At 70.4% G+C, this 56,226-nt stretch carries 50 protein-coding genes, 1 tRNA gene and 1 pseudogene (2 of these 52 cut by a window edge); 19 read left to right on the top strand and 33 right to left on the bottom strand.

The genetic code is table 11. From position 1 onward, the window contains the following. Window positions 1–790, top strand: the 3' portion of a protein-coding gene (locus MCBMB27_RS08100) for a glycosyltransferase family protein (RefSeq protein ID WP_053608526.1). 206 nt of this gene lie to the left of the window's left edge; only the last 790 of its 996 coding nucleotides appear in the window; its start codon lies off the left edge, out of view; its stop codon occupies window positions 788–790. Between the two features lie 32 nt (window positions 791–822). Then, window positions 823–4,023, top strand: a complete 3,201-nt coding sequence (locus MCBMB27_RS08105; RefSeq protein ID WP_053608527.1) for a glycosyltransferase family protein — start codon at window positions 823–825, stop codon at window positions 4,021–4,023. A 388-nt stretch (window positions 4,024–4,411) separates the two neighbouring features. Here the strand turns inward: MCBMB27_RS08105 and MCBMB27_RS08110 are convergent, their stop codons facing one another. The 6 genes from MCBMB27_RS08110 to MCBMB27_RS08135 form a co-directional block, all read right to left on the bottom strand. Then, window positions 4,412–4,669 carry a hypothetical protein gene (locus MCBMB27_RS08110; RefSeq protein WP_075380204.1) on the bottom strand — a complete coding sequence of 86 codons (258 nt, stop codon included), beginning with the start codon at window positions 4,667–4,669 and terminating at the stop codon, window positions 4,412–4,414. 2 nt (window positions 4,670–4,671) lie between these two features. Continuing rightward, window positions 4,672–4,884 carry a hypothetical protein gene (locus MCBMB27_RS08115; RefSeq protein WP_236952935.1) on the bottom strand — a complete coding sequence of 71 codons (213 nt, stop codon included), beginning with the start codon at window positions 4,882–4,884 and terminating at the stop codon, window positions 4,672–4,674. A 145-nt stretch (window positions 4,885–5,029) separates the two neighbouring features. After that, a tRNA-Gln gene (locus MCBMB27_RS08120) sits at window positions 5,030–5,104 on the bottom strand. A gap of 83 nt (window positions 5,105–5,187) precedes the next feature. After that, entirely contained in the window at window positions 5,188–6,765 is a 1,578-nt protein-coding gene (locus MCBMB27_RS08125; protein WP_075380206.1) for an aldehyde dehydrogenase (NADP(+)), read from the bottom strand. Window positions 6,766–6,826: 61 nt separating this feature from the next. Next, a complete protein-coding gene (locus MCBMB27_RS08130) occupies window positions 6,827–8,497 on the bottom strand; it encodes a thiamine pyrophosphate-binding protein (protein WP_075380207.1) in 1,671 nt (556 codons plus the stop codon). Window positions 8,498–8,626: 129 nt separating this feature from the next. Beyond that, window positions 8,627–9,328 (bottom strand): GntR family transcriptional regulator, encoded by a 702-nt coding sequence (locus MCBMB27_RS08135; protein WP_043757336.1) that lies wholly within the window; start codon window positions 9,326–9,328, stop codon window positions 8,627–8,629. Window positions 9,329–9,520: 192 nt separating this feature from the next. Between MCBMB27_RS08135 and MCBMB27_RS08140 the strand changes: the two genes are divergently transcribed. The 6 genes from MCBMB27_RS08140 to MCBMB27_RS08165 all read left to right on the top strand — a co-directional run bounded on the left by MCBMB27_RS08140 (window position 9,521) and on the right by MCBMB27_RS08165 (window position 15,314). Next, entirely contained in the window at window positions 9,521–10,240 is a 720-nt protein-coding gene (locus MCBMB27_RS08140) for a ribonuclease activity regulator RraA (protein ID WP_075380208.1), read from the top strand. 81 nt (window positions 10,241–10,321) lie between these two features. Further along, window positions 10,322–11,680: an MFS transporter gene (locus MCBMB27_RS08145; RefSeq protein ID WP_075380209.1), complete on the top strand. Its 1,359-nt coding sequence runs from the start codon at window positions 10,322–10,324 to the stop codon at window positions 11,678–11,680. A gap of 16 nt (window positions 11,681–11,696) precedes the next feature. Continuing rightward, window positions 11,697–13,427: an L-arabinonate dehydratase gene (gene araD / locus MCBMB27_RS08150; protein ID WP_043346237.1), complete on the top strand. Its 1,731-nt coding sequence runs from the start codon at window positions 11,697–11,699 to the stop codon at window positions 13,425–13,427. A gap of 51 nt (window positions 13,428–13,478) precedes the next feature. After that, window positions 13,479–14,483: an SMP-30/gluconolactonase/LRE family protein gene (locus tag MCBMB27_RS08155; RefSeq protein WP_236952936.1), complete on the top strand. Its 1,005-nt coding sequence runs from the start codon at window positions 13,479–13,481 to the stop codon at window positions 14,481–14,483. Between the two features lie 202 nt (window positions 14,484–14,685). Beyond that, window positions 14,686–14,973: a toxin-antitoxin system TumE family protein gene (locus MCBMB27_RS08160; RefSeq protein WP_043346246.1), complete on the top strand. Its 288-nt coding sequence runs from the start codon at window positions 14,686–14,688 to the stop codon at window positions 14,971–14,973. Next, entirely contained in the window at window positions 14,970–15,314 is a 345-nt protein-coding gene (locus MCBMB27_RS08165) for an HVO_A0114 family putative DNA-binding protein (protein ID WP_043384355.1), read from the top strand. The genes MCBMB27_RS08160 and MCBMB27_RS08165 overlap by 4 nt, the downstream gene beginning before the upstream one ends. Before the next feature lie 223 nt (window positions 15,315–15,537). Here MCBMB27_RS08165 and metH read toward each other — a convergent pair whose 3' ends face one another. From metH to MCBMB27_RS08180, 3 genes are all read right to left on the bottom strand, one after another. Further along, window positions 15,538–19,290, bottom strand: coding sequence for a methionine synthase (gene metH / locus MCBMB27_RS08170; RefSeq protein WP_075380210.1), 3,753 nt, complete (start codon window positions 19,288–19,290; stop codon window positions 15,538–15,540). Between the two features lie 302 nt (window positions 19,291–19,592). Next, entirely contained in the window at window positions 19,593–20,513 is a 921-nt protein-coding gene (gene metF / locus MCBMB27_RS08175; protein ID WP_043384357.1) for a methylenetetrahydrofolate reductase [NAD(P)H], read from the bottom strand. A gap of 57 nt (window positions 20,514–20,570) precedes the next feature. After that, window positions 20,571–21,578 carry an ArsR/SmtB family transcription factor gene (locus MCBMB27_RS08180; RefSeq protein ID WP_043384360.1) on the bottom strand — a complete coding sequence of 336 codons (1,008 nt, stop codon included), beginning with the start codon at window positions 21,576–21,578 and terminating at the stop codon, window positions 20,571–20,573. Window positions 21,579–21,709: 131 nt separating this feature from the next. On the opposite strand from MCBMB27_RS08180, the pseudogene MCBMB27_RS08185 reads away from it, so the two are divergent. Further along, window positions 21,710–22,293: pseudogene (locus tag MCBMB27_RS08185) on the top strand (histidine phosphatase family protein). A 9-nt stretch (window positions 22,294–22,302) separates the two neighbouring features. Here MCBMB27_RS08185 and MCBMB27_RS08190 read toward each other — a convergent pair. The 3 genes from MCBMB27_RS08190 to MCBMB27_RS08200 all read right to left on the bottom strand — a co-directional run bounded on the left by MCBMB27_RS08190 (window position 22,303) and on the right by MCBMB27_RS08200 (window position 25,725). Continuing rightward, the gene (locus tag MCBMB27_RS08190) at window positions 22,303–23,199 is read right to left on the bottom strand and encodes a bestrophin family protein (protein WP_043384367.1); all 897 of its coding nucleotides are present in this window, start codon (window positions 23,197–23,199) and stop codon (window positions 22,303–22,305) included. A gap of 214 nt (window positions 23,200–23,413) precedes the next feature. Next, entirely contained in the window at window positions 23,414–24,352 is a 939-nt protein-coding gene (locus MCBMB27_RS08195; protein WP_075380211.1) for an ROK family protein, read from the bottom strand. Then, on the bottom strand, window positions 24,352–25,725 hold the full coding sequence (locus tag MCBMB27_RS08200; RefSeq protein ID WP_043354440.1) for a dicarboxylate/amino acid:cation symporter: 1,374 nt from the start codon (window positions 25,723–25,725) through the stop codon (window positions 24,352–24,354). The genes MCBMB27_RS08195 and MCBMB27_RS08200 overlap by 1 nt, the downstream gene beginning before the upstream one ends. 244 nt (window positions 25,726–25,969) lie before the next feature. Here MCBMB27_RS08200 and MCBMB27_RS08205 point away from each other — a divergent pair, with 244 nt between their 5' ends. Continuing rightward, a complete protein-coding gene (locus MCBMB27_RS08205; RefSeq protein ID WP_236952937.1) occupies window positions 25,970–26,398 on the top strand; it encodes a L,D-transpeptidase in 429 nt (142 codons plus the stop codon). A 186-nt stretch (window positions 26,399–26,584) separates the two neighbouring features. Here the strand turns inward: MCBMB27_RS08205 and MCBMB27_RS08210 are convergent, their stop codons facing one another. The 3 genes from MCBMB27_RS08210 to MCBMB27_RS08220 form a co-directional block, all read right to left on the bottom strand. Continuing rightward, window positions 26,585–27,559: a CYTH domain-containing protein gene (locus MCBMB27_RS08210; protein WP_075380212.1), complete on the bottom strand. Its 975-nt coding sequence runs from the start codon at window positions 27,557–27,559 to the stop codon at window positions 26,585–26,587. Between the two features lie 319 nt (window positions 27,560–27,878). Then, window positions 27,879–28,289 carry a peptide-methionine (R)-S-oxide reductase MsrB gene (msrB, locus tag MCBMB27_RS08215; RefSeq protein WP_043354431.1) on the bottom strand — a complete coding sequence of 137 codons (411 nt, stop codon included), beginning with the start codon at window positions 28,287–28,289 and terminating at the stop codon, window positions 27,879–27,881. A gap of 100 nt (window positions 28,290–28,389) precedes the next feature. Then, the gene (locus MCBMB27_RS08220; protein ID WP_043354433.1) at window positions 28,390–29,580 is read right to left on the bottom strand and encodes a YihY/virulence factor BrkB family protein; all 1,191 of its coding nucleotides are present in this window, start codon (window positions 29,578–29,580) and stop codon (window positions 28,390–28,392) included. Between the two features lie 113 nt (window positions 29,581–29,693). Between MCBMB27_RS08220 and MCBMB27_RS08225 the strand changes: the two genes are divergently transcribed. From MCBMB27_RS08225 to MCBMB27_RS08235, 3 genes are all read left to right on the top strand, one after another. Beyond that, window positions 29,694–30,767 (top strand): apurinic/apyrimidinic endonuclease family protein, encoded by a 1,074-nt coding sequence (locus MCBMB27_RS08225; protein WP_075380213.1) that lies wholly within the window; start codon window positions 29,694–29,696, stop codon window positions 30,765–30,767. Window positions 30,768–30,813: 46 nt separating this feature from the next. Beyond that, on the top strand, window positions 30,814–31,371 hold the full coding sequence (locus tag MCBMB27_RS08230) for an RBBP9/YdeN family alpha/beta hydrolase (RefSeq protein WP_043384382.1): 558 nt from the start codon (window positions 30,814–30,816) through the stop codon (window positions 31,369–31,371). A gap of 149 nt (window positions 31,372–31,520) precedes the next feature. Further along, entirely contained in the window at window positions 31,521–31,748 is a 228-nt protein-coding gene (locus MCBMB27_RS08235) for a hypothetical protein (protein ID WP_012319110.1), read from the top strand. A gap of 4 nt (window positions 31,749–31,752) precedes the next feature. On the opposite strand, the gene MCBMB27_RS08240 is transcribed toward MCBMB27_RS08235, so the two are convergent. The 8 genes from MCBMB27_RS08240 to MCBMB27_RS08275 form a co-directional block, all read right to left on the bottom strand. Beyond that, a complete protein-coding gene (locus MCBMB27_RS08240) occupies window positions 31,753–32,784 on the bottom strand; it encodes a YcjF family protein (protein WP_043384384.1) in 1,032 nt (343 codons plus the stop codon). A 31-nt stretch (window positions 32,785–32,815) separates the two neighbouring features. After that, window positions 32,816–34,261 carry a YcjX family GTP-binding protein gene (locus MCBMB27_RS08245; RefSeq protein WP_043354447.1) on the bottom strand — a complete coding sequence of 482 codons (1,446 nt, stop codon included), beginning with the start codon at window positions 34,259–34,261 and terminating at the stop codon, window positions 32,816–32,818. 72 nt (window positions 34,262–34,333) lie between these two features. After that, window positions 34,334–35,470 carry a hypothetical protein gene (locus MCBMB27_RS08250; protein WP_043384387.1) on the bottom strand — a complete coding sequence of 379 codons (1,137 nt, stop codon included), beginning with the start codon at window positions 35,468–35,470 and terminating at the stop codon, window positions 34,334–34,336. A gap of 139 nt (window positions 35,471–35,609) precedes the next feature. Continuing rightward, entirely contained in the window at window positions 35,610–36,398 is a 789-nt protein-coding gene (hisN, locus tag MCBMB27_RS08255) for a histidinol-phosphatase (protein ID WP_043384389.1), read from the bottom strand. 94 nt (window positions 36,399–36,492) lie between these two features. After that, window positions 36,493–38,547, bottom strand: a complete 2,055-nt coding sequence (locus tag MCBMB27_RS08260) for an AI-2E family transporter (protein ID WP_075380214.1) — start codon at window positions 38,545–38,547, stop codon at window positions 36,493–36,495. A gap of 114 nt (window positions 38,548–38,661) precedes the next feature. Next, window positions 38,662–40,116 (bottom strand): MmgE/PrpD family protein, encoded by a 1,455-nt coding sequence (locus MCBMB27_RS08265; protein ID WP_075380215.1) that lies wholly within the window; start codon window positions 40,114–40,116, stop codon window positions 38,662–38,664. Between the two features lie 113 nt (window positions 40,117–40,229). Continuing rightward, entirely contained in the window at window positions 40,230–41,522 is a 1,293-nt protein-coding gene (gene pncB, locus MCBMB27_RS08270; protein WP_043352305.1) for a nicotinate phosphoribosyltransferase, read from the bottom strand. Window positions 41,523–41,644: 122 nt separating this feature from the next. Beyond that, window positions 41,645–42,148 (bottom strand): pyridoxamine 5'-phosphate oxidase family protein, encoded by a 504-nt coding sequence (locus tag MCBMB27_RS08275; protein WP_043352302.1) that lies wholly within the window; start codon window positions 42,146–42,148, stop codon window positions 41,645–41,647. A 142-nt stretch (window positions 42,149–42,290) separates the two neighbouring features. On the opposite strand from MCBMB27_RS08275, the gene MCBMB27_RS08280 reads away from it, so the two are divergent. From MCBMB27_RS08280 to mobA, 3 genes are all read left to right on the top strand, one after another. After that, window positions 42,291–42,563 (top strand): hypothetical protein, encoded by a 273-nt coding sequence (locus MCBMB27_RS08280; RefSeq protein WP_043352300.1) that lies wholly within the window; start codon window positions 42,291–42,293, stop codon window positions 42,561–42,563. A gap of 168 nt (window positions 42,564–42,731) precedes the next feature. Beyond that, window positions 42,732–43,880: an iron-sulfur cluster carrier protein ApbC gene (gene apbC, locus MCBMB27_RS08285; protein WP_043352298.1), complete on the top strand. Its 1,149-nt coding sequence runs from the start codon at window positions 42,732–42,734 to the stop codon at window positions 43,878–43,880. Window positions 43,881–43,884: 4 nt separating this feature from the next. After that, window positions 43,885–44,529, top strand: a complete 645-nt coding sequence (gene mobA / locus MCBMB27_RS08290; protein WP_075380216.1) for a molybdenum cofactor guanylyltransferase MobA — start codon at window positions 43,885–43,887, stop codon at window positions 44,527–44,529. On the opposite strand, the gene MCBMB27_RS08295 is transcribed toward mobA, so the two are convergent. From MCBMB27_RS08295 to MCBMB27_RS08330, 8 genes are all read right to left on the bottom strand, one after another. Beyond that, window positions 44,480–44,803 (bottom strand): helix-turn-helix domain-containing protein, encoded by a 324-nt coding sequence (locus tag MCBMB27_RS08295; protein WP_043384402.1) that lies wholly within the window; start codon window positions 44,801–44,803, stop codon window positions 44,480–44,482. The genes mobA and MCBMB27_RS08295 overlap by 50 nt on opposite strands. Next, the gene (locus MCBMB27_RS08300) at window positions 44,781–45,146 is read right to left on the bottom strand and encodes a type II toxin-antitoxin system RelE/ParE family toxin (RefSeq protein ID WP_170861805.1); all 366 of its coding nucleotides are present in this window, start codon (window positions 45,144–45,146) and stop codon (window positions 44,781–44,783) included. The genes MCBMB27_RS08295 and MCBMB27_RS08300 overlap by 23 nt, the downstream gene beginning before the upstream one ends. A gap of 94 nt (window positions 45,147–45,240) precedes the next feature. Beyond that, window positions 45,241–45,699, bottom strand: coding sequence for a peptidylprolyl isomerase (locus MCBMB27_RS08305; RefSeq protein ID WP_043352288.1), 459 nt, complete (start codon window positions 45,697–45,699; stop codon window positions 45,241–45,243). A 77-nt stretch (window positions 45,700–45,776) separates the two neighbouring features. Beyond that, a complete protein-coding gene (locus MCBMB27_RS08310; protein WP_075380218.1) occupies window positions 45,777–46,274 on the bottom strand; it encodes a hypothetical protein in 498 nt (165 codons plus the stop codon). 7 nt (window positions 46,275–46,281) lie between these two features. Further along, on the bottom strand, window positions 46,282–46,830 hold the full coding sequence (locus MCBMB27_RS08315) for a peptidylprolyl isomerase (protein WP_043352284.1): 549 nt from the start codon (window positions 46,828–46,830) through the stop codon (window positions 46,282–46,284). Window positions 46,831–46,846: 16 nt separating this feature from the next. After that, window positions 46,847–47,350 carry a pantetheine-phosphate adenylyltransferase gene (gene coaD / locus MCBMB27_RS08320; protein WP_043352282.1) on the bottom strand — a complete coding sequence of 168 codons (504 nt, stop codon included), beginning with the start codon at window positions 47,348–47,350 and terminating at the stop codon, window positions 46,847–46,849. A 61-nt stretch (window positions 47,351–47,411) separates the two neighbouring features. Further along, window positions 47,412–50,174 (bottom strand): DNA gyrase subunit A, encoded by a 2,763-nt coding sequence (gene gyrA / locus MCBMB27_RS08325; RefSeq protein ID WP_075381900.1) that lies wholly within the window; start codon window positions 50,172–50,174, stop codon window positions 47,412–47,414. 187 nt (window positions 50,175–50,361) lie between these two features. Next, window positions 50,362–50,679: a hypothetical protein gene (locus MCBMB27_RS08330; protein ID WP_075380219.1), complete on the bottom strand. Its 318-nt coding sequence runs from the start codon at window positions 50,677–50,679 to the stop codon at window positions 50,362–50,364. A gap of 219 nt (window positions 50,680–50,898) precedes the next feature. On the opposite strand from MCBMB27_RS08330, the gene MCBMB27_RS08335 reads away from it, so the two are divergent. After that, the gene (locus MCBMB27_RS08335) at window positions 50,899–51,756 is read left to right on the top strand and encodes a S49 family peptidase (protein WP_053609794.1); all 858 of its coding nucleotides are present in this window, start codon (window positions 50,899–50,901) and stop codon (window positions 51,754–51,756) included. A 45-nt stretch (window positions 51,757–51,801) separates the two neighbouring features. Here the strand turns inward: MCBMB27_RS08335 and MCBMB27_RS08340 are convergent, their stop codons facing one another. Beyond that, window positions 51,802–52,728, bottom strand: coding sequence for an NAD(P)-dependent oxidoreductase (locus tag MCBMB27_RS08340; protein WP_335633078.1), 927 nt, complete (start codon window positions 52,726–52,728; stop codon window positions 51,802–51,804). Window positions 52,729–52,778: 50 nt separating this feature from the next. On the opposite strand from MCBMB27_RS08340, the gene MCBMB27_RS08345 reads away from it, so the two are divergent. Continuing rightward, window positions 52,779–53,801, top strand: a complete 1,023-nt coding sequence (locus tag MCBMB27_RS08345) for a P1 family peptidase (protein ID WP_075380220.1) — start codon at window positions 52,779–52,781, stop codon at window positions 53,799–53,801. 118 nt (window positions 53,802–53,919) lie between these two features. Further along, window positions 53,920–54,186, top strand: coding sequence for a GCG_CRPN prefix-to-repeats domain-containing protein (locus tag MCBMB27_RS08350; RefSeq protein WP_051044832.1), 267 nt, complete (start codon window positions 53,920–53,922; stop codon window positions 54,184–54,186). Between the two features lie 341 nt (window positions 54,187–54,527). Here MCBMB27_RS08350 and MCBMB27_RS08355 read toward each other — a convergent pair whose 3' ends face one another. After that, window positions 54,528–56,226: the 3' portion of a bifunctional diguanylate cyclase/phosphodiesterase gene (locus MCBMB27_RS08355; protein WP_075380221.1), read on the bottom strand. It continues 662 nt past the right edge of the window; 1,699 of the gene's 2,361 nt are visible here — the last part of the coding sequence; its start codon lies off the right edge, out of view — the gene reads right to left on this strand; its stop codon occupies window positions 54,528–54,530.

The following is a 56,226-nucleotide window of genomic DNA, read 5'->3' on the forward strand; positions in this document are numbered from 1 at the left end:
GGTCGGAAGTCTCGTGCCTGATCTGTCGGACCTGCGTGAACTTCGCAGGGCCGCGGATGCTGTCGGTGCGGTCCTCATATTCTGGCTGACGGACGACCCGTACGAATTCGACTATGCCTTCAAGGCCGACCTCTACGCCGACATCGTCGTGAGCAACGATTCCTGGGCGGCACAGCACTATCGGCACCCCGACATCCATCACCTCCCTCTGGCCGCAGCCCCCAACCGCCATTTCAGGCCCATTTGCCCGGTGGCAGAGCGGGAGACGGTCATGTTCTTCTGCGGCGTCGCCTATCCGAACCGCATCGCCCTGATGCGTCGGATCGACGACTTCCTATCCCGCCACGTCGTCGAGATCCTGGGTGCCGGATGGCCGGACACACTCCGTTGCGCGGTGAATCGCCGACTGACACCCGCGCAGATGGCGGACTATGCCGCCGCGGCCCGGCTGACGCTCAACATCGGCCGAGACCTCGACGTGGCCAATCGCCGATTGTCGCTCCCGCAGGCGACGCCGGGACCGCGGACCTTCGAAGTCGCCCTGTCGGGCTCCACGCAGGCCTTCTTCGTCACGGGCCTGGAGATCTGCGAGCATTTTGAGCCGGACACGGAGATTCTGCTGGTTGATGGCGCAGGCGACATCGCGCGTGCCGTCGAGCGGTCGCTCGATGAGCCCGAGGCGATTGAGGCGATTGCGCGTCGGGCGCAGGCGCGCGCGCTCCGCGAGCACACATACCGGCATCGCGCGGCGCGTCTGCTCGATCTCAGCCGCCTGACGGTTCCGGCCTGAGCCCGTCGCCGCGTACACAGACGAACCTGAACATGTCCGACCTGTCGATCCTGTTGCTCGATACTGAGCCGCGGACGCATAATCGCTATCTCGTGCTTGCCATCGCAGACGCGCTCCGCCGTCATCCTGCCGTTAGACGCGTCCATGTCGCCGGACATGCGGACGCTTTGATCACCTTCGCCGAGCAGGGGTTCGACACGCTGGTCGCTTTTGGGGGCGCCCGAGCGCATGCGCACATCGTCGGCCGGCTCGCAGGCCTCGCCCGAACCAGCGTGCTCTGGACCACAGAAGACCCGTACGAGCTTGAGGCGAACGTGCGCGGCGCGAAGACTTTCGATCTTGTCTTCACCAATGACCGGGCCAGCGTCCCGGCCTATGGCGGGCGCGCACGACACCTCCCGCTGGCCGCCTCGTCGATCTTTCACGATCTGGCAGTGCTCGATGACGACACGCGCTACCGCTACGACCTCCTTTTCATCGGAACGGCGTGGCCGAACCGGGTCGCAACGCTGAACGCACTCTCGGCGAGACTGCCGCGGGACGTGAAATTCAAACTGGCCCTGCCGTGGAACGAGCACATCGGACAGCCCGCACTCGAGGATGAGACCCTCGTCACCGACTGGCGGTGCGGGAATCGCGACTTCGCTCTGCTGGCCAACCGCAGCCGGGTCGTGCTGACCCTGCCGCGAAGCTTCTCATCCGCGCGCGCCGATCAGGCGACCGGCTCAACGCCGCCGCCGCGGCTATTCGAGACAGCCCTCGCTGGCGGCTATCAGGTCGTGGTTTCGCCCGAACCGGAGACAGCCGAATATTATGCGCCCGGCTCTGAGATTGCACTCTGCAGCGACGAAGCTGCGGCCATCGAGGCGATTGAGGCGGCCCTGACTTCGCCTGAGCGCCGCATCGAACGCGCGCGTGCCGCTCAGGCGCGGACCCAGGCCGAGCACCTTTATGATCACCGTGTCGCGACCATCCTGGATGCCGTAGTGGAAGACCGGCGGACGCAGACGCTACGGCCCCTCCACGGGACGACGCCCGTCCGCACGGTCCTGATGCTCACCCACAACCGAATGGGATATCGCCCCGGCGGCGGTGTCGAAGTCTACCAGGAACTGCTGACCGAACTCGGGGAGCCCTATCGGATCCTGTTCCTGTTTCCCGTGGTCGACGATGGATGCTGGTCGCTGCGGCTCGAAGGCCCCGGGATCGCGGAATCGTACGCCTGCGGCGCCGTCACGCCACCGCTCTCGACGGATCCGTTCGTCGAGGGATTGTTCCAGCGAATCCTGTTCGAGCATCAGATCGACCTCGTCCACATCCATCACCTGATGCATGTCCCGCTGTCGCTGCCTCTCATCGCGCGGGCCTGCGGCGTTCCCACCGTCTACCACCTGCACGATCATTTCCTGATCTGCGAGCGCTGGCTGCTTCTCGATCATGCTGGCCGCTTCTGCGACGTGGTCAACCGTGGCGCGGATCAGTGCGACGCCTGCCTGGTGGCGGCAAACAACTACCCGCCCGGCTCAAAGGCCCGGCGCGACGGCATGATGACCTTGGTGACCGAGGCAATCGATGCCTTCGTCACGAGTACCCCTGAGACGGCGCGCTACCTCCAGCGCTTCTTCCCCGGCCTCCCCGCGGAGCGGCTCTGCGAGATCGCAATGGTGGCACCGAGTGCCCCAGTCCCAAGCGTGGGGTCCGGTCTGAAGCGAAAGCGCGACACCGATCGGCTGACCGTAGCGATCCTGGGCAATTTCGCGGCCCACAAAGGCGGCCTGCAGGCGATCAACCTGATCCGGAGTTGTGAGGCTTATCCGATCCACTTCAAGGTGATCGGCAGGATCGAGGACCAGTACCGCGATTTGATCGCGACCTTCCGGCCGGATCAGGTCAGCGTCACGGGTTCCTACGAGCAGCATGCCATCGGAGGTCTGATGGCCGGGTGCGATGTCTCGTTGCATCTCTCGACGTGGCCGGAAACGTTCGTGATCGCGCTGACCGAGGCGTGGCAGGCCGGCCTCGTCCCGATCGTCACCGATATCGGTGCCTTGGCCGAGCGCGTTCAGGATGGCGTCGACGGGTACAAGGTGTCGCCAGACGATCCCGGCTCCGTCCGCAACCGCCTCATCGGGCTCCACTACGATCGTGCCCGCTTGGCCCGGATGCAGGCAGCCATCGCACAGAAGTCCTTCCCCTCCGTGGACGACCATCTCGAAACGGTCCGCGCGCTCTATGATCGCCTGATCGCGGCACGGCCCGTTCGCCACAACAGGATTCCCAGCCACTTGCGGAACGGGTTCGACCTGCGGCTTGAGAGCCTCGGCTTCCGAACGAACGCGCCGTCGTGGACCAGCGCCGCGATCCAGTGGGACGAGGAGGCCCACCCCGCGGCCACGCCGCTCGCTGCCGTCGCGAGCACGCACGTTCGGCCGATGCCGGACCTGCCCGATGCGTTCCGCCGTCTGCCTCTCAGGCCGATCAGACGCAGCGAATGCGGCTGGAGCCTCGACGTGATGCGCGCCGACGATCGCCTGAACAGAAGTCTGGATCTCTCGCCGGTGGCGCAAGGGTCCATTTTCCTGCGCGGATGGTTGCACATCTCCGGACCCGCGCCCAAGGCGCTCTACCTGCGGCTGACTGGAAGATGCGGAACATCGTGGGTCACCCTGCAGAGCGATCTCCGGCCGGACGTCGCCAAATGGTACGGAGAACCGGCCGCCGCGACATCCGGTTTCACCGGACAGATCGAGGTGGCGGGAATGGCATTCGGGCACTACGCGCTCGCCCTTATCCAAGTCGCCGATCATCAATTGCGGGTCTTGGATGACATCGCATCGGTATTCATCGCGCCCGACACAGAGGCTCTGGCGCGCTTTGTTCCTGAACCCCGCAAGCTCCTCAATGGGCCGCCGCAGAACATCACGCTGCGCCACAGCCTACCGGAAGATATGGATGCGACGACGATTTCGCCCGGTCAGCTCTGGGCTGCGGAGGTGGAGTTTTCGGACGCGTCTCCCAGACTTCCGAAGGAATTATTCGCCGTCCTTCGGACATCAGCCGGCGAAGCATGGCGCGCGCCGGTTCTCAGGATCGATAAGCGGACCGTGCGCATCGTCGCGTCTATTCCCAACATCGATCCAAGTACTTGCACGGTTCTGCTCGCTGAGCCGCACAGCAGGAATCTACGGATACTCGCGACCTTGTTCCAAACTCGGATCGCTGCTCCCTCGTGATGAGGGCCGCGACGCGACACAACGCGTCGTTTTCGAAAGCAGGTCCGTTTAAAGCCTACCATTTCTGCGAGGTCGCGCTGACACGACTGGACGGCCCTGACTGTCCGATCGAGCCATACTGACGGGCCTTGTGCAAGATCATCTGCCCTACGTGTGAACGACACACGTCCGGATAGATCTCGGCGGCCCAGGGCCTGTCGTGGCGCTGGACAGCTTGATTGTCTGTTCTGGAGAAGATGCCAAAGCGGCCTGATTGGCTGGATCGGGCGCAACACTGCCAGTGTCGCGGCGGACCATACGTCCGCTTCCGGGGTCCGCGCGTGAACGGCCGCGTTGGGTCGAACGCAGCCACGCGACGCAAAAGCCGATCAGGTCAGTCCCCAGACTGTTAGAACGTGCGGGTGGATGTTCTGACGTGGCCTGGCGCCTCGAGGTGCAGGGGCCTTCTGGATGGGCCTGGCTGTAGCGAAGTGCTGTCCTCGACCCGTCCGCGGCTGGCGGCGGAGCGCCACAACTCCGAATCCGACAAGGTGAGGTCGCCAATCTGCCGGCGTTCCAGTTCCTCGCCGATCGGCGCGAGGACCGCGCCGGCGGCCCGGAGCGCATCGACCGCCTCCCTGATCGGGCCGCCGTCGTTGTGAATCATCCCTAGTCCGGGAAGCCCCTGATCAGGGCGGTCATCACCATCGTGCGGCGCAAGCCGGGGATGGTTGCCTTGTCCGCGAGCAGTGTCTTTGCCTGCGGGTGAGTCTCGATTGCCTTGGCCATATCGACGGTGTGACCCGACTTGAAGGCGAACGGCTTCGCGGTCTCGTCCTTAAGGTCGGCTTCGGTAGCCTGCTTGATCTCCTCGTCCGTCACCTCGGACTTACGGCACAGGTCACCGGCGCCGGGAATCGCTCTGCCATTCGGGTTTGTGCCGACCCTTGTGCGCCGGAAAAACACCTTCTGTTTCGGGGGGGCGGTTATGTCCCGGTCCCGAAGGTGCTGTTTTGCTTGGAAAAATTGGCTGGGGCGCCAGGATTCGAACCTGGGAATGGCGGTACCAAAAACCGCTGCCTTACCACTTGGCGACGCCCCAAGGTGAGCGGAGGCTGTCTAGACGCCGCGCCCGCCCCTGGCAAGCGGTGGATCGCGGCCGTCTAGCCCCCCGCCCGCAGCGGCTTACCGGCGCTCGGGGACGCCGTCGATCCGGCGGGGCAGGCCCAGCGGATTGGCGGCCTGAAGCGCTGGCGGCAACAGCGCGTCGGGAACGTCCTGGTAGCTCACCGGCCTCAGGAACCGGTCGATGGCGAGGCTGCCCACCGAAGTCGTGCGCCCGTCCGAGGTCGCCGGATAGGGGCCGCCATGCACCATCGCGTGCGCCACCTCGACCCCGGTCCCGAAGCCGTTGACCAGGATGCGGCCGACGCGGCGCTCCAGGAGCGGCAGCAGGTCCCGCGCCGCCGCGTGATCCTCCGGCGCGAGGTGCAGCGCCGCCGTGAGCTGGCCTTCCAGATGCTCCAGCACCGCCCGCATCGCCGCGAGATCCGCGCAGCGCACCACGAGGCCCGAGGCCCCGAACATCTCCTCCTGCAGCGCGGGATCCGCCAGGAACACGTCCGAGTCCGTGGCGAACAGGCTGGCCCGGCCTTGTGTCCCCCCGCCCTCCGCACCCTCGGCGATGCGGGTGACGGCGGCGTGCCCGGCCACCCGCGCGACGGCCTCCCGGTAGGCGCGCTGGATGCCGGGCGTCAGCATGGTCGCGGCGGGGCTGTCGCGCAGGGCCGCGCCGGCCGCTTCCAGGAAGGCGTCGAGGCCCGGGCCGGGCAGCGCCAGGATCAGGCCCGGATTGGTGCAGAACTGTCCGGCACCCAGCGTCAGCGACGCCGCGAAGGCTTGGCCGATCTCGGCGCCCCGCGCGGCCAGCGCGCCCGGGAACAGCAGCACCGGATTGATGCTGCTCATCTCGGCATAGACCGGGATCGGCACCGGGCGTGCGGCCGCGATCGCCATCAGGGCCGTGCCGCCCCGACGGGAGCCCGTGAAGCCCACGGCGGCGATCCGGGGATCGGCCACCAGCCCCTGCCCGATCGACTGGCCGGCATCGAACAGCAGCGAGAAGGTCCCCTCGGGCAGGCCGCAGGACGCCACCGCCTTCTGGATGGCGCGGCCGACCAGTTCCGAGGTGCCGGGATGGGCCGGGTGCGCCTTGACCACCACCGGGCAGCCCGCCGCCAGGGCCGAGGCGGTGTCGCCGCCCGCCACCGAGAAGGCGAGCGGAAAGTTCGAGGCGCCGAACACCGCCACCGGGCCGACGGCGATCCGGCGCAGGCGCAGGTCCGGCCGGGGCAGCGGCTTGCGGTCCGGCAGGGCCGGATCGATCCGCACTGCGACGGAACTACCCTCGCGGACCACGCCGGCGAACAGGCGCAGCTGGCCCACCGTCCGGGCGCGCTCGCCCTCGATCCGCGGCCGGGGCAACCCCGTCTCTTCCATGCAGCGGGTGACGAGGGCGTCGCCGGTCTCCAGGATGTTGGCGGCGATCGCCTCCAGGAAGCCGGCCCGCGTCTCCGGATCGGTCTCCCGGTAGGTGTCGAAGGCGGCCTCCGCCAGGGCGCAGGCCCGGTCGAGATCGCCGAGGCTCGCGCCGGGGAAATCCGGCTCCAGGGATTCGCCGGTGGCCGCCGCGACAGCCCGGACGGCCGCCTCGGTGCCGCGCCGTGCCTCGGCGCCGATCAGGTTCTCGCCGCGCAGGGTCATGAGCTGCTCCTCTTCGTAGGGGTGCGGGCGGGCCGCACCGGGACGGACGCGTGACGGGCGGTCAGCCCCGCTGCGCCGCCAGGGCCTTCTCGCGGATGGCCGCGAGGGTCATGGTCGGGGTGAGCGCCTCGGGATCGACGCGGCAATGGATCATCACCGGCAGGCCGGAGGCGAGGCTGCGCTCGAAGGCGGGCGCGAAGTCCGCGGTGCATTCCACGCGCTCGCCATGGCCGCCGCAGGCGCGGGCGAGCGCCGCGAAGTCGGGGTTGCGCAGCTCGGTCGCCGAGACGCGGCCGGGATATTCGCGTTCCTGGTGCATCCGGATCGTGCCGTACATGCCGTTGTCGAGCACGACCACCACGACGGCGATCCCGTACTGCACGGCGGTGGCGAATTCCTGAACGGTCATCATCACGTCGCCGTCGCCCGCGAGCGCCACGACGATCCGCTCCGGGCGGCTGCGCTTCGCCATCACGGCGGCGGGCAGGCCGTATCCCATGGAACCCGAGGTCGGCGCGAGCTGCGTGCCGAAGGCGCGGAACCGGTAGTAGCGGTGGACCCAGGTGGCGAAATTGCCGGCGCCATTGCAGATCACCGCGTCCCGCGGCAGCCGCTCCCGCAGCCACGTGATCGCTTCCCCGTACTGGAACGCGCCGGGTTTCGGCTCCGGCGTCTCGGACCACGCGCGGTAGGCGGCATGGGCCTCGGCGGCGCGACCTCTCCCGGTCGGCGTGAAATCCGGCAGGGCGGCGCAGAAGGTGTCGGGCGCCGCCTCGATCGCCAGCACCGGCTGATAGACCCGCCCGAGCTCCGCCGCGTCGGCATGGACGTGGACCAGGGGCAACCCGGGATTGGGGATGCCGAGGAGGCCGTAGGATTGCGCCGGCATCTCGGACAGGCGTCCGCCCACCATCAGCAGCAGGTCGGCCTCCCGGATCCGGGCCAGCAGCGCCGGGTTCGGCCCGATCCCGAGCTCGCCCGCGAAGTTCGGATGGTCGGCGGGAAAGAGCTGCGCCCGCCGGAACGAGACCGCCACCGGCAGGTCGTGGCGCGCGGCCCAGGCGGCCAGGGTGGCGACGACGCCCTGCGTCCAGCGGGAGCCGCCGAGCAGCACCATCGGCCGCTGCGCCTCCGCCAGCATCGCCCGCAGACGCTCCACATCGTCCCCGGACGGGGCCGGGGCGGCCGGGACGACGCGCGGCGCGTCGGACACCGCCACGACGTCGTCGAGCATGTCTTCCGGCAGGGCCACCACGACGGGACCGGGACGGCCCTGCATCGCCACCCGGAACGCCCGGGCGAGGATCTCCGGAATGCGCGCCGCGTCGTCGATCTCCACCGTCCATTTGGCGAGCCCGCCGAACATCTGCCGGTAATCGACCTCCTGGAAGGCCTCGCGGTCCCGCATCCGCCGGGCGATCTGGCCGACGAACAGGATCATCGGCGTCGAATCCTGGCGGGCGATGTGCACGCCCGCGGAGGCGTTGGTGGCGCCCGGCCCCCGGGTGACGAAGCAGATGCCGGGGCGGCCGGTGAGCTTGCCCGCGGCCTCGGCCATGATCGCCGCGCCGCCCTCCTGCCGGCAGACCAGCACGTCGATGCCGCTGTCGCGCAGGGCGTCGAGCACCGCGAGGTAGCTCTCCCCGGGGACGCAGGTCACGCGCTCGACGCTCTGGGCGCGGAGCTGGTCGACGAGCACCTGCGCGCCGGTGCGTGGGGGCAATCCGCTCAAGCCGTTCCTCCCTGGCCCTCGGGCCGCATCCGGGGCGTTCCGCCGGGATCGGCCACCGTTCCGCCCGCCGCTGGGATGCTGCTGATATCCCAGTTTCAGGATAGGGGCGGGTTCGGGGCGGTCAACCTGTCAGACCAGGGGCCGCCGGTCGAGGGCCCGGCGGGTCATCCGGTCGAGAAAGTCGAACAGCGTTCCGATCCCGGCTAGGGCCGCCGCTTCGTCCCGCGCCGCGATGCCGGACAGGATCGCCCCGTGGATCCCGGCGCAATCCAGGAAGCTGGCGGTGGGCTCGTAGGTGTACCAGAACCGACGGGACTGGGCGTGGAGCGCCGCCATGGTGCCGGTGAGCGTCGCGTTGTAGGCCGCGCCGACGAGGGCCTCGTGCAGGCCGCGCTTGGTCCGGAAATAGGCCTCCCGATCGCGGGCCTCCGCGGCGCTGCGCAATCCGGCTGCCTGGTCCAGCAGGTGTGCCATGTCCTCCGCCGTGCCGCGCGCGATGACGCAGCGGGCCACGGTCTCGTCGAGGGGTCGCCGCACCTCCAGCAATTCGAGATGCTTGATGACGTCCACCTGGGTAACGAGAACGCCGCGCCGCGGATGGACCTCCACGAACCCGATCGTCTTGAGCCGTGCCAGAGCCTCGCGGACCGGCGTCCGGCCGAGGCCCAGCTCCGCGCCGAGTTCGCCCTCCGAGACCATGGCGCCCGGGGCGAGACGGCGGCTGATGATCATCTGCTCGATGGCGTCATAGGCGGTCTCGGCGAGGGAGCGCGGCCTGCGCCCATCCTCCGGCGGCACCTGTCCGCCGCCCGCAAATCCCAATCCGGCCAAGGGCTTCCCCGTCGATGTCGGATCCTGTCTGTCGCAACCCGCGCCGGTTGACAATGGCGCCGCGCACCATGCTACTCAAGCCCTGGGATATCAGTCCGCGTTCAGTGCGGGCGGGAGCCAAGGCCGGCGCAAGCGACATGTGATTGTCACTGTTCGCGGGTGCCGAGACCGAGGCCCAGGGAGGAGGAGCGGATGTCCGGGATGTCCCCTGAGATGCGCGCCAAGCTGAAGACCGTCAGCACGGCGACGCTGATGACCGCCCTCTACAAGCGCGGCTTCCGCAACCAGATGATCCAGGGCGTGCTGCCCCTGAAGGCCGGCGGCCCGACGATGGTCGGCGAGGCCTACACCCTGCGCTACATCCCGGCCCGGGAGGACCTGAACCCCATCACGGTGTTCCGGGACCGCGCGCATCCGCAGCGCAAGGCCGTGGAGGAGTGCCCGCCCGGCGCCGTGATGGTGATCGACAGCCGCAAGGACGCCCGGGCGGCCTCCGCCGGCTCGATCCTGGCCACCCGGCTGATGGTGCGCGGCTGCGCCGGGCTCGTCACCGACGGCGGATTTCGCGATGCCGACGAGATCGCCCGGCTGGAGATGCCGAGCTATCACGCGCGCCCGTCGGCGCCGACGAACCTCACCCTCCATCAGGCGATCGACATCAACGTGCCGATTGGCTGCGGCGACGCGCCCGTCTTCCCCGGGGACGTGATCGTCGGCGACGGCGACGGGGTGGCGGTGATCCCGGCCCATCTCGCCGACGCCGTCGCCGACGAGGCCGTCGAGATGACCGCCTACGAGGACTTCGTCACCGAGGAGGTTCGCAAGGGCCGCACAATCCTCGGCCTCTACCCTGCCACCGACGAACAGAGCCTCGCCGATTTCGCCGCCTGGCGGAAGCGGACCGGCCGCTGAGCGTGCCGGACTGGCCCGCTCCAGCCCGGCCCGCGATCGGCAACGGGCCGGAACGCGTCGGATTCGGCTTGGGGGGACGCCATGGCGGCGGGGTTGCGCGGGGGCGCTGCGGCGCCGGAGATCGAGCGGCGGACGATCGCCAAGGTGTCGTGGCGACTCCTGCCGCTGATCGTCCTGATCTACTTCGTCGCCTACATGGACCGGACGAATGTGGGCTTCGCCGCGTTCGGCCTGAAGCGGGACTTCGGGTTCTCCGCCACGCTCTACGGCTGGGCTGCCGGCATCTTCTTCCTCGGTTACGTCCTCTTCGAGATTCCGAGCAACGTCCTTCTGGAGCGCGCCGGGGCGCGGCTCTGGATCGCCCGGATCATGGTCACCTGGGGACTGGTGGCGGGCAGCATGGTCCTCATCACCGGCCCGGTGAGCTTTCTGGCCCTGCGTTTCCTGCTGGGCGTGGCCGAGGCCGGCTTCTTCCCCGGCGTGATCCTCTACTTCACCTTCTGGTTCCCGAAGCGGTACCGGGCCCGCGTGGTCGCCGCCCTGTTCCTGGCGGTACCGGGCTCGAATGCCCTCACGGCGGTGATCTCGGGGGCGCTGCTCCAGCTCGACGGCGTGCTGGGCCTGCACGGCTGGCAGTGGCTGTTCCTCCTGGAGGCCGCGCCCTCGATCCTGCTGGCCGTCGCGGTTCTGGCGCTGATGACGGACCGGCCCGAACAGGCAGCGTGGCTCGCGGCCGAGGAGCGGCGCTGGCTGAGGGACGAACTCGCGGCGGAGCGTGCGGGCACGCTCAGGGCTCACGGGCATCTCACCCTCAAACAGGCCCTCACCGACCGGCGGGTGCTCGCCCTCGGGGCGATCTACTTCACCATCGGCACCGCCACCTACGGCATCACCTTCTTCATGCCGCCGATCCTGAAGAGCCTGCATCTCACCGACTGGGAGACGGGGGTCGCCACGGCGGTACCCTACGTCGTGGGGACCCTGGGCATGGTCGCCTGGAGCTGGTCGTCGGACCGGCGCAACGAGCGGCGCTGGCACTTCGTGATCGCCGCGCTGGTCGCCGCCCTCGGCCTCGTCGCCTCCGGCCCCCTGCTCGGCAGCCTCTGGGCGCTGACGGCCATGTCGGTGGCGACGATCGGGCTCTACGGCAGCAAGCCCGCCTTCTGGGCGATGCCGGGGGAGTTCCTGTCCGGGCCCGCGGCGGCCGGGGGGATCGCCCTGATCAACGCGATCGGCAATCTTGGCGGCTTCGTCGGTCCCTACGTCCTGGGCTGGCTCAAGGATTACACCGGCAGCTACGAGGCGGGACTTTATTTCCTGGCCGCTTGCGCGCTCGCCTCGGCGGCGATCACGGTCGTCTCTGTCCGGTCAGGCCGGGCGGAGGCGGACCCGCGCGATGGGACCGGCGGCGCGTTCCGCCCCGCCGGCCCGAGCCCGTGAGACCGGAGACAGAGCGATGACCGCGCGCAAGAAGGACCTGGGCGACCTGCGCAGCCAGCGCTGGTTCGGCGCCACCGACCTGCGCAGCTTCGGCCATCGCTCGCGCATGCTGCAGATGGGCTATGAGCGGGCGGATTTCAGCAACAAGCCCATCGTCGGCATCATCAACACCTGGAGCGACATCAATCCCTGCCACCTGCATTTCCGCGAGCGCGTGGAGCAGGTGAAGCGCGGCGTCTGGCAGGCGGGGGGCTTCCCGATCGAATTGCCGGCGCTGTCGCTGTCCGAGAATTTCGTCAAGCCGACCACGATGCTCTACCGCAACCTCCTGGCCATGGAGGTGGAGGAGCTGCTGCGCCAGCACCCGGTGGACGGGGCGGTGCTGATGGGCGGCTGCGACAAGACCACGCCCGGCACCGTGATGGGCGGCATCTCCATGAACCTGCCGATGATCTTCCTCCCGGCGGGGCCGATGATGCGCGGGCATTTCGGGGGCAAGATCCTCGGCTCCGGCTCGGATGTCTGGAAGTACTGGGCCGAGAAGGAGGCCGGCACCATCACCACGCAGGAGTGGAACGACATGGAGGCGGGCATCGCCCGCTCCGCCGGCACCTGCATGACCATGGGCACGGCCTCGACCATGACGGCGATCACCGAGGCGCTGGGCCTGTCCCTGCCGGGCGCGGCCTCGATCCCGGCGGCCGACGCCGACCATCCCCGCATGGCGAGCGCCTGCGGCCGGCGCATCGTGGACATGATCTGGGAGGACCTGAAGCCCTCCGACATCCTCGACCGGCGCTCCATCGACAACGCGCTCGTCGTCCACAACGCGCTGGCCGGCTCCACCAACGCGATGATCCACCTCGTGGCCATGGCGGGCCGGGCCGGCATCCCGGTCAAGCTCACCGCGTTCGACGAGGTCGCCCAGAAAGTCCCGGTGATCGCCAACCTCCGGCCCTCGGGGCAGTGGCTGATGGAGGATTTCCACATCGCGGGCGGAATCCGGGCGCTGATGGCGCGGCTCTCCCCCCTCCTCCACCTCGACGCTCGCTCGGTCACCGGCGGCACGATCGGCGACGGGCTCGCCGGCGCGAAGGTCTTCAACGACGACGTGATCCGCCCCCTCGACAAGCCCATCGTGTCGATGGGCGGGACCGCGATCCTCTACGGCAACCTCGCGCCGGACGGCTGCGTGATCAAGCCGCCCGCCGCCGACCCGCGGCTCCTGCAGCATACCGGCCCCGCGCTGGTCTTCGACAGCTACGACGCGATGAGCGCGGCGGTGAACGACCTCGACCTCGACGTCACCCCCGACCACGTCATGATCCTGCGCAATGCCGGCCCGATCGGCGGGCCCGGCATGCCGGAATGGGGCATGCTGCCGATCCCCAAGGTCCTGCTCCGCCAGGGCGTGCGCGACATGGTCCGCATCTCGGACGCGCGGATGAGCGGGACGAGCTACGGCGCCTGCATCCTGCACGTGGCGCCGGAATCGGCCGCGGGCGGCCCGCTCGCCGCCGTGCGCGACGGCGACCTGATCAGCGTGGACGTGGCCGCCCGCCGGATCCACCTGCACCTGGACGATGCCGGGATCGCCGCGCGGGTGAAGGCCTTCGTGCCGCCCGACCGGGCCTATCCCCGGGGCTACAACCGCCTGTTCGCCCAGCACGTGCGGCAGGCCCACGAGGGCTGCGACTTCGACTTTCTGGAGGGCGCCGGGGGGATCCCGGAACCCGAGATTCACTGACCGGCCCGAGCCGTCGGCAACAGGCGGCGGGCCCGATCACAGGGAGGACACATGGTGATGATCGCACGCAGGGGCCTGCTCGCCGGAGCGGCCCTGCTCGGCGCCGCGCGGGCGGCCGGGGCCGGCTGGGAGCCGTCGCAGCGGGTGCCGGACCCGGCCGTCGAGATCCTCGATCCGGCCTTCGCCAAGTACCGCCTCGCCTCGGCGACGGTGGAGCGGGTCGCCACGGGCTTCCGCTGGGCCGAGGGGCCGGTCTGGTTCGGCGACCGTGGCGCGCTGCTGTTCAGCGACGTGGTCAACGACCGGATCATGAAGTGGGAGGAGGCGTCGGGTTCGCTCTCGGAATTCCGCAGGCCGTCGAACTACGCCAACGGCAACACCCGCGACCGGCAGGGGCGGCTGATCACCTGCCAGCACAGGACCCGCAGCGTCACCCGGACCGAGCATGACGGGACCATCACCACGCTGATGGACCGGTTCGACGGCAAGCCGCTGAATTCGCCCAACGACGTGGTCTGCCATGCCGACGGCGCGGTCTGGTTCACCGATCCCGCCTTCGGGCCGAACCCCCACGAGGCGATGGCGGCCCCGGAATTGCCGGGCAACGTCTACCGGATCGATCCGGCGACCGGGCAGGCCAGCGTCGTGGTCGAGGGTGTGGCCGGGCCGAACGGCCTGTGCTTCGCGCCGGACGGAACGAAGCTGTACCTGATCGAGGCCCGGGCCAAGCCCAACCGCCTGATCCGCGTCTACGACGTGGTCGAGAACGGCACGAAGACCGCCAACGGCCGCGTGTTCTACGACGCCGGCACCGGCACGCCGGACGGCTTCCGCGCCGATGTCGACGGCAATCTCTGGTGCGGCTGGGGGATGAGCGAGGCCGAGGACGGGGTCATCGTGCTCTCACCGCAGGGCAAGCTGATCGGCCGGATTCGCCTGCCCGAGCGCTGCGCCAACCTGTGCTTCGGCGGCCTGAACCGCAACCTGCTGCTGATGACGGCGACGCACTCGGTCTACGCGCTCTACGTGAATACCCGGGGCGCTGGGACCTGCTGAGGCCGCATCATACGGCGAACCGCTCCGCGATGACTTGCGGGGCGGATCCCGGGTTCCATTTCCGTTTTCGTTGCACGCGGCCCGGTGAGGGCCAGCGGAATCTCAGGCGGGACCCAGAGGCGGCAGGCACGCTCTCGACTCGACTCCCCGACGTGTGTTGGTTCTCTTGCCAACAGCCGTCGCCACCGGCATTTTCGCTGACGTGAAGGCCGAACTCCTGCTCAAGGAGCGAATCGCAATCATCCCTGGGCGGTCGTTCGCAGAGCTGGTGGTCTGGCGCGTGCCGACGCCTGTCCGCGAGAGCAGCCACGCCTTCAAGTACCGGCTCGCCCTCGTCGTCGATGGTGCATGCGTGCTTCGCTATGACAACGAAGCCGGCAAGGGCGACCACAGGCACGTCGGCGAGGCGGAGATCGCCTATCGCTTTACCACCCCCGAGGCCCTGCTGGCCGATTTCTGGGCCGATGTCGAACCCTGGAGGGAGTCATGAGAACCGTGACCATCGGCGTCTCTTCGGTCGAGGAGGCTAGTGCCCGCGTACTGGCGGCCTTCCGGGGCGAGAAGCGCGGCGCGTTCATCTCTTTCCCCAGCGTCGAGGGCTTGTGGACCGTCCTGACGCCCCGTCGCTGGGCGCTGATCCGAGCGCTCGCGGGCCAGGAGCCCATGTCGCTGCGCGCCGTGGCGCGGTTGCTGGATCGGGACGTAAAGAACATCCACGCCGACGTGCACGCGCTCCTGAATGCCGGCATCCTGGATCGTACGGACGACGAGCGCATCGTCTTTCCCTACGACGCCGTGCACGTCGACTTCACGATCGGGAAGGCGGCCTGAGGACTCTTCCATCCCAGGCTCGCATTCGGCTGGCGGCGCAGGCGCCCGGGACAGGGGTTCCGTTTCATCCGAAACGCCGCTTCCCCGGACAGGATGCGCTGTTCACACATCTCCGGTGGACATTGCCGCTGATCAGGGAGCGCGGGTCCCTCTCCCGTTCGGGAGAGGGACCCGCGCTCCGACCTAAGACCGTATGGCCTCGTGGTGCGTCGAGCCCCCGCCCCTACTCCGCCGCCTGCGCCAAGTACCGCGCCGGATCGTAGTTCAGGATCGGCCCGAGCCAGCGCTCGACCTCGCGGACATCCATGCCCTTGCGGACGGCGTAATCCTCGACCTGATCCCGCTCCACCTTGGCGACGCCGAAATAGTGCGCCTCCGGGTGGGCGATGTAGATCCCCGACACCGACGAGCCCGGCCACATGGCGTAGGATTCGGTGAGCTTCACGCCGATCCGGCTCTCGGCCCGCAGCAGGTCGAACAGGGTCGTCTTCTCGGTGTGGTCGGGCTGGGCCGGGTAGCCGGGAGCCGGGCGGATGCCGTCGTATTTCTCCAGCACCAGCTCCTCGGGGGCGTAGGCCTCCTCCGTCGCGTAGCCCCAGAACTCCTTGCGCACCCGTTCGTGCATGCGCTCGGCGAAGGCCTCGGCGATGCGGTCGGCCAGCGCCTTCACGAGGATCGCCCGGTAATCGTCGTTCGCCCGCTCGAACCGCTCGGCGATCCGCACCTCCTCCAGGCCGGCCGTCACCACGAAGCCACCGACATAGTCGGCGATGCCGGTCTCGGAAGGCGCCACGAAGTCCGACAGGCAGGTGTTGGCGCGCCCGTCGCGCTTCGAGAGCTGCTGGCGCAGGCCGTGGAAGGTGGCGAGCCGCTCCGACCGGCTCTCGCCGGTGTAGAGCGCGATGTCGTCGCCGACGCTGTTGGCCGGCCAGAAGCCGATCACCGCCTTCGGGTTGAACCAGCGCTCCTCAACGATCTGCTTCAGCATCGCCTGCGCGTCCTCGTAGAGGGCGCGGGCGGCCGGTCCCTGCTCGGGATCGTCCAGGATCGCCGGAAAGCGGCCCTTGAACTCGTAGGTCTGCAGGAACGGCGTCCAGTCGATGTAGGGCACGAGGTCGGCGACCTCGTAGGAGCCGTAGACCCGGGTGCCGGTGAAGGTCGGCTTGGCCGGCTTGTAGCCCGACCAGTCGACCTTGAAGGCGTTGGCCCGCGCCTTGGCCAGCGGCAGCCGCTGCTTGTCGACCTCCGAGCGCTTATGGGCGTCGGCGACCTTGGCGTACTCGGCCCGGACCTTCTCGATCGTGGGCCCACGGGTCTCCTTGGAGATCAGGCTCGACACCACGCCGACCGCCCGGCTCGCGTCGGTGACGTAGACGGCCTGCCCCTTGGCGTAGGCCGGGTGGATCTTCACCGCCGTGTGGACGCGGCTCGTGGTGGCGCCGCCGATCAGCAGCGGCACGTCCATGCCCTCGCGCTCCATCTCGCCCGCCACGTGGACCATCTCGTCGAGCGACGGGGTGATCAGGCCGGACAGGCCGACGATGTCGACCTGCTCGCGCTTGGCGGTCTCCAGGATCTTGGCGGCCGGCACCATCACGCCGAGATCGATGATCTCGTAGTTGTTGCAGGCCAGCACGACGCCGACGATGTTCTTGCCGATGTCGTGGACGTCGCCCTTCACGGTGGCCATCAGCACCTTGCCGGCGGCCTGGCGCTTGCCGTCGCCGCCATTGGCGAGCTTCTCGGCCTCCATGTAGGGCTCGAGATAGGCCACCGCCTGCTTCATCACCCGGGCGGATTTCACCACCTGCGGCAGGAACATCTTGCCCGCGCCGAACAGGTCGCCGACCACGTTCATGCCGGCCATCAGCGGGCCCTCGATGACGTGGAGCGGCCGCTCCACGCCCTGGCGGGCCTCCTCGGTGTCGGCCAGGATGTACTCGGTGATGCCGTTGACCAAGGCGTGCTCGATGCGCTTCCCGACCGGCGCCTCGCGCCAAGTCAGGTCGGCGGTCTTGGCCTGGGCCGAGGCGCCGGTCTTGAACCGCTCGGCGGCCTCCAGCAGGCGCTCGGTGGAATCGTCGCGTCGGTTGAGGACCACGTCCTCGCAGAGCTCGCGGAGCTCCGCCGGGATCTCGTCGTAGACGGCGAGCTGGCCGGCATTGACGATGCCCATGTCCATGCCCGCCTGGATGCAGTGGAACAGGAACACCGCGTGCATCGCCTCGCGCACCGGCTCGTTGCCGCGGAACGCGAAGGACAGGTTCGAGACGCCGCCCGATATGTGGGCGTGCGGCAGGGTCTCGCGGATCGTCCGGGTCGCCTCGATGAAGGCGACGCCGTAGCCGTTATGCTCCTCGATGCCGGTGGCGACGGCGAAGATGTTCGGGTCGAAGATGATGTCCTCGGGCGGGAAGCCGACCTGCTCGGTCAGGATCCGGTAGGCCTTGGTGCAGATCTCGACCTTGCGCTCGTAGGAATCCGCCTGCCCCTGCTCGTCGAAGGCCATCACCACCACGGCGGCGCCGTAGGAGCGGCAGACGCGTGCCGCCTCGATGAATTTCTCCTCGCCCTCCTTCATGGAGATCGAGTTCACGATCGGCTTGCCCTGGATGCACTTGAGCCCCGCCTCGATCACCTCGAACTTCGAGGAATCGACCATCACGGGCACCCGGGCGATGTCGGGCTCGGCGGCGACGAGGTTGAGGAACTCGACCATCGCCTTCTGCGAGTCGAGCAGGCCCTCATCCATGTTGACGTCGATCACCTGGGCGCCGGCCGCCACCTGATCGCGGGCGACGTCCAGCGCCGCCGCGTAGTCGCCGTTGGTGATGAGCTTGCGGAACTTGGCCGAGCCGGTGACGTTCGTGCGCTCGCCGACGTTCACGAAGGGGATCTCCTTCGTGAGGACGAAGGGCTCGAGGCCCGACAGCCGCATCAGGCGGGGGATCTCGGGGATCGGCCGCGGCGCCTTGCCGGCGACGGCCTCCGCGATGGCGCGGATGTGGTCTGGGGTGGTGCCGCAGCAGCCGCCGACCATGTTGACGAGGCCGGATTCGGCGAACTCGCCGACGAGCTTGCCCATGGCCTCCGGGCTCTCGTCGTAGAGGCCGAACTCGTTGGGCAGGCCGGCATTCGGATAGGCGCAGACCAGCGTGTCGCAGATCCGCGACAGCTCGGCGATGTGGCCGCGCATCTCGCGGGCGCCCAGCGCGCAGTTGAGGCCGAAGGTCAGCGGATCGGAATGGCGCAGGGCGTGCCAGAAGGCCGCCGGGGTCTGGCCCGACAGGGTGCGGCCCGAGAGGTCGGTGATCGTGCCGGAGATCTGGATCGGCAGGCGGATGCCGGTCTCATCGAAGACCTGCCACGCCGCCGCCACCGCCGCCTTGGCGTTGAGCGTGTCGAAGATCGTCTCGATCAGGATCAGCTCGGCGCCACCGTCGATCAGGCCGCGGACCTGCTCCACGTAGGCCTGCTTGACCTGATCGAAGGTGACGGCCCGGAAGCCCGGGTTGTTCACGTCCGGCGAGATCGACAGGGTGCGGTTCGTCGGGCCGATGGCGCCGGCCACGAAGCGGCGGCGGCCGTCCGTCTCCTCGGCGAGCCTGGCGGCCTCGCGGGCGAGACGCGCGCCCTCCCGGTTCAACTCGTGGATGATCGACTCCATGCCGTAATCGGCCTGGGCGATGGTGGTGCCCGAGAAGGTGTTGGTCTCGCAGACGTCGGCGCCGGCCAGGAAGTAGTCGAGGTGGATCTGCCGGATCGCGTCGGGCTGGGTCAGGATCAGGAGGTCGTTGTTGCCCTTCTGATCGTGGCCGTGATCCTTGAACCGGTCGCCGCGAAAGTCCTCTTCCGAGAACTTCAGCCGCTGGATCACGGTGCCCATCGCACCGTCGAGGACGAGGATCTTCTCCGCCGCGCGCTGGCGCAGCGCCTGTGCGATCGCGGTACCGTCGACGGGGGCAAAATCGGTCATCATGCGTCCTGTCAGATCACCTCGTCCCGAGGTGCCGGAGCGAAGCGGAGGCCTCGCAGGAGGCCTCCAGATATCTCGGTGTTCCCTGGAGCCCGCCTTCGAGGCCGCTCGCGCGGCACCTCAGGAGGGTGAAAACCTTCGTTCTACCAGACGCTTCCGTGCCACGGGCGCGGAAGCGTCCCCGTCTCTGCGAGCGGAGCGAAGCCGTCCAGCAGCGCCACGCTCACGGATGTCGCGCTGTCCTGGGTCGCTTCGCTGCGCTCGCGAGGACGGATCGGGGGTGTCGAGCGCGGCCTCGGGAATTAAGCCGCCGCCTTGGCGGCCGCCAGCTTCGGCGCCTGGGCGCGCAGGCCGAGCAGGTGGCAGATCGCGTAGACCAGATCCGAGCGGTTCATCGAGTAGAAGTGGAAGTCGTTGACGCCCTCGTCCACGAGGTCGAGCACCTGCTCGGCCGCCACCGCGGCGGCGACGAGGCGGCGGGTCTCCACGTCGTCTTCCAGGCCCTCGAACCTTGCGGCCAGCCAGTAGGGCACCGAGGCGCCGGTGCGGCGGGCGAAGTTCGCCGCCTGCTTGAAGTTCTGCACCGGCAGGATGCCCGGGATGATCGGGATCGTGATCCCCGCGGCCCGGACCTTCTCCAGGTAGCGCAGGAAGACCTCGTTCTCGAAGAAGAACTGGGTGATCGCCTGATCGGCGCCGGCATCGACCTTGGCCTTCAGGGCCTCGATGTCCGCGTCGAGCGAGGCCGCCTCCGGGTGCTTCTCGGGATAGGCCGAGACCGAGACCTTGAAGTCGCCGATCCGCTTGATCCCCTCGACCAGCTCGGCGGTCGACGCGTAGCCGCCCGGATGCGGCCGGTAGGCGTGGCCGACGCCCTCCGCCGGGTCGCCGCGGAGCGCCACGATGTGGCGCACGCCCGCATCCCAGTAGGACTGGACCACCGCGTCGATCTCCTCCCGGGTGGCGTCCACGCAGGTGAGGTGCGCGGCCGGCTTCAGGCCGGTCTCGCGGACCATCCGGGCCACCGTGTTGTGGGTGCGCTCCCGGGTGGAGCCGCCGGCCCCGTAGGTCACCGAGACGAAGCTCGGCTGAAGCGGCGCCAGACGCTCGATCGAGCCCCAGAGGATCTTCTCCATCTCCTCGGTCTTCGGCGGGAAGAACTCGATCGAGACGCGGATCGGGTGGTAGCCGTCGCGGCTGGCGCGGTGGGTGGAGCGGCGCATCGGGGTCTCGTCCTCTATGTCGATCGGTTCAGACGAAGTCTGCGAAGGTTCTGGATGTCAGGCGACGGCGCGCCGGGGCTGTTCAGTCTCGTCGGCCAGACCGTCCTGGGCCAGCCAGAGGGTGACGGTGAGCTGACCCGACTCGCGCGGCGCCAGATCGCGCGTGCCGACCGTGGCGAGACCGGCCTCCGCGAGCCAGCCGGAGACCTGCTCGGCGGAGAAGCCGAGGCGTCGGTGGGCTTGGCCCGTGCGCAGGAATTCCAGCTCGTGCGGCGCGAAATCCACCACCAGCAGACGGCCGCCCGGCGCCACCAGCCGCGCGGCGCCGCGGAGCGCCCGGGCCGGGTCGTCGAGATAATGCAGCACCTGATGGACCACCACGAGGTCGAAGCTCGACCGGGCGAAGGGCGGCGCGTGGATGTCGCCCTGCCGCAGATCCACCCGCGACAGACCCTGGCGCTCCAGGTTGGCCCGGGCGACGGACAGCATGGCATGGCTCGAATCGAGCCCGGTGGCGCGGCTGGCCCGGGGAGCCAGCAGGCCGAGCATGCGGCCCGTCCCGGTGCCGAGATCGATCAAACTGCCGATCGGCCGGTCGCCCAGGGCGTCCAGCACCGCCGCCTCCACGATCGCCTCCGGCACGTGCAGGGAGCGCAGCTCGTCCCATTTGGGCGCCAGCCGGGCGAAGAAGGTCTCGGCCGCCTCGGCCCGCTGCACCCGCACGGCATCGAGACGGGCGCGGTCCTCCGACAGGGGCGGTGCGGTCCGGTCGAGACCGGACAGCAGCGGATCCGCCAGGCCGGCGCGGGCGTCGGACAGCCGGAAGAACGCCCAGGCCCCTTCGCGGTGACGCTCGACAAGCCCGGCTTCCACCAGAAGCTTGAGATGCCGCGAGATCCGCGGCTGCGACTGGCCGAGGATGTCGGTCAGGTCGGACACCGACAGTTCCCCCTCGGCGAGCAGCGCCAGGATGCGCAGGCGCGTCTCCTCGGCGGCCGCACGCAGGACGCCCAGGGCTTCCGGAAAGGGGATCGATCCCGCCTCTTGCCTGCGTTCAATAGACATAAAGATATGTTTATGTGCGTTTCGCGGTGGGCGCAAGCACGAACTTGCGGGGGTTTGCCAGGTGGATGAGACCGAAGCGCGGCGGCCGCGTTGATGGCAGGGCCGCCGAGTGCGGGCCCGGGGAGGCGTGCATGTCCGAGAGCCCGTTCCCGCAGATCACGCTGGTCCGCCACGGCGAGACCGCCTGGAGCCGATCCGGCCAGCATACCGGGCGCAGCGACATTCCCCTGACCCCGGAGGGCGAGGAAGCGGCGCGCGCCCTCGCCCCGCGCCTCGCGGCCCGCTCCTACGCGGAGGTCTGGTCGAGCCCGTCGAGCCGGGCGGCCACGACCTGCGCGCTGACGGGCTTCGGTGACCGGCGCGTGATCGATCCGGATCTCGCGGAGTGGGATTACGGCGCCTACGAGGGCCGGACCACGCAGGCGATCCTGGCCGAGCGGCCGGATTGGCGCCTGTTCCGCGACGGCTGCCCCGGCGGCGAGACGGCGGAGGCGGTCGGCGTTCGGGCGGACCGGATCATCGCCCGGGCCCGCGCCCGTGATGCCGACCTCGTCGTGTTCTCCAGCGCGCATGTCCTGCGGGTGCTCGCCGCGCGCTGGATCGGGCTGCCGCCCCGCAGGGAGGGGCGCTTCTCGTCCTCGGCACAGCGAGCGTCTCGGTGCTCGGCTACGAACACGACCGCACCGAGCCGGTGCTGCGCGCCTGGAACGGCTAGGCGCCGACGCTAGCGCAGCCAATACCCATCCGGCGCGAGCGCGTCCGGCATCGGCTCGCCGAGGGCGTGGTGCACGATCCGGTCGACGGCGCGGACCATGGCGTCGAGGGGCAGGTCGTTCGGCTCGGTGCCGAACGGTTCCTCGAGCTCGTCCCCGAGGGCGTCGAGGCCGAAGAAGGTGTAGGCCACGAGCGCCACCACGACGGGCGTCGCCCAGCCCAGTGAGCCCGTGAGGCCCACCGGCAGGAGCAGGCAGTAGAGCCACGCGGTCCGGTACACCAACAGGGTGTAGGCGAAGGGCAGCGGCGTGTTGGCGAGGCGCTCGCAGGCGGTGTGCACGCCCGACAGCGCCTCGATCCGGGCTTCGAGGATGCCGAACTGGATGTCGCTGAGCCCGCCCGCGCGCATCAGCGCGGCCAGGTCCCGGGTGATGGCGCCCAGAATCGAGTCGGTGGGATTCGGGCCCGACAGGTCCGATCCGGGGCTCATCCGGCCCACCGCGGCGGCCTCGTCGAGGGCGCGCAGGCGGGCATGAAGCCCGTGGGCGAAGGCCGAGAGGCGTCGGAGCTGGCGCGCCGCCTCCCGCTCCGGCAGCAGGGCCGGGAGGATGCGGGCGAGGTTGCGCACCTCGCCGATCAGGTTGCCCCAGTGCTTCCGGGCTTCCCACCAACGCTCGTAGCAGGCGTTGTTGCGGAAGCTCAGGAAGATCGAGAGGGCGAGGCCGACCACCGTGAACGGGGTGACCCCCGCGGTGACCGGGAACAGTTCGGGCCATCGCGATTCCGCCCAGACCACCGCGCAGGACACCGCGACGATCCCGGCGAGCTTCGGCGCCACCCGCGGCAGGATCGAGCCGCGCAGGGTGAACAGCAGGGTCAGCAGGTTGGGCCGGGTGCGGACGATCATCGGGGCTTCGGGTCTGGGGGGCTTCTTAGCCCTGCCCTGCCCCCCGCGCGCCGGCAAGGAACGTGTTGGTGAAAAGGGGCGCCGGCCGCCCAGCCCGGCGGGGCGGACCGTGCGAGCTGGCCCGGCTGACGGCGCATCCGAGACCCGTCGCGCGGGCCGCGGGCGGCCGATCGTGCAAGGGGCGGCCGATCATGCAAGGGGGGCCTGGCCCGGATCAGGCGCCCTCTGCCTCCCACAGCCATGCCGCGCCGCGCACGCCCGATGCGTCGCCGTGCAGGCTCGCCCGCACGGGGGTGTCGAAGGTGTCCGAGAAGACATGGGGGGCGATCGCAGCCGGCAGGCCGGCGATCAGCTCCGGGATCCGCGACAGGCCGCCGCCGATCACGATCACATCCGGGTCCAACAGGTTCACCACCTGGGCGGCCGCGCGCCCGAGCCGCTCGAGATGCGCGGCCAGCGTCTCCTGCGCCGCCGGACTGCCGGTCCGGCCCTCGGCGACGACGGCCTCCGCGGTGAGGTTCCCGCCGTGCCGCCGGGCGTGGTCCGCCGCCAGCCCGGGCCCGGACAGCCAAGTCTCGACGCAGCCCCGGCGGCCGCAATAGCAGGCGGGACCCGGTCGCTCGTCGTCGCGGGGGGCCGGCAGGGGACCGTGGCCCCATTCGCCCGCGATGCCGTTGCGGCCCGTGAGCACCCGCCCGTCGAGGGCGATGCCGGAGCCGACGCCGGTGCCCAGGATCACGGCCCAGACCACACGGGCCCCGGCGCCGGCACCGTCGATCGCCTCCGACACAGCCAGGCAATTGGCGTCGTTCTCGATCCGCAGAGGCCGCTGCAGCCGCTGCTCGAGATCGGCGGCGAACGGGTGTCCGTTGAGCCAGTGCGAGTTGGCGTTGCGCACGAGGCCCGTCGCCGGGGACAGGCTCCCCGGCATGCCGATTCCGACGCTGCAGGGCATACCGGCTTCGGCTTCGAGACGCAGGACCAGATCGGCCACGGCCTCGACGGTTTCCCCATAGGCGCCGCGCGGGGCGGCCACCCGGGCTTCGGCCAGGGTCGAGCCGTCCCGGCCCAGGACGATCCCGGCGATCTTCGTGCCGCCGAGATCGATGCCGAGGCGCGGGCGCCCTCCGGATCCTGCCGCGGGCGACCCCATCACTCGGCGGCAGCGACCTTGCTGTCGGTTCCCATCGGCTGCGGCGCCTCGTCGGCGATGTGGGTGCCGATGGCGAGCGGATGGGCCATCACCTCGTTGAGCTTGGCCACGTCGAGCTCGCCTTCCCAGCGGCTGACCACCACGCAGGCGACGCCGTTGCCCACGAGGTTGGTGAGCGCGCGGCACTCGGACATGAACTTGTCGATCCCGAGCACGAGGGTCATGGCGGCCACCGGGACCGGGCTGTTGGGGATCGCCGAGAGGGTCGCCGCCAGGGTGATGAAGCCCGCGCCGGTGACGCCCGACGCGCCCTTCGAGGTCAGCATCGCCACCAGGATGATGGTCGCGTACTGGCTGATCGACAGGTCCACACCCACGGCCTGCGCCAGGAACAGCGTGGCCAGCGTCATGTAGATGTTGGTGCCGTCGAGGTTGAACGAGTAGCCGGTCGGAACGACGAGGCCGACCACCGAGTCCGAGGCGCCGAGCCGGCGCATCTTGGTCATGAGCTGCGGCAGCACCGTCTCGGAGGAGGAGGTGCCGACCACGATCAGCAACTCGTCCTTGATGTAGGCGAGGAAGCGCAGGATCGAGAAGCCCGCGATCCGGGCGATCGTCCCGAGCACCACGAGCACGAACAGCAGCGCCGTGATGTAGAAGGTGCCGACCAGCCACGCGAGGTCGTAGACCTTCTGGATGCCGTACTCGCCGATCGTGAAGGCCATGGCGCCGAAGGCGCCGACGGGGGCGAGCTTCACGATGATGCCGATGATCCGGAAGAAGATCTGGCCGGCGGTGTCGATCGCCCGGTTTACGCCGGCCGCCCGCTCTCCGAGGTTCGTCACCACGACGCCGGTGAGGATCGAGATCAGCAGCACCTGAAGCAGGTCGCCGGTGGCGAAGGGATCGAGGAAGCTCTTGGGGATGATCGCCAGGATGTGGGCGACGGTGGAATCGGCGGCCGCCTTGCTGGCGTAGGTCGCGACCTTGCTGGCGTCGAGCTTCGACGGGTCGGCGTTGAACCCGGCGCCGGGCCGGATCACCTCGCCGACGATGACGCCGATCAGGAGCGCGATGGTGGAGACCACCTCGAAATAGACCAGCGCCTTCAGCCCGACCCTGCCGACCTTCTTCAGGTCGCCGATCGACGCGATGCCGTGCACGATCGTGCAGAAGATGATCGGCGCGATCATCATCTTGATCAGGCCGATGAAGGCGTCGCCGAGCCACTTCATCGATTTGCCGGTGGCCGGGTCGTACCAGCCGAGCAGCACGCCGAGCGCGATGGCGATCAGGACCTGGATGTAGAGCACCTTGTACCAAGGCTCGCGGGGCGCTGCGGCGGGAGCCGGCGCGTGGATTGCCTGTGCCATGTCCATCCCGTGCGACGACCGCGCACCCTCCCATTGTGCCGGCACGCTAGCGATTATCATCCGGCGCCTCAACGCCTGCACGGTTATGGGCCGGGAACCATCCGTGACAAAAATCTGTCGATCCCGGCTGAAGTCACTTCTCTCGTCTGACAAGTGCGCGCAGGCTGAGCAGCGCGGCTGTTTCTGGTCTCCGGCGGACTGAGCCGGCCAATCGACGGCATCCGGTGATCTCTGGAGAGTGTCCGTGGTTGGATTCCACCGGGCCCGAACGGCGCTCCTGGGCGTGCTGCTCTCCGGCATCCTGATCGAGCCCGCCTCGGCCGGCGTCGTCGCGCGGATCGACCAGTCGCGGCAGCGCATGCGCGTCTATGTCGACGGTTATCCGGCCTATGAATGGCCCGTGTCCACGGCCCGTCGCGGCTACGTCACGCCCAGCGGACGGTTCCGCGTCGGGCTGATGGCGCCGATGTGGCGCTCCCGCAAGTATCACGGCTCTCCGATGCCGCACGCGATGTTCTTCCGCGGCGGCTACGCGATCCACGGCACCTATGCCACCGGGGCCCTCGGGCGCCGGGCGAGCCACGGCTGCATCCGCCTGTCGCCCGGCCATGCCGCCGCCCTGTTCGGCCTCGCCCGCAGCCGCGGCGGAGCGACGGTGGTGATCCGCGATTGAGCGACCGGGCCGCCTCACCCCTGCCCCAGGCCTGAGCGGAGATGCGGCTTGCGTCGCAAGCCGTCGGCACCCGGCACAGAGGCCCGGATCCCCCGGGACCGCCCGAGGAGGGCCGGGTCCCGAAACGCGGACGGGCCGCAGCGCGATCTGCGCTGCGGCCCGTTTGCTTGACGCCTTATCGTGGGCTCAGGTCTGCTGCTGGGTCCGGCGGGGCCGGACGGTCCAGCGCTCGAACATCGAGGCGGGATCCTCGCTCTTCGCGTCCTTGTTCTCCGCCGCGTGATCGGGCTGCTGGTGGATCGCAGCACCGAGCGCCTGGGACAGGCTCTCGATAACGTCGTCGATGCGGGCATCCCCGTGCAAGGGGTCCCCCGGGCCGGTCGGGGCGGCGGGCGTCTCGGCGGGCGCGGCCGCCTCCGGCGCGGGCTCCGGCTGAGGCTCCGGCTCGGGGTGATGCTCGGGGGCCGGTTCGGGCGGGCGCGCGGCCGCAGCCGGCTCCGGGGCCGGGGGCGCCGGAACGACCGGCGCGGCGGCCGGGGCAGCTGCGGCGGCCGGCGTCACGGCCCGGCGCATGGCGCTCGTCGCACCCTCGTCGGACTCGGCGTTCCGGCTGCTGCTGCCGTAGCGGCCGAAGCCGAACCGGGGCTCGATCAGGTCCAGCACCGCGTCGAGCGCGGCGTTGCTCAGCGCCACCTCCTCGGCGGCCGGCACGCCCTGGATCGCGAGGGCCTGCCGCTCGAAGGCCGGCTCGTTGCTGACCTCCCGGCCGAACCAGCTCGGGGCATGGAAGGCCGCGGCATCGCCGTCATTGTCGAAGGTGATGCTGATCAGGTCCAGGCTGCCGGGTGTGACGTAGCGGTCGATGGCGATCTCGCGGCCGCCGGCATTCAGGGTGGTGCGGTCGTAGGCGGCCTTCCCGGGGCAGACGTCCAGCAGGGCGTCGCCGTGGGCGCGCGGCACGTCGGTGCGCTCCTCGACCGGGATGCCGTCCGCCCCCTTGTTCACCAGGACCAGCTGGCAGACTTGGCCGTCGACACGCACATAGGACGCGCGGCCACCCTGCGGGGCGAAGTGCCCCTCGGTGATCCGGGCGCCGCCCCGCTCCTTGCGGATCAGGCGGACCAGGGACGGTGCGACCAGAAATCGGCGAACGGTGCTCATGAACTCAAAACCCCTCCCGCTTGGTCGGCAGTGCGCCGATCCGGCGGACAGCCCTCAGCGCCGCCGGGCCGCACGGAAGGGTGCAAGTGGAACCGACCCGCACGGCGTATAAGCTGGACTGCCACGCCGTATTCGTCAGAGCCTGACCGCTTCCGTCGCCAATCACCGGACAGCGACAACCTGAGACTATAGAGCGCTAAGCAAAAACGCGACGAAATCAAGACCGGATCGGGTCGAGGCTCCGGCCGCGGCGCCTTCTGTCCCCGATATCCCGGCTTTTGAACCCGAATTCCGAACCCAGGTTAGGCCGGAACGCGCCTCATTCCGCGGGCTCGAAATTCATCGCCGCGCCGTTCATGCAGTAGCGCAGGCCGGTCGGAGCCGGGCCGTCGTCGAAGACGTGGCCGAGATGGCCCTGGCAGCGGGCGCAGTGGACCTCGGTGCGGACCATCCAGTGGCTGCGGTCCACCGTGGTCTCGACGGCGCCCGGCAGGGGCTCGAAGAAGCTCGGCCAGCCGGTCCCGGATTCGAACTTGGTGCCCTGCTCGAACAGCGGCTGCCCGCAGCCGGCGCAGGTGAAGGTGCCGGCGCGCTTCTCGGCGAGCAGGCAGCTCGTGCCGGCCCGCTCGGTCCCGTGCTCGCGCAGGACCCGGTACTGCTCCGGCGTCAGCGTCGAGCGCCATTCCGCGTCGCTGCGGGTGTCCGGGCTGGTGGTCGGCGTGTCGGCCATGGCGATCTCCCTTTTCGCGAGGCTATATAGGGATTGCGCACGGTTTTCGGCAGTCCCGGAGCGTATCGCAATGCCGCGTCCGGCACCGGCGAGGCCGCGGTCAGGCGGCCGCGCCGACGGTGTCGGCCATCCGCGCCCGGCGCAAGCCCATCGGCAGCGGCGCGCCCGTGGTGGTGTCGCGGGCGGTCTGGTGCTCCAGCTCGGCGTTGATCTCGCCGCCGAGCAGCACGATCGTGGAGGAGATCCAGATCCAGGTCATGAAGCCGATCACCGCGCCCAGCGAGCCGTAGGTTTCGTTGTAGGTGCCGAAGCTGGCGACGTACCAGGAGAACAGGAGCGAGGCGATGAGCCAGAGCAGGCCCGCGACCACGCTGCCGACCCCGACCCAGCGCCAGCGGGCATGTTCCCGGCTCGGCCCGAAGCGGTAGAGCACCGACAGGCCGCCGAGCAGGACGATCAGGATCGCCGGCCAGCGCAGGGCCGCGAGCAGCCACGCGGTCGAGCCGAGGCCCAGGAAGTTCAGCACCACCGGCACGACCACGATCACGTTGAGCGCGATGATGATGAACAGCAGAGCCCCCACCGTGAAGGTGAGGGACCGGAGGTTCAGCCAGAAGAAATTGCGCTTCTCCTCCTCCTCGTAGACCACGTTCAACGCATCGAACATCGCCTTCATGGCCGCGTTGGCGCTCCAGAGCGACAGCAGCAGGCTGGAGAAGAACGTGATGCTGAGGGATCCGCTGCCCTTGGCGGCGATGCGCTTGACCTGATCGCCGATGAGTTCGACCGCGCCGGACGGCAGGACCGCGTGAAGCTGCGCGAGGTGATCGTTGATGACGGTCACGTCGGCGAACAGGCCGTAGCAGGAGACCAGCGCGGCGATGGCGGGAAACAGCGACAGCAGCGAGTAGAAGGTCACCCCGGCGGCGACCGCCAGCACACGGTCCTTGTTGAACTCCAGATAGACCCGGACGGCGATGTCCTTCCAGCCGGACCGCGTCATCTCGGTGGGGCTGTCGGCGGCGCGGCCCCGCTCGGCCTGCGTCGCGGCGGTGAGCTGCGCGGCGCGCCCCGAGATCGAGCGCGCGCCCGCGGCCACGCCCTTCTGCAAACCCCGATCGTCGGCCGTCGGCTCGCGGTCGCTGGGCGGTTCGCTCGCGGGGGGAGCCGCCGACACGCCGCGCCGCGCCGGCGCCGCCGCGAGGGCGACCAAAGCCGAACCGAGCATCAGGATCCACAGGATCGAGCCGGTCTCGGATGGTCCGGTCGAACGCGACGGTGACGGAGGCATGTATCGGGGCCAGTGCGCGGAACTGCCGCGCTCGGGACTCCCAACGTCGTCGTGCCGTGGCCGTTCCGCGCATTTGGCGGGGACGCTGCGGCCCTCCGCGCGTTGTGCCCGTTATGCACGCTCTGCCCCGCCTCGGATTCTGCTGCAAGTTTGTCCTGGACGAGCCTCCCGGCACCCACGCCACCCTCAAGGCGGAGCGGGAGGCCACGCTGCACATGAACCTCACCAGCGTGACCATGGCCCATCTCACCAAGCTGGAGCCCGCCGCCCGGCGGGCCAAGCTCGCCGGCCTCGTCGCCCACAACCTCGCCGCGCTGGCCCGCCAGATCGCCTGGGTCGGGGCCCGGCCGCCCCTGGAGCGCCTCCTGCGCATGGCGAGCAACGTCCTGCCGGGCTACACCCACCCCATCGCGCAGGCGATCTACGCCGAGCCCGAGATGGCGGCGCTGGTCGAGCGCGGCCTCGCGGAGGCCGGAGCCCTCGCGCGCCGGCTCGGCGTGCGCCTGAGCTTCCATCCGGGGCCGTTCTGCCTGCTGGCGAGCCGCAACCCGGCGGCCATCGCGAACGGCCTGTCGGAACTCGACTACCACGCCGAGATCTTCGACCGGATGGGCTACGGCGGCGGCTGGCACCCGCACGGCGCCCACATCAACATCCATGTCGGCGCCGGCGACCCCGGGGTCGCGGGCTTCCGCGAGACCCTGCCCCGGGCGAGCCGGGTGGCGCGCGACCTCGTCACCGTGGAGAACGACGAGAACGTCTTCGGCCTCGACGCGGTGCTGCAACTCGCCGACATCGTGCCGGTGGTGCTCGACCTGCACCACCACTGGGTCGAGAGCGGCGGCGCATACCTCGAACCGGACGACCCCCGGATCGCCCGGGTGACGGAGTCGTGGCGCGGCGTGCGGCCCGTGGCCCATATCAGCGTGTCGCGCGAGGCGGTCTCGTCCGACTGCGATCCGGACGCCCTGCCCGACTTCCCCGCCCTGCGCGGAGCCGGTCACGCGGTCCGGGATCTCGCGGCCCATTCCGACATGATGTGGAACCGGGCGGTGAACGATCTCGTCGCCCGCCATCTCGTCTGGGCGGATTTCGAGATCGAGGCCAAGGCAAAGAACCGCGCCTCCATGCAGATCGCCCGTCACATCCAGGCGCTGGAGCAGGCCGCGCCGATCGCGGCCGAATGACGGGGCGGTCTCGACGTCTCCGCCGGTCCGCTCTAGGCAATCCGACATGAAGACCGCCGATTGCGACATCCTCATCGTCCCGGGGCTCGGAGGTTCCGAGGAAGACCATTGGCAGGCCCGCTGGGCGGGCCGCCTCGCCACGGCGCGGGTGGTGGAGCAGGACCAGTGGCACGCCCCGACGCCGGAGGCGTGGTGCGGGCGCATCGCCGAGGCGGTCGCGGCGGCGACCCGGCCGGTCATCCTGATCGCCCACAGCCTCGGCGTCGTGGCCTGCGTCGAGGCGGTGCCGCACTTTCCCGCGGGGGTGGTGCGCGGCGCCCTGCTGGTCTCCGTCCCGGACGTGGAGGAGAACCCCGACGTGCCCGCGGCGGCGCGCGTCTTCGCGCCGGTGCCGCGGGACCCCCTGCCCTTCCCGTCGCTTCTGGTCGCCAGCCGGACGGATCCCTATTGCCGCTACGACCGGGCCGACGACTTCGCCCATGCCTGGGGCTCGCTGACGGTCGATGCCGGCGAATCCGGCCATATCAACGTGGCGAGCGGGCACGGGCCGTGGCCCGAAGGGTTGATGCGGCTCGCCGGGTTCCTGAAGGGTCTGTCCGTGTGACGGACCTGAATGGCAGGGCTGCACGGAACCCGCCGTCGGCCAGGCTCCGATCCCCGACGCGGTCACCGCATTAACGCGCTGTTTACCACCGGCCCCTTCAGTGGCGGTACGGGCGGTCCTTCGTCCCGAAGCCGCCCCTGGAGAGCACCGTGACGCGCAAAGAGCTTCTGGAACGACTCGAAGCGGTGCAGACCGCCCTCGGCCCCCGGGCCCAGAGCAACTTCAACAGCTCGCTGTTCAACGACGTGACGCTGCTCAAGCGGATCGAGGCCTTCGAGGCCAAGCTCGGCGAGCCCGAGAAGCCGAAGACCGCCGACTATACCGGCAACATGTTCTCCCGCATCGCCAACCGCCGCGCCGCCGCGGGCGCCAAGTAGCCCGCTACGATTTCGGCTCGGCCTCGGCCGAGCGCAGCAGCTCGCCGGCGACGTCGGCGAGCCGCGGCGGGGCCTCCCGCACGAAGGGCAGCGGACGGCAGACATTCAGGGCCGCGAGCCCGAACCGGGCGGTCATCAGCCCGTTGAGCACGCCCTCGCCCAGCTTGGCCGAGACCCGGGCGGCGATCCCGAGCCCCAGAACCTGCTGCATGACGCTCTCGCCCACCGCCATCCCGCCGGTGACGGTGAGATGCGCGAGCGCCGCGCGCCCCAGCCGCAGGAAGCCCAGGAAGCCCGGCCGGCCGCCGTAGATCGCCGCGATCCGGCGCAGCAGCCGCACCGCCGCGAACACCACGAAGGCCACGTCGACGATCGCCCGCGGGCTGAGCGCGGTCACCGCCGAGACCTGCTTGGCCGTCGTCGCGATGGCGTTGCGCGCCTGCCGGTCCAGCCCGGCCAGCAGCTCGTGCTCGGCGAGCCCGATCCGGTCGTCCACGTCGAGGATCGCGTCGGCGGCGGCGTCGATCCGGGCGCGGCCCGCCGACAGCGTGTCGCGGTCGGCGTAGAAGGTCGAGAGCGCCTGCACCACCGCCTGCGCGCCGGTGTGGTCGCGGGTGGCGAGGGCGTCCAGCGCCGACTGGCGCAGGCGCTCGATCTTCCGTTCGCGCCGCAGGCCGGCGAGTTCCCGGACCACGATCGCGAGCAGCGCCAGCGCGGCAAGTCCCAGAAGCGCGAGGGCCACCCAGCCGAGCCAGGGGGCGGCCTGGAACAGGTCGGCGATCATCCGCTCGACCGACAGGCCGACGCCGAGGGAGACGAGGCCGCCCACCGCCGAGAGGAACAGGGTGCCCCAGGGCGAGCGCGACCGCGGCGCCACCGGCACGGCGACGCCGTCGGCGGCATCGACGATCTCGAAGGGCTCGTCCACGATCCGTGCCTGGGGCGGCCGGGCGGCGAGCGGCGTCGTGATGACGCTCGGCTCGGCGGCCGGCTCGGGCGTGATCCGGAAGGCGCGGGGTTTTTGGCCGGAGGTCATGCTCGAAGGCTCCGCGGAGTCGCACACATCGTCACGCCAGACGGTCGCCGATCAGGAACTGCATCGCCCGGTCCAGGCGGATCTGCGGCAGGTGGCCGGGGCGGCCGAGCCCGTCGGGCCTGACCAGCGGCGGCCGGAAGCGCGGGAAGCGCAGCGAGCCCGGCTCCACCGCGCCCTCCAGCACCGCCTCGGCGCGGGCCGGCAGCTCGCCCGGGAAGATCGCGGCCTCGCTGTTGCCGTCGAAGACCTCGTCGCCCACCACCTCGCCGGCTTCCGGGGTGCCGGCCACCGCCCGCAGCGTGTCCGACCCGTCATGGACGGTGGTCTCGCGGGTGGCGCGCACGGAGGCCAGCGCCACCGTGCCCACCCGGGCGCCCGCCGCCTCGGTCCGCCGCATCGCCCGGGATACGAGAAGCCGCAGGAGGGCGTCGAGCCGGTCGTGGCTCGTCTGGTGGAGGTGGTCGGCCTTGGTGGCGGCGAACAGCACGCGGTCGGCCCGCGGCGCGAACAGCCGCGACAGCACCGTGTTGCGGCCGATGTTGAGGCTGAGCAGCACCGCGTCCAGCGCCTCCTCCAGCTCGGCCAGGGCGGTGGGGCCGGCATCGACCGCCGAGAGCACGTCCACCAGCACGATCTGCCGGTCGACCCGCTGGAAATGGTCGCGGAAGAACGGCGTCACGACCTTGGTCTTGTAGGCCTCGAAGCGCCGCTCCATCAGCCCTGCGAGGCTGTCGGGCGCGATCGCCTCGGGGAGCCGGTCGAGGGGCGCGAAGGTCAGCGCCGGGGAGCCCGCGAGGTCGCCGGGCATCAGGAAGCGGCCGGGCGGCGTCGTCGCCACCGCTTCCGGGCCGGCGCGCAGGCCCGCGAGGTAGGTCTTGAAGGCGTCGCTCGCCCGCTCGGCCGCGACCTCGTCGAGGGGCCCGTTCGGATCGAAGCCCTTCAGCGCCGCGAGCCAGGGCGCCGCCACGGCGGCGCGGCCGGGGCGGCGGGTGCCGCCGATCGTGGCCCGGGACCACGCCGTGTAGCTGGTCTCGATCAGGGCGAGGTCGAGGAGCCATTCGCCCGGGTAGTCGACCACGTCGAGCATCAGGGTGGCCGGGCCGGTGCGCCAGCCGGCGGCGCGCTCGTAGGCGATCTCCAGGCGGAACTGGCTGATCCGGTCGGTGGAGCGCGGCCAGCACCGCGCCTCGGTGAGCGTGGCGAAATGCTCCTCGAAGGGGAAGCGCGGCACGTCGTCGTCGGGTTGGGGCACCAGCTTGGCACGGCGCAGGCGGCCCTCCTGAGCGGGGGCGAAGGCCGGCAGCGCGTGCGTCTCCACGAGGTGGTGGATCAGGGCCGTGGTGAAGACGGTCTTGCCCGAGCGCGCGAGCCCGGTCACGCCCAGCCGCAGGGTCGGCTGGACCAGCAGGTCGTGCGAGGCTTCGGCGAAGGCTTTGACGGCCGAGCCGGCGCGCGCGGCAAGGTCGATCAGGGGCACGGGCGGGCTCGTCGTGAGGGGAACAGGCCGGGCAGAGGTGGCGCGGCGGGGGCCGAACCGCAAGGCTTGACGCTAAGGCGTTGCACCGATGGCGGCGGGCGTGAGCGGCCTCAGCCGTGCGATCGCCCCGGCGACGAGGTCCGGGCCGGCCCGGAGCGTGCCGAGTTCCACCGCCGACATCGCCAGCATCACCGGGGCCAGATTGGCGCGCGGCGTGCCGTCCGGCCCGAACAGGTCGAGGTCGTCGCCGGGCTTCAGGCCGACGCTGGCGCTGATCCGACCGGCATAGGCCTGGATCCGGACCTCGTCGCCGGTGCAGAGCGGGGCCGGCAGGCGCAGGTCGAGGACCGGCAGGCCGGCGGCAATCGCCGGCAGCAGCGCGGATTCGGCCACCATCCGCTCGGCACTCGGAACCCGGCTCGCCGTCTTCCGCTCGAGGAGCGCCGTCGGATCGGCGACGCTCCGGGCCGGCCGCGCCGGCTCGGCCGACGGGGCGATCCCGGCCGCGATGTCGGGCACCGGCTGGAGCATCGCCACGCGCGGCACGGCAGCCGGGCGGCGGGCGGGACGGCCGGCCATCCGGGCGAGGGGTGACCAGGGCTGCACCCGCAGGGCCGCCCGGCCCCGTGGCGCCCCGCCGGGGCGGTGCGCGGCGAGATAGCGGGCCCGGAGGGTCCGCCCGAGGCCCCGCGGCGCGAGGGCCGCCGAGACAGCGGGGGTCACGGCCGAGCGCCCCGGCCGCGCGGGTGCGGACGCGACGCGGCACTCCGCCGGCGCCCAGCGGCGCACGATGGCCAGCGCCGTACGCCGGCCGTAATCGCGGTAGTAGCGCCGCAGCAGGCTCGCGGCGGCATCGGCGCCGTCCTCGAGGGTGGCGAAGGCGGTGTGGCCCTCCCCGTCGGCGCCGATCTCGCCGGACCAGCGGGCGGACTTGATGCACCAGCCGTTGTTGAGCCGCACGCAGCGGGCGACGTAGGGCGGATCCTCCGCCAGCGAGGCCGTGACCGCCAGCGCCCGCGGCATCAGCTGCGCGCCGGTCTGGGCGTGCCAGTTGGAGACCGAGCGGGTGGCGGGATCGAAGCGCGGGGGCGGGCTTTCAGCCGGGGCGGAGGCCGCGGCGAGGGGCGGCAGGGCGTGCGTGAGGGCTGCCGCGCCGGCCTCGGCTCGGGGGACCAGGGTCGTGAACAGGATCAGCGCGTTCAGCAGCACGCGGATGGATCCTGTCGGCGGATCGGAGTCGCGACGCGCTCCCGCCCCCTGCAGAGGGGCGCGGGAGAGCGCGTGCCTCCGACCGCGGCGCGCCCGTCCGTTCCCCCGCTCAAAGACATGGCCGTGCGCCGCCGCCGCCTCACGGGTTCAGCACCTTGAGCGCCGCCTCGTGCAGCCGCGGGTCGCCCGCCGCGATCACGCGCCCGCCGCCCGCGGCAGGACCGCCGTCCCAGGCCGTGACACGCCCCCCGGCCCCCTCGACGATCGGGATGAGGGCGACGATGTCGTAGGGCTTCAGCCCGGCCTCGACGACGAGGTCGATCTGGCCGGCGGCCAGCATGCAGTAGGCGTAGCAATCGGCGCCGTAGCGGGACATCCGCACCTGCCCCTCCAGCGACCGGAAGCGCTCGGCCTCCGCGCCCGCCGCGAACAGGCGCGGATCCGTGGTGGCCAGGATCGCCTGGGCGAGGTCCGCGCAGCGCCGCGTCCGCAGTGTCCGCTCGCCCGACGGCGCACGCAGGCGCGCGCTGCGCCCGTCCCCGGTGAAGCGCTCCGCCAGATAGGGTTGGTGCATCATTCCGCGCACCGGGACGCCGTTGCGGCTCAGCCCGATCAGCGTGCCCCAGGTCGGCAGGCCTCCGATGAAGGCCCGGGTGCCGTCGATCGGGTCGAGGACCCAGACGCATTCGGCGTCGGTGCGCTCCGAGCCGAATTCCTCGCCGAGGATGCCGTGGCCCGGAAAGGTCTGGCCGATCATCGCCCGGAGCACGACCTCGGCGGCCCGGTCGGCCTCGGTGACCGGGTCGAACGGCGCTCCGCCGCGGGCCTTGTCGTCGAGGCCGAACTGGGCGCGGAAGAACGGCAGGATCGCCTTGCCGGACGCGTCCGCGAGGTCGTCCATGAACCGTCCGAGTTCGACGACGCTCATCCGTTCCGTTCCCTGCTGTGCCCGAAGGCCGCCCGACCGACTGCCCGATCCCGACGAAACCGGGGCGCCCCCCCGCCCGTCAAGCCCCCCGGGCTCATGCGTCGGCCGAGGCCGGCAGACGCGGCGCCCCGCGTTCCGGGTCCGGGGCGCCGTCCGGCGCCGCGCCGGTTCCGGCTGCACCGGTGGCGTCCGCCTGCGCCAGGACCGCCTCGACGGCCTCGCGCAGCGACCCCACCTGCCCATCGGCCTCCGCGGCGCCCCCCGGTCCGCCGGCGAGGCGGCTCGCCCCGTCATCCTGGGCGAGCCACAGGCCGAGCAGGATCGGCACCCCGGGCAACCGACCCTTCAGCCGGCGGATCAGCCGGCGCAGATGGGTCGGCTCGCCGTCGAGCGCCAGGGAGACCACGCAGACCATGCGCGCCGTCCCCGGATCGAATCGCCCGATCCGCGCGGAAGCCGTCTCGGCGAACGGAATCGTGTGGACGCCGAGGCCGCGCTTCTCCAGGATCTGTGCGAGGATCGCAGCCGCGGCCTCGTCCAGGAAGCCGCGGCCCGCGACGCACAGGACCGCGCCCGCGCGGGTCCAGTCCTCGGAGAGCGCCTCCGGGGTCGGACCCATCGGCAGCGCGCTGCAGGCGCCCTCCTCCCCGTCGCCGGACGCGGCCGCGACGGCGTCGCTCCGGTCGGAGAGGTCGGCGATCAGCTCGGCGAGGGCCGCGCGCATCGCCGCCTTCTGCTGGGCGGTCAGCACCCCCCGGGCCGCGTCCTGGGCGGCGAGTTCGAGGGCCTTGAGCACCACGTCGTCGTAATAGGACGAGAGCGAGCATTGCTGCAGGATCAGCTCGGCATGGCCCAGCACCTCCTCGGCATCGCCCGCCAGGACCCGCTGATAGAAATTCTGGACGGGGGTCAGGGCCGGCCGGTCGCCGAACAGCACGTCCAGGAATTCCAGACGCTCCACGTAGCGGCCGAGCACGACGAGGCAGACGGTGAGCGGCGTCGAGAGCAGCAGGCCGACCGGTCCCCACAGCCAGGTCCAGAACAGCGCCGAGACCAGGACCGCGAAGGGTGAGAGCCCGGTGGATTGCCCGTAGACGATCGGCTCGAAGACCTGGCCGGTGAGCGGCTCCAGCACGACGAACAGGATCGCCACGGCGATCATCATGTTCCAGCCGGGATCGACCGCGGCGGCGAGCGCCATCGGCAGGAGGGCCGACAGGACGGCCCCCAGATACGGCACGAAGCGCATCAGGGCCGCGAAGATCGCCCAGAGCACCGGATTCGGCACGCCGATCACGTAGAGGCCGATGCCGATCACGATCCCGAAGGCGGCGTTGAGGGCGAGCTGCACCACGAAGTAGCGGCTGAGCCGCTTGGCGGCGTCGTCGATCGCCACGGTGGTCCGGTGCAGGTCGCTCGATCCCGCCAGCCGGATCATGCGGTCGCGCAGATCCTCGCGCTGCATCAGCACGAACAGCAGCACCACGAAGACGATGCCGACCGTCGCCAGCGGATGCATCACCGGCGAGAGCACGGTGGACAGCATCTCGATCGGGCCCGGCGGGCTCGCGGCGACCTCGACCAGGACGGGTTTCGGCGCGGCCTGGGGCTGCTCGGGACCCGGCGGCGTCGGGGGCGGTGTCGGCGGCGCGGGCGGCTGCGCCTCCGGGTTGTTCACCTCCTTGGCGCCGCCATGGAGCGCCCGCCCGATATTGGCGACGTATTCCGTGGCGTGTCCGACGGGCGAGTCGCGCAGCCCGTTGATCTTGCGCTCGATGGTGGCCCGGTAGCGCGGGACGTCGCCCGCGAGATCCGCCGCCTGGATGCCGATCAGGGTCGCCAGGGCGGCCACGATGCCCAGGGTCAGACCCACGCTGACGCCGACCGCCACCAGCCGGGGCAGCCGCAGCCGACGCAGGCGGTTCACCAGCGGGGTGAGCACGAACGACAGGAGCAACGCGATCGCGATGGGGATGAAGATCTCGCGACCGAAATACAGGGCCGCGATGATGGTCGCCCCGACCACCACGGGCGACGCCATGGCGGCCCGCGGCGTCTCGGCCGCGGCGACGCGGGTCGGCCGCGGCGGAAGCAGAGGCGCCCTGGACCGGGCTGCCGGTTCGACCCCGACCGGGGTTTTGGTACCCATACGCTGATCCGCATCCCGTACGCGACGTGCGGGCCTCCGCCGGGAGCAACGGAAGCCACGCGCACGGGGAACGGCACGGGGGCTGAAAATGATCCCGCGGGCTGCGCCGGCCGTCTACGCCCCCGACACGCCGGCCTGCGCCACGTCGCCCGCATCCTTCAGTTCGGGCAGCGACCGGCACAGCTGCATCACCCGCTTGGCCTGCGCTTCCGGGAGGATTCCGGCGGCGAGATCGGCGAACTTCGCGTCCAGCTGCGCATCGGACATCGGCTTCTCGACGCTGCCGATGGCATGCTCGATGTACCGGTGGACGGTCCGCCCGTCGTTCAGCGTCACGGTCATGTCGACCTGCGCGGGCTCGATGCCGGGGGTGATCACCGGGACCACCTTCTGGCGCAGCGCCACCACGCGCGGATCGTTCACCGCCCGGTCGCTGAACTGCTTCTCGCCGCCCGCGCCCTCCACGAAGGCCACCGCCGCCGCGTGGTAGATGCTGAACTTGCCCTCCAGGCCTGTCTTCGGCGCGGTCTTGCCGGTCAGCTCCAGCACCAGCGGATGGACCTTCAGGTCGACGCGCTTGATGTCCTCCGGCCGGACGTGGTCGGCGTCGCGGATCTGGATCGCCGCGTCGATCGTCGGGTGCATGACGATGCCGCAGGCGAAGGGCTTGTAGGTGTTCAGCTGCGCCTCGTAGCGGCTGCCGAGGCCGTCGGTGATCTCCGACCAGTCCTGCTTGGTGGAGATCGTGTTCGCCCAGCCGCGCTTGGCCTCGATCATCCCGTCCGACGAGGTGAAGCCCTTCGCCGCCAGGATCGCGGCGAACAGGCCGTTGGAGGCTGCCCGGCCCGGGTTGAAGCTCTTGTTCATCGAGCCGAACGATTCGCGCAGGCCCACGGGCTGCGAGGCGGCGAGCCCCAGCGCGTAGACCATCTGCTGCTCGGTGAGGCCCATCAGTTTCCCGGCGGCCGCCGCGGCGCCGAACGGCCCGCAGGTGCCGGTGATGTGCCAGCCCGCATCGTAATGGTTCGGGTAGACGGCATTGCCGATCCGGCACTCGGTCTCGATCCCGACCACGAGGGCGTCGAGGAAGGCCTTGCCGGTGACCGGCTTCATCTCCGCATAGGCCAGGATCGCCGAGGCGACCGGGCCGGCGGGGTGGATGATCGTCTTCAGGTGGGTGTCGTCGAAGTCGAAGATGTGGCTCGACACGCCGTTGAGGAAGGCGGCGTTCAGGATGTCGAACCGCTCGGTCCGGCCGAACAGCCCGGCCTGGGGCGGACCCGAGAAGGGCTGCAGCGCCGAGACCGCCACGTCCACGGTCTCATGGTGCGAGCCGCCGATCGCCACCCCCACCCAGTTGAGGACGCTGCGCACGCTCTCGTGGCGGACCGGATCGGGCAGCGTGTCGTAGGACGAACCCAGGATCCATTGGGCGAGGATCTTCGTGACGTGCGGCGGCGGCGTCTTGGCGGCGGGCTTTGCCGCCTCGGCGGCCTCTCCGGCCTGCAGCGCGGGCGTCGCGAGGGCGAGCCCCGCGGCCCCGATGAGCGAGCGGCGATTCATCGACATGGCGTTCTCCCAGGCAGGGCCGCTCCCGGCGGCTCCGATTGGTCGACATGATAATGAATTCGATTGTGTCCGGTCAGCCGGGGCGTTTCATCGCGCCCGGTCTGACACCGCTCTCAGACCAGCACCGGCAGCGCCTCCTGCTCGCCCACGCCGAAGACCCGCCGGTAGCGGGCGACCTCGTCGGCCGGGCCCTGCGCCTTGGTGGGATTGTCGGAGAGTTTCACGGTGGGTCGGCCCTTCGCCTCCGTGACCTTGCAGACGATGGAGACCGGATCGAGCTTGCCGTCCGGCAGGAGGCCGCGGAAATCGTTGGTGAGCAGCGTGCCCCAGCCGTAGCCGATGCGCATGCGCCCGTGGAACCGGGCGTGGATGCGCTCGATCTCGTCGATGTCGAGCCCGTCGGAGAAGATCGCGAGCTTGTCCCGCGGATCGTGCCCGCGCGCCTGCCAGAACCGGATCACCTCCTCGCCGCCCTCGATCGGATCCTTCGAATCGATGCGGATGCCGGTCCAGTCGCTGACCCAGTCGGGAGCATTGGCCAGGAATCCGGTGGTCCCGTAGGTGTCGGGCAGGATCACCAGCAGGTTGCCGCCGTAATCCTCCTGCCAGTCGGCCAGCACCGCGTAGGGCGCGGCGGCGAGCGCCCCGTCGTCCTCGGCGAGGGCGGCGTAGACCATCGGCAACTCGTGGGCGTTGGTGCCCACCGGCTCGACCTCCTGCCGCGCGGCGATCAGGCAGTTCGAGGTACCGAGGAACGCGCCGCCCAAGCCCTCGGCCATGGCCTGCACGCACCAGTCCTGCCAGAGGAAACCGTGGCGGCGGCGCGTGCCGAAATCCGCCACCGACAGGTCCGGCAGCTTCTGCAGCCGCTCGATCTTCTCCCAGACCCGGGTCATGGCCCGGGCGTAGAGCACCTGAAGGTCGAGCTTGCCGAGGCCCCGCAGCACGGCGCGCGCCCGCAGCTCGTTGAGGATCGCGAGCGCCGGGACCTCCCACATCGTGGTCTCGATCCAGGGACCGTGGAAGGTCAGCTCGTACTGGCCGTCATGGACGGCGAGCTCGTAGTCGGGGAGCCGGAAGGTCTCGAACCACGCCACGAATTCCGGCCCGAGGATGCGCCCCTGGCCGCGGAACACGTTGCCGCGCAGCCAGGTGATTTCGCTCTTGCTCAGCCGCAACGTCCGGGCATGATCGAGCTGTTCGCGCAGCAGGCCGGCATCGACCTCGTCGGCGATGCGGATGCGCCGCGTGCGGTTGGTGATGCCGAAGGTGGTCTCGATCGCGGGGTGCCGGCGCAGGATCGTCTGCGCCATCAGCAGCTTGTAGAAATCGGTGTCGAGCAGCGACCGCACGATCGGGTCGATGCGGAAACTGTGATCGTAGACCCGCTTCGCCAGATCGAGCATTCTTTTCGCACTCTGCCGCGCTTCGATGGCGCAGAGCGCATGCCGAGCCCGCGCCCGTCAAGAAGACGGGCGGCCTCCTCCCGGAAACCGCCCGTGCGAACGCCTGTCCTGAAGACCGATCCTCAGGCGAGGTCGACCTTCTTGGTCTCGGTCTTGGGGCTCTCGCCGGTGAGGGAGGCCTTCACGTAGCCGTAGAGGTGCAGCATCGTGCTGTTGGGGCTGTCCCAGTACTCGCCCTTCTCCGGATGGACGCGGATCAGCGCCACCTCGGGATCATTCTTGCCGTTGGGGAACCACGTCTTCAGGCTCTCATTCCACTTGGCGTCGATGATCGCCTGATCGCGGACGATCTCGGCCTTGCCGGCCACCGAGACGTAGTTCTGGCTCGACGGGTCGGAATAGGCGAGGTTGATCTGGTTGTCGCGGCTGATCTCCGTCGTCTTGGGCGAGTGCAGCTTGGTGAAGAACCACAGGTCGCCGTTCTCGTCGGCATCGTTGTTCCACATCGGGCGGCTGTTGAGCGTGCCGTCGGAATCGACGGTGGTCATCATGGCGATCTTCACGTCCTTGATGAGCTCGAACAGCTTCTTCGCGCCTTCGTGGTCGCGGTGGTTGCCCTGATGCATGAAAATGGTCTCCTACGCGTCGTGTCGGTCCCGGCGGGCCTCTCCGAGAGGGGGCCGCCGAAGGCTGCCCCGACAACGGATCAATCTCCCGTTGGTTCAGCTTGCCCGTGCGGTGACGGAGGTTCGGATGAAACGCGTTCGGATGATCGTCCGTGCGGCGGTGCCGCTGGTGCTGGTCACCCTCGGCCTCAGCCTGCGGCCGGCCGCGGCCGAGGTGCGCTTCGGCCCGGGCGTGCGCATCGGCGGGCATGACTTCTCGCACCGGCGCTATGGCAGCGTCCATATCGAGCGCGTGAAGCGCCTGCGTGGCCCCCTCGGCTGCCGCCGCCTGCGTCACGGCGTCTACCGGCGCGGCGACGGGACCGTGGTGCGCGGACCCATGGAAGACTGTAACCTCATCGCTCGACCGCGATGACCGAAGACGACCGAAGACGACCGCGGAGCGGCGTGAGGCCGATCCGGCCGGGACGGGCGTCGGGACGCAGGCGATCGGGCCGGTCGTCGATTGAGGACGCGGGGTCTGGTGTTCTCGGCCCGCTCGGTTACATGCACGGGCATACTTGTTTGCCCGCTGGAGGACATCTTGGCGATTACCCGCGACGACGTGCTGAAGGCGCTCGCCAGCGTCACCGTCGATGCCGCCGGCACCACCCTGCCGGGCTCCGGCCGGCTCTCCCAGGTCGTGGTCGATCCGAACAACCGGGTGATGTTCTCGATCCTGGTCGATCCCAGCGAGGCCGAGCGGTTCGAGCCGGTGCGGCGGCAGGCGGAAGGGCGCGTCCTGCAGATGCCGGGCGTCTCGGGCGTGTTCGCGAGCCTCACCTCCGAGCGGAGCCAGAGCCATCCGGCGCAGAGCAGCGCCGCCCCGCGCCCCGTGACGCCGCCGCCGGTCGCCCCGCCGCGGCCAGGCGCGCCGCCGAACCAGGGTCCGCAGATCGCGGGCGTGCGCCACATCGTGGCGGTGGCCTCCGGCAAGGGCGGCGTCGGCAAGTCCACCACCGCCTGCAACCTCGCCCTGGCGCTCCAGGCCCAGGGGCTGAAGGTCGGCCTCCTCGACGCCGACATCTACGGCCCGTCGGTGCCCAAGCTGTTCGGCCTCTCGGGCAAGCCGACCGTCGTGGACAACAAGGCCATGGAGCCGATGGTCGGCTACGGCCTCAAGGTCATGTCGATCGGCTTCCTGATCGAGCCCGAGACGGCCATGATCTGGCGCGGCCCGATGGTGCAGTCGGCCATCACCCAGATGCTGCGGGACGTGCTCTGGGGCGAACTCGACGTGCTCCTCGTCGACATGCCGCCCGGTACCGGTGACGCGCAGCTCACCATGGCGCAGGCGACGCCGCTCTCGGGCGCCGTGATCGTCTCCACACCCCAGGACCTCGCGCTGATCGATGCCCGGCGCGGCGTCACCATGTTCAAGAAGGTCGCGGTGCCGATCCTCGGCGTGATCGAGAACATGGCGACCTTCGTCTGCCCGAATTGCGGCCACGCCTCGCACATCTTCGGACATGGCGGCGCGCGCATCGAGGCGCAGCGTCTCGGCGTGCCGTTCCTCGGCGAGGTGCCCCTCGACATGACCATCCGGGAGACCTCGGATTCCGGCCGGCCGGTGGTGGCAACCGACCCGGACGGGCCGCACGCGAAGGTCTATCGGGAGATCGCCGCCCAGCTCTGGGCGAACCTGTCCGGTGCGCCGGCCGGGCGGACGGCGCCGAAGATCGTCTTCGAGTGAGACCGTGCCCGTCCCTCCGGTCCTGGGCCTGATCCTGGCCGGCGGGCAGGCGCGGCGGATGGGCGGGGGCGACAAGCCGCTGCTGCGCCTCGACGGGCGGACCCTGCTGGAGCGGGTGGTCGAACGGCTCGGGCCGCAATGCGGGGCGGGGCTCGCCCTCAGCGCCAACGGCGACCCGGCCCGGTTTTCCGGGTTTCCCGGGCCGGTCCTGCCGGATCCGCTGCCGGATCAGCCGGGCCCGCTCGCCGGCATCCTCGCCGGGCTGGAACACGCCGCAGGACATGGGATGGCGCGGGTGGTGAGCGTGTCGGGCGACGCGCCCTTCCTGCCGGAGGATCTGGTGGCGCGGCTATGCGCGGCCGGCCCTGAATCGGGCATTGCCCTGGCTGCCTCGGGCGCGCGGCGGCACTTCACGATCGCCCTCTGGCCGACGATTCTGCGCGACGACCTGCGGGACTATCTGGGGCGCGGCGAGCGCCGCGTCGGCGCCTTCATCGACCGCCATGGCGCAGCGGTGGCGTCCTGGCCGGTCGAGCCGGTGGACCCGTTCCTCAACGTCAACACGCCAGAGGATCTGGCCGCGGCGGAAGCGCTCGGACTCAGGTCAGGATCTGAAGGCCATGTTTCTGGACGATCGTCAGGAGCTTGAGCGCCATGCCGCTGGGCTTCTTGGCGGCCGTCTCCCACTTCTCGACCGTGCTCTCGCTCGTGTTGAGATAGCGGGCGAAGACCGGCTGACTCACGTTGAGGCTTTCGCGAAGCCGCTTGATCTGAGCTGGCTCGATCGCGGGCGGCGCGGTGAGGCATGCTTCGTCGAACCAGCGCATCGTCGCCATGTCGGTCACACCAGCCTCATGGAGGGCTGCGGCGGTCGCATGAATCGACTCGAAGGCGTCACCTTTAAATGTCCGCTTCCCCACCATCGCAGATCTCCGTGATGTGCCCGGTCGAGACGAGGCGGGCGATATCCACCTCCGAAGTCTTCTCAAGTGCCTTGGCTAGCTGACGGAAGGCTCTCAGCTCATCGTCATCGATGTTGGCACGATCTTTCTTGGCGAAGAGGTACTGAGACAGCCAATAGGAGCCGACCTTGGTCAGGATGATGCTCCGGTGTCGGTTCCGGTTCAGGCGCTTCTTGAAGAAACCGCCGCCCAGGTCGTCGTCTTGGCCCTTCGCGACGTCTCTGATTGCCGCGCACAATTCCCGGTCGGCAATGCCGGCCTTTCGTGCCGCCTTGGCAAACCAGGCCGGCTTGAAGGTGCGCATTCCGGTATCGGACTCGGACACCGCGCGAGGCTGGCATCCGGGTCTTGCGCGGGGCTCACCCGCGCGCCTTGCGGGGCGCGCGGGTGAGGGACGATCAGGCGGCGCCGACGGTCGCCTTCACGATCTTGTCCGGCGAGCGCGGCGGCTCGCCCTTGTTGATCGTGTCGACGACGTCCATGCCTTCCACGACCTTGCCCCACACCGTGTACTGCTTGTCGAGGAAGCGGGCGTCGTCGAAGCAGATGAAGAACTGCGAGTTCGCCGAGTGCGGGAAGTTGGTCCGCGCCATGGAGCAGGTGCCGCGCACGTGCGGCTCGGCGTTGAACTCGGCCTTCAGGTCCGGCAGGTCCGAACCGCCCGAGCCGGTGCCCGTCGGGTCGCCCGTCTGGGCCATGAACCCGTCGATCACCCGGTGGAACGGCACGCCGTCGTAGAAGCCCTGGGCGGCGAGCGTCTTGATCCGCTCGACATGGCCCGGGGCGAGGTCGGGACGCAGCGCGATGACGACGCGGCCCTTGGTGGTCTCCAGTACGATGGTCTCGTTGTCGGCCATAGTCTTTCCTTCCGGTTGGGGGAACTGTATCGGCGCGCGCCGGATCCGGCCAGCGCCCGTAACGGGTGCGCCGGCCCTCAGGCCGGCGGGCGGTAGACGAAGCGGAGCGCCACCGGCCGGCCCGCGATGGCCCGGCCCAGGCCCGCCGTGATGTGGACCGGGGTGCAGCGCGCCAGGGCGTCGAGGGTGCCGCGCACCAGAGCGGTCCGCTGATCGCCCGCGGTGCCCGCCGCGTATGTGACGCGCGGCGGGCCGATCAGGCTCCCGTCGCGCCGCAGCGCGAGCCGCACGGTGATCTCGATATCGCCGGCCCCGTCGCCCGGGCGGGCGAGGCCGCCCGGCGCCTGCCAGCAGGCGGCGAGCGCCGGATAGAGCTCGGCCAGGGTGTCGGCGGGCCGCGTCGCCATCCGCGACACCGGCACCGCGATCGTCGCGCGCAGGGTCTGGGGCAGGCTCAGCGGATAGCCGCCCCCCGGCTCGACGGCGTAGCCGTAGAAGGGGGCGCCGTCATAGGCCGCGGCGGCCGCCGGGATCAAGCTCAGCAGGAGGAGCGAGGCGGCGCGCCGACCCGGCATGCGGCCGCTACTTGGCCTTCTCGGCGAGGGTCATGCTGACGATCTTGTCGGGGTCCTGCACGGCGCCGCCGGGCGCGCCGGGGGCGGCCTTCTTGATCTTGTCGAGCACGTCGAGCCCGTCCGTGACGTTGCCGACGATCGTGTACTGGCCGTTCAGGAACGGCGCGTCGCCGAGGCAGATGAAGAACTGCGAGTTCGCCGAGTTCGGATCCTGCGAGCGGGCCATGCCCACGGTGCCGCGGCGGAACTGGGCCGATTGCGTGAATTCCGCCGGGATGTTCGGCAGGCTGGAGCCGCCGGTGCCGTTGCCCTTCGGATCGCCGGTCTGGGCCATGAAGCCGTCGATCACCCGGTGGAACTTGAGGCCGTTGTAGAAGCCCTGCGAGACCAGCGTCTTGATCTGCTTGACGTGCTTAGGCGCCAGGTCCGGCCGCAGCTCGATGGTGATCCGCCCGTCCTTGGTTTGGAGGTAGACGGTGTTGGCGTCGGCAGCCCAGGCCGCCGGGGCCGTGCCGAGCGTGAGGGCGAGCGCGAGGAGGGCGTGGCGTCGGTTCATCGAAGTCCTTCCAGTCTCAGGAATGGGCGGCGAAGCGCTGCCGGAGGCGCGCGGCCACGGCGGCGGGCACGAAGGGCGAGACGTCGCCCCCCATGCCGGCGATCTGGCGCACCAGCGTCGCGGTGATCGGGCGCACCTGGATCGAGGCCGGCAGGAACACGGTCTGCACCTCCGGCGCCATGGCGCCGTTCATGCCGGCGAGCTGCATCTCGTAGTCGAGGTCGGTGCCGTCGCGCAGGCCGCGGATGAACAGCGCGGCACCGCAGCGCCGGGCGGCCGAGACGGCGAGATCGTTGAAGGTCACGATCTCCAGCGTCGCGCCCTCCTCCTGCGCCACCGGCCCGCAGGTCTCGGTCAGGAGCGCCGCCCGCTCCTCGGCGGAGAACAGCGGCGCCTTGCCGGGATGCACGCCGATGGCGATCACGAGGCGGTCCACCAGCCGGCAGGCTTGGCGGACCACGTCGAGATGGCCGTTCGTGACCGGGTCGAACGAGCCGGCATAGAGGGCGGTGCGGGTCATCGCGACCCGACCTAGAGCATTTTTGCGCGGGACGGAACCTCGGGGCGGGACGGCCGGAGCCTCATGCCTTCTCGGGACCGCCCTCGATGCTGCCCTCGATGCCGGGCTCCTGCCCGGCTTCGCCGTTGGTTTCGTCCTCGCCCTCGATATGCTCCACCGAGACGACCTTCTCGTCCTTGGCGGTGTTGAACACCGTCACGCCCTGCGAGGCGCGGCCGACGATGCGGATGTCGTCCACCGGCACGCGGATCAGCTGGCCGCCATCGGTGACCAGCATGATCTGGTCCGAGGCCTCCACGGGGAAGGACGCCACGAGGCTGCCGTTGCGGGCGTTGACCCGCATCGCCGTGATGCCCTTTCCGCCGCGTCCCGAGGTCCGGTACTCGAACGACGAGGAGCGCTTGCCGTAGCCCCGCTCCGACAGGGTGAGCACGTATTGCTCGGCCGCCCCCATCTCGTTGTAGCGGTCCAGCGAGATCGCCGCGGCCTCGGCGCCGTCCTCGGCCTCCGCCTCGCCGTTCTCCTCCGCCTCGCCGGTCACGGCGCGACGCATCTTCAGGTAGCCGGCGCGCTCCTCAGCGGTGGCGTCGAAGGCGTTCAGGATCGTCATCGAGATGACCCGGTCGTCCTTGGCGAGCTGGATGCCGCGCACGCCGGTCGAATCGCGGCCCTTGAAGACGCGCACATCCTCGACGGGGAAGCGGATGCACTGGCCGAGGGCCGTGGTCAGCAGCACGTTCTGGTCCGGACGGCAGATCTCGACATGGACGATGTGGTCGCCCGGATCGAGCTTCATGGCGATCTTGCCGTTGCGGTTCACCGTGGTGAAGTCCGACAGCTTGTTGCGCCGGACGTTTCCGCTCGCGGTCGCGAACATCACGTCCAGCGTCTCCCAGGACGCCTCGTCCTCGGGTAGCGGCATGATCGTGGTGATGCGCTCGGAGGTGTCCTGCAGCTGCAGGATGTTCACCAGCGCCTTGCCGCGGGCGTTCGGGGCGGCCATCGGCAGGCGCCAGACCTTCTCCTTGTAGGCCTGTCCCTGGCTGGAGAAGAACAGCACCGGCGTGTGGGTGTTGGCCACGAACAGGCGGGTGACGAAATCCTCGTCGCGGGTCGCCATGCCGGAGCGGCCCTTGCCGCCGCGGCGCTGGGCCCGGTAGGTCGAGAGCGGCACGCGCTTCACGTAGCCGGCATGCGACACGGTCACCACCATGTCCTCGCGGGCGATCAGGTCCTCGTCCTCGACGCTGCCGTCGAAGTCGACGATCTCGGTCCGGCGCGGGGTGGCGAATTGCTCGCGGACCTCGATGAGCTCCTGCTTCACGATGGTCTGGATGCGCACCCGCGAGCGCAGGATGTCGAGATAGTCGGCGATCTCGTCGGCGAGCGTCTTCAACTCGTCGCCGACCTCGTCGCGGCCCAGAGCCGTGAGGCGCTGCAGGCGCAGGTCGAGGATGGCGCGGGCCTGGGTCTCGGACAGGCGGTAGGTGCCGTCCTCGGCGACCCGGTGGCGCGGATCGTCCACCAGGGCGATCAGCGGCGCGATGTCGTGGGCCGGCCAGTCGCGGCCCATCAGAGCCTCGCGGGCCGTGTTCGGGTCCGGCGAGGTCCGGATCAGGCGGATCACCTCGTCGATGTTGGCCACCGCGATGGCGAGGCCGCACAAGACGTGCGCCCGCTCGCGGGCCTTGCCGAGGAGGAACTTGGTCCGGCGGGAGACGACCTCCTCGCGGAAATCCACGAAGGCCTCGAGCAGGTCCTTCAGGTTCATCAGCTCGGGGCGGCCGCCGTTCAGCGCCACCATGTTGCAGCCGAAGGAGGATTGCAGCGGCGTGAACCGGTAGAGCTGGTTCAGCACAACGTCGGCCATGGCGTCGCGCTTGATCTCGACGACGATGCGCATGCCCGTCCGGTCGGATTCGTCGCGCAGGTCTGAGATGCCCTCGACGCGCTTCTCCTTCACCAGCTCGGCGATCTTCTCGACGAGCGTCGCCTTGTTCACCTGATACGGGATCTCGGTGAAGATCAGCGCCTCGCGCTCCTTGCGCAGCTCCTCGACATGCGACTTGGCGCGCATGATCACCGAGCCGCGCCCCGTCGCGTAGGCCTGGCGCGTGCCGGCGCGGCCGAGGATCATGCCGCCGGTGGGGAAGTCCGGGCCGGGCACGATCTCGGTGAGCTGCTCGATGGTCAGGCCCGGATCGTCGATCAGGGCCACGCAGGCGTCGATCAGCTCGCCGAGATTGTGCGGCGGGATGTTGGTGGCCATGCCGACCGCGATGCCGCCGGCGCCGTTGACGAGGAGATTCGGGAAGCGGGCCGGGAGGACGGTCGGCTCCTCGCGCGACTCGTCGTAGTTCGGTCCGAAATCGACGGTGTTCTTGTCGATGTCGGTGAGCAGCGCGGTGGCGGGCTTGGCCAGCCGCGATTCGGTGTAGCGCATGGCGGCCGGCGGATCGCCGTCCACCGAGCCGAAATTGCCCTGCCCGTCGATGAGCATGAGGCGCATGGAGAAGTCCTGCGCCATCCGCACGAGGGCGTCGTAGATCGATTGGTCGCCGTGCGGGTGGTAGAGACCGATCACGTCGCCGACGATGCGCGCCGACTTGACGTATTTCCGCTCGGGCAGGTGCCCGGATTCGAAGGCGGAGTAGAGGATGCGCCGGTGGACCGGCTTGAGACCGTCCCGGGCGTCGGGAAGCGCCCGGCTCACGATCACGCTCATCGCGTAATCGAGGTAGGAGCGGCGCATCTCGTCGGTGATGGAGACGGGGCGGATGTCGCTGGCGGGCGGGGCGGCGCCAGTCGGATCGTTCTCGGCCAAGTCGATTTCCGTTCTGAGGCCCGGACGGGCGGTGCTCGCGGCGGCCAGGCGGCGCGCGATGCGCCGCAACGGCCTTACGGAAGAGCAGTGATATCAGACGGTTAAATAAGGTTTTCCGAGGCCGCCCGCAAGGTCGCCCGCGAGGCCGCGTCCCGGCCGGATCGGGCAGGGACGCGGAGGGCTTCGCTCAGTAGAACGTCACGTGCCGGGGACCGAAACGGCGGCCGTGCCAGACGTGGTGGCGGTGCCAGTGACGGCGGAAATGGTGGTGCCGGTGCCAATGGTGACGGCGGTGCCAATGGTGGCGGCGGTGATGCCAGTGGCGGCGCCAATGATGGTGCCGGTGCCAGTGGCGCCGGTAGTGCCAGCGGGCCTGCTGCACGGCGGGGGCGGGCGCTGCGGCCTCGGCGCTCGCCGGGACCGGCAGGGGCGCCGCGCGCGCAGGCACACTTGCCAGCCCGCCGAGCAGGGCGGCGAGGAGGACCAGGATTGGCCAGGGTCGCATCGTTTCTCTCCCGTGTGAGCACCCGTCCGAGTCCAGCGGATCCGGGCCGGCACGAGGCTCGCGCCGTTGCCGGAAACGGCCAAGGTCGGCAAACGGTTCGATCCGTTCTGAATGCGCAGATGCGCCGCCCTTGCGTGCGGCGGCAAAGCGCCCAGTTTCCGGACAGGCGCATCCGGGCCGTCCCCCGCCCGGTCCTTCGACGAGCCGCGTAAGACTCCCATGGCGTTCGCGTTCCCCGACTCCGTCCGCGCCCTCCTGCCGCGCCGCTTCAGGGATCGTCGTCCGCGGGTCGCCGTGGTCCGGCTCTCCGGCACCATCGGGGCGGTGTCTCCGATCCGTCCGGGCCTCTCGATCGGCGGCGTGGCGGGCAGCCTCGAGCGGGCCTTCGGGATGCCGGGGGTCAAGGCTGTGGCGCTGCTGATCAACTCGCCGGGCGGTTCACCGGCGCAGTCGCACCTGATCCACCGCCGCATCCGGGCCCTCGCCGAGGAGAAGCGTCTGCCGGTCATCGCCTTCGTGGAGGATGTCGCGGCCTCGGGCGGCTACATGATCGCCTGCGCGGCCGACGAGATCATCGCCGATCCGACCTCGATCGTCGGCTCCATCGGCGTCGTCTCGTCGGGGTTCGGCTTCCATGGCCTGCTGGAGAAGCTCGGTGTCGAGCGTCGCGTTCATACGCAGGGCGAGGCGAAGTCGATGCTCGACCCGTTCCGCCCGGAGGATCCCGCCGACGTGGAGCGCCTGAAGCGCATCCAGGCCGACGTGCAGGACCTGTTCACCGGCCTCGTCACCGCCCGGCGCCCGACCCTGGCCCGCACCGAGAACCTGTTCACCGGCGCGGTCTGGACCGGGCGGCAGGCGCTGCCCCTCGGTCTCGTCGATGCGCTCGGCGACCTGCGCACCGCGATGCGCGCCCGCTTCGGCGAGACGGTCGACCTGCGCCTCGTGGCCGAGGCCCGGGGCGGCCTCGTCTCCCGCCTGCTGCGCCGGGGCGGCGCGCCGGGCGGGATCGAACTCGCCGAGGGGGCGATGGCCGCCGTCGCGGAGCGCGCAGCCTTCGCCCGTTACGGGCTCTGAGACGGGGCCGGAGGGCTTCGCGCTTCGGTGCCCTTCGGAGATCCGCTACCGCCCTGCACGCCGTGCGGAGACGCGGGCGAGCGCCGCGAGATCCTTCTCGCCGTCGCCGTGGCTGATCGCCTCGATGAGGCCGTCGCGCAGCACGCTCGCGAAGGGCATCGGCACCCCCGCGCCCTCGGCGGCCTGGAGGGCGAGCCGCATGTCCTTGGCCCCGAGCTTGAGGAGGAAGCCCGGCGGCTCGTAGCGGTTCTGCGCGATCGAGGCGCCGTAGCCCTTGTAGACCGGCGCGGCGAACAGCGTGTTGGTCATCAGGTCGAGGAAGTCGGCGCCCGGGACGCCGTGGCCCTCCGTGAGCGCACAGGCCTCCGCCATGGCCTCGATCGCCGAGATCAGCATGAAGTTGCCGGCGAGCTTGACGGCGTTCGCCCGCGCCGGGTCGTCGCCGAAACGCCAGGTCCTGGCACCCATGGCGTCGAGGAGCGGGCCCGCGCGGTCGATCAGGGCCGCCGCCCCCGCCGCCACGATGTTGAGCTTGCCGGCCTCCGCCACGTCCGGCCGCCCGAAGACCGGCGCGGCGATGTAGGGGACGCCCGCCCGCTCGTGCACGGCGGCGAGCTGCCGGGCGAGCGCCACCGAGATCGTGCTCATGCCGATGTGCAGGCCCGGGCGCTCCGGCCGGTCGAGCAGGCCGCCCGCCACGATCACGGCTTCGAGCGCCGCGTCGTCGGCCAGCATGGTGATGACCGCGTCGCCGGCGAAGGCTTCGGCGGCGCTCGCCACCGGGGTGACGCCGTCGATGCCGCGCGCGGCCTCGGGCGAGCGGTTCCAGGCGCGGACCGTGTGACCCGCCCGCGCGAGGTTGGCGGCCATGGCGCGACCCATCCGCCCCAGTCCGATGAATCCAACGTCCATGCCGTGCTCCTCGACGCGCTCTGCCGCCTGCCAACCTGGGTGCCCCCGCGCGGCGGTCAACGGCGCCCGGCCGGATTTGCGCCGATCGCCGGCCGTGGCAAGCTCGACCCATGCTGCAGAATCGCATCACCGACATCCCCGGCCTGCGGGTCGGTCACGCCACCGATCTGCGGCTTGCGAGCGGCGTCACGGCGATCCTGTTCGACGATCCGGTGGTCGCTTCCGTCGACGTGCGCGGCGGCGGGCCGGGCACCCGCGAGACCGACCTGCTCGATCCCGAACGCACCGTGGAACGGATCGACGCCCTAGTCCTGTCCGGGGGCTCAGCCTTCGGTCTCGACGCGGCGGCCGGGGTGACGGCGTGGCTCGCCGAGGCCGGGCGCGGCTTCCCGGTCGGCGGCATGCGGGTGCCGATCGTTCCCGGCGCGATCCTGTTCGATCTCCCCAACGGCGGCGACAAGGCCTGGGGGCGCTACCCGCCCTACCGCGAGCTGGGCTTCGCGGCCGCCGCGGCTGCGGCCGCGGACTTCGCCCTCGGCTCCGTCGGGGCCGGGACCGGCGCGCGCACGGGTCGGCTCAAGGGCGGGATCGGATCCGCCTCGGCGCGGGTACCGGGCACGGACTTCCGGGTCGGGGCCCTCGCCGCCGTGAACGCCTTCGGCAACGCGACCGTCGGCGACGGCCCGCATTTCTGGGCCGCGCCCTTCGAGGATGGTGACGAGTTCGGCGGCCTGGGCGCGCCGGCCCATGTTCCCGCCGAAGCCCACGCCTTCCCGATGCGCGCGCTGCCCGGCGCCGCCACGACGCTCGCCGTGGTGGCGACCGACGCGGCGCTGACCAAGGCGCAGTGCCGGCGCCTCGCGGTGGCGGCGCAGGACGGCCTCGCCCGCGCCCTCGTGCCGGCCCATACGCCGCTCGATGGCGATCTGGTCTTCGCCGTGGCGACCGGCGCCGTGCCCCTCGCCGACCCGGTGGTGGACCTCGCTCGCCTCGGAGATGTCGCCGCGCGGGTCCTGGCCCGGACCGTGGCGCGCGGGGTGTTCGCCGCGACGAGCCTGCCGGGGCTCGCGCCGTCGCCGCCCCTGGCGGGTGCGGGGCTTCCGCCGGCCTGGCGCGACCTCTACGGCGCCTGATCCGCCACGCCCGCTCCGGAACGAAGCGGCAGGACCGGGGTTACAGGGCGCGGCCGAAGGCCGTGTCGTGGCTCGGATCGCGCCGGGCCGCGACCTGTGCCAAACGGGAGGATTCCTCATGAAAATGACCGGCCTGATCATCGCCGCGTCCGTCGCACTGTTCGCCGGCGGCGCCCAGGCGATGCCCGTGGCGCCGCTGTCCGGCGGCGACGCCTCGGTCACCCTCGTGCGCGGCGGGTGCGGGTTCGGCGCGCATCGCGGGCCGTATGGCGGCTGCCGCCTGAACCGCGGTCCGCGTGGTGCGATGCGCCGCGCCATGACCGGCGCGCCCCGCGGTTGCCCGCCCGGCCTCTACCGCGGCCCGCGGGGCTTCTGCCACCGCTGAGCGATGGCGTCGGTGCCGCCCGCCGGGGCGGTGCCGACGCACGACGGCGTCGGGTCCGACTGGAGTGCGCCCGGGGCGAGCGGAACGGAACCGCACGCTGGCGAGACGCCGGGAGGCTCGGACCCGCGTGGCGGCTCGGACGCGGCCCCGAGCCCCGGGCTTCTGCGGGACCGGTGTCTTGCGGCCCGCGTGCCATGTCCGCGGCGGTGCCGGTCCCCGCGCTCAAGCCGGTCGTTTCGGTCTCGAGGCGGCGCGTCTGCGTGGAGGCCGGCTCGGGCGTCTTCTGCGGATCGGTGGCCCGCCTTCGGAGGAGCCGAGCGTGACCGACGGTCCCACCGACCTTAGCGAGCGCCGCTTGCCATTGCGGGCGGCGGCGATGACGATGGTCGTTCCGGGCGCCCGATCAGGTAACCCTGGACGGCATCACAGCCCAGTTGCCTGAGAAGCGCCAGCTGATCCGCATCCTCGACCCCTTCGGCAAGGGTGAGGATGTTCATGTCGCGGCCCATCTGGGTGATCGCCTTGATCACCGCCATCGAGTGGTTGTCCGTCAGCGCGGCCGCTACGAAGCTGCGATCGATCTTGATCCGGTCCAGAGGCAGATCGCGCAGGTGTGCGAGGGACGAGTAGCCGGTCCCGAAATCATCCATCGCGATCTTCAGACCGAGCTGGCGCAGGGCGGAGAGGGTGTGGGCGATCTGACGCCCGTCCTCGACCAGCGCCGTCTCCGTCAACTCGATCTCCAACCGGTGCGGCGGCAACCCGCTCTCGGCCAGAGCTGCGGTGATGTGGGCGAGAAGCATCGGCGAGCGGAACTGGACGGCCGACACGTTCACGGCGACATGCTGATGCGGCTGCCAGCGGGTGGCTTGGCGGCACGCCTCGCCCAGCACCCAGGTCCCGATCGGCACAATCAGCCCCGTCTCTTCCGCCACCGGGATGAAGCTTGCCGGCGCGACGAGCCCCCGCGTCGGATGCTGCCACCGGATCAGCGCCTCGAAGCCGACGACAGCGTCATCGGCGAGGGCCATGATGGGCTGGTAGGCGAGATGAAACTGCCCCTCCGTCAAGGCGATCCGGATGTCGTTCTCCAGGGTGTGGCGCTCGGCGACGACCTCCATCATGCCCGATGCGTAGTGCGCTGCGCGTCCTCGTCCGTGACGCTTCGCCTCGTACAGAGCGATGTCGGCGCGCTGCAGCAGCTCTTCCGGACTCGACCGATCCGCGTTGTCGCTCAAGCCGATGCTGCAACCGACCATGACCGTGAGGTCGTTGAAGGCGTACGGCTTCTCGACGTCCACGATGATGTCTTCGGCCAGGCGGCTCGCTGCATCGGCATCCGCCTGTGTGACCACGGCCATCTCGTCGCCGCCCAGGCGCGCCACGAACCCTGACGCGCCCGCTAGGGCGCGCAGGCGCGCGGCAACGGTGACGAGCAGGCGATCGCCGACGCCGTGACCGAACGTGTCGTTGACCGCCTTGAACCGATCGAGATCGATCAGCAGGAGCGTGAAGGCCTGTCCGGTCTCATGGACGAGCGCCATGTGTTCGATGAGCGAGCGGCGATTCGCCAGACCCGTGAGGGGATCACGGTAGGCGAGGTGCAGGATCTCTCGCTGCGCCTGCTTCTCCCGCGAAACATCGTCGAAGGTCAGCACCGCGCCATCGTCGATGGGCTGGCAGGCGATAGACAGGATCCGGCCGTCGTCGAACGTATGCTCGACGAGCGTCTCCTCGCTCCGGGCCATCCAGGTCCGATGATTCGCCAGCACCCGCGCGATGCGGGTTTCGTCCCAGGCATTGGCGCGGCCGGTCACATCCAGAAACGTCGATAAGCTCATGCCTCGGGCCATGCTTCCCGGCGGCAGGTTGAGCATCGTGCACAGTTTCTCGTTGTACAACTCGACGACTTCGGCGCCGGAAACCTTCAGGATCCCGTTCGACATGTTCTGCAATGTCGTCGCCAGGATTCGCGCGTGCGTGGCCTCCTGCCCCTCGAAGCGCTTGGCAACCAGCAGGGCGAGCAATGTGCCGAGCAGG

Source organism: Methylobacterium phyllosphaerae (assembly GCF_001936175.1).
Taxonomy (GTDB): domain Bacteria; phylum Pseudomonadota; class Alphaproteobacteria; order Rhizobiales; family Beijerinckiaceae; genus Methylobacterium; species Methylobacterium fujisawaense.

Excerpts from the sequence above, each read along its gene's own strand:
- MCBMB27_RS08105 (WP_053608527.1), top strand. The coding sequence starts at position 823 with ATGTCCGACCTGTCGATCCTGTTGCTCGATACTGAGCCGCGGACGCAT.
- MCBMB27_RS08110 (WP_075380204.1), bottom strand. The coding sequence starts at position 4,669 with ATGATTCACAACGACGGCGGCCCGATCAGGGAGGCGGTCGATGCGCTC.
- MCBMB27_RS08125 (WP_075380206.1), bottom strand. The coding sequence starts at position 6,765 with ATGACCCTGCGCGGCGAGAACCTGATCGGCGCCGAGGCACGGCGCGGC.
- MCBMB27_RS08140 (WP_075380208.1), top strand. The coding sequence starts at position 9,521 with ATGTCCGGGATGTCCCCTGAGATGCGCGCCAAGCTGAAGACCGTCAGC.
- MCBMB27_RS08145 (WP_075380209.1), top strand. The coding sequence starts at position 10,322 with ATGGCGGCGGGGTTGCGCGGGGGCGCTGCGGCGCCGGAGATCGAGCGG.
- araD (WP_043346237.1), top strand. The coding sequence starts at position 11,697 with ATGACCGCGCGCAAGAAGGACCTGGGCGACCTGCGCAGCCAGCGCTGG.
- MCBMB27_RS08155 (WP_236952936.1), top strand. The coding sequence starts at position 13,479 with ATGGTGATGATCGCACGCAGGGGCCTGCTCGCCGGAGCGGCCCTGCTC.
- MCBMB27_RS08165 (WP_043384355.1), top strand. The coding sequence starts at position 14,970 with ATGAGAACCGTGACCATCGGCGTCTCTTCGGTCGAGGAGGCTAGTGCC.
- metH (WP_075380210.1), bottom strand. The coding sequence starts at position 19,290 with ATGACCGATTTTGCCCCCGTCGACGGTACCGCGATCGCACAGGCGCTG.
- metF (WP_043384357.1), bottom strand. The coding sequence starts at position 20,513 with ATGCGCCGCTCCACCCACCGCGCCAGCCGCGACGGCTACCACCCGATC.
- MCBMB27_RS08180 (WP_043384360.1), bottom strand. The coding sequence starts at position 21,578 with ATGTCTATTGAACGCAGGCAAGAGGCGGGATCGATCCCCTTTCCGGAA.
- MCBMB27_RS08190 (WP_043384367.1), bottom strand. The coding sequence starts at position 23,199 with ATGATCGTCCGCACCCGGCCCAACCTGCTGACCCTGCTGTTCACCCTG.
- MCBMB27_RS08195 (WP_075380211.1), bottom strand. The coding sequence starts at position 24,352 with ATGGGGTCGCCCGCGGCAGGATCCGGAGGGCGCCCGCGCCTCGGCATC.
- MCBMB27_RS08200 (WP_043354440.1), bottom strand. The coding sequence starts at position 25,725 with ATGGCACAGGCAATCCACGCGCCGGCTCCCGCCGCAGCGCCCCGCGAG.
- MCBMB27_RS08210 (WP_075380212.1), bottom strand. The coding sequence starts at position 27,559 with ATGAGCACCGTTCGCCGATTTCTGGTCGCACCGTCCCTGGTCCGCCTG.
- msrB (WP_043354431.1), bottom strand. The coding sequence starts at position 28,289 with ATGGCCGACACGCCGACCACCAGCCCGGACACCCGCAGCGACGCGGAA.
- MCBMB27_RS08220 (WP_043354433.1), bottom strand. The coding sequence starts at position 29,580 with ATGCCTCCGTCACCGTCGCGTTCGACCGGACCATCCGAGACCGGCTCG.
- MCBMB27_RS08225 (WP_075380213.1), top strand. The coding sequence starts at position 29,694 with ATGCACGCTCTGCCCCGCCTCGGATTCTGCTGCAAGTTTGTCCTGGAC.
- MCBMB27_RS08230 (WP_043384382.1), top strand. The coding sequence starts at position 30,814 with ATGAAGACCGCCGATTGCGACATCCTCATCGTCCCGGGGCTCGGAGGT.
- MCBMB27_RS08240 (WP_043384384.1), bottom strand. The coding sequence starts at position 32,784 with ATGACCTCCGGCCAAAAACCCCGCGCCTTCCGGATCACGCCCGAGCCG.
- hisN (WP_043384389.1), bottom strand. The coding sequence starts at position 36,398 with ATGAGCGTCGTCGAACTCGGACGGTTCATGGACGACCTCGCGGACGCG.
- MCBMB27_RS08260 (WP_075380214.1), bottom strand. The coding sequence starts at position 38,547 with ATGGGTACCAAAACCCCGGTCGGGGTCGAACCGGCAGCCCGGTCCAGG.
- MCBMB27_RS08265 (WP_075380215.1), bottom strand. The coding sequence starts at position 40,116 with ATGTCGATGAATCGCCGCTCGCTCATCGGGGCCGCGGGGCTCGCCCTC.
- pncB (WP_043352305.1), bottom strand. The coding sequence starts at position 41,522 with ATGCTCGATCTGGCGAAGCGGGTCTACGATCACAGTTTCCGCATCGAC.
- MCBMB27_RS08275 (WP_043352302.1), bottom strand. The coding sequence starts at position 42,148 with ATGCATCAGGGCAACCACCGCGACCACGAAGGCGCGAAGAAGCTGTTC.
- MCBMB27_RS08280 (WP_043352300.1), top strand. The coding sequence starts at position 42,291 with ATGATCGTCCGTGCGGCGGTGCCGCTGGTGCTGGTCACCCTCGGCCTC.
- MCBMB27_RS08295 (WP_043384402.1), bottom strand. The coding sequence starts at position 44,803 with ATGGTGGGGAAGCGGACATTTAAAGGTGACGCCTTCGAGTCGATTCAT.
- MCBMB27_RS08300 (WP_170861805.1), bottom strand. The coding sequence starts at position 45,146 with ATGCGCACCTTCAAGCCGGCCTGGTTTGCCAAGGCGGCACGAAAGGCC.
- MCBMB27_RS08305 (WP_043352288.1), bottom strand. The coding sequence starts at position 45,699 with ATGGCCGACAACGAGACCATCGTACTGGAGACCACCAAGGGCCGCGTC.
- MCBMB27_RS08310 (WP_075380218.1), bottom strand. The coding sequence starts at position 46,274 with ATGCCGGGTCGGCGCGCCGCCTCGCTCCTCCTGCTGAGCTTGATCCCG.
- MCBMB27_RS08315 (WP_043352284.1), bottom strand. The coding sequence starts at position 46,830 with ATGAACCGACGCCACGCCCTCCTCGCGCTCGCCCTCACGCTCGGCACG.
- coaD (WP_043352282.1), bottom strand. The coding sequence starts at position 47,350 with ATGACCCGCACCGCCCTCTATGCCGGCTCGTTCGACCCGGTCACGAAC.
- MCBMB27_RS08330 (WP_075380219.1), bottom strand. The coding sequence starts at position 50,679 with ATGCGACCCTGGCCAATCCTGGTCCTCCTCGCCGCCCTGCTCGGCGGG.
- MCBMB27_RS08335 (WP_053609794.1), top strand. The coding sequence starts at position 50,899 with ATGGCGTTCGCGTTCCCCGACTCCGTCCGCGCCCTCCTGCCGCGCCGC.
- MCBMB27_RS08345 (WP_075380220.1), top strand. The coding sequence starts at position 52,779 with ATGCTGCAGAATCGCATCACCGACATCCCCGGCCTGCGGGTCGGTCAC.
- MCBMB27_RS08350 (WP_051044832.1), top strand. The coding sequence starts at position 53,920 with ATGAAAATGACCGGCCTGATCATCGCCGCGTCCGTCGCACTGTTCGCC.